The organism is Aromatoleum evansii, assembly GCF_045689615.1.
In the GTDB taxonomy this organism is placed as follows: domain Bacteria; phylum Pseudomonadota; class Gammaproteobacteria; order Burkholderiales; family Rhodocyclaceae; genus Aromatoleum; species Aromatoleum evansii.
Genome location: NZ_CP141259.1, coordinates 572,230 through 628,614, shown reverse-complemented (window position 1 = coordinate 628,614; position 56,385 = coordinate 572,230). Strand labels below are relative to the sequence as shown.

Genomic DNA, 56,385 nt, shown 5'->3' with positions numbered 1-56,385 from the left:
CGCCTCAAAACCGCTCGTCGCGCTCGCGAGGAAGTCCTCCGCCGTGAGGCAGACCGGTTCGGCGATACCGAAGGCCGAATAGTAGTCGGCAAACTTGTAGTCGGAGATCATGCCGCGTGAGATCGCGATGCGCCGGTTCGGAACCCCGAATGCGTCGGAGACGATCAGTCCATGCATGCTCGACGACACGATCAAATGGCATTCCTGGATCGCCTTGAGGACCTCTTCCACCGGCCAGTAAACGTCGATGACCTTCACCCCGGGCAGCGCACCGGCATGCTGGACGACGGGGGCCGCCTGATCCACGTAGTGCGGAATAAAGCCGAGCGCGAAGCGCTTCGCGGGCTTCAGCCGGCCCTCCCACCAACGATCCGCGAGCAGACCCGGATCCCCCAGCGCCACTCCCTGCAGGCCTTCGCCGCCCTCTATCTGCTCGCGCGTATGCCGTCCGCGTACGGCATGATAATAATGGCGCGCCGAAAACACCCGCTCCGGTGCGTCCGTGCCGCTTCCCCATACATGCAGGCGGCGCGGCATGAGGAAGCGTTTCGCCTTCTGCTCGCGATTCATGATGGAGCCGATCGCCATCATGTCGGCCTTGTGGATGGGCGCATATTCGACCGGCTTGCGCGCAGCCATCTCGACGATCAGCGGCGAAAGGTAATCGCCAAAATTCATCTGCCCGGGATCATCCCGCCCCTTGCCTCGACACCAGTACAGCTTGATGGCCATATTCCGCTTGCCTCAGTAACCCAACAACTCGTAGTCGCGCTCGTATACGCGACGGATGCGGTCTATCGTACGCGCCTGAAATATCGTCTCCTGCGACGGTCGGGGCGAGACATTCGTCTGATCCAATTTGGCATCCACTCCAAGCCTTGTGCATACCTGCAGAAAATCCGCGGCCATCGTCTCCTGCCGGCCGATGAAATCGATGCGCGGCTGACCGAGGGTATCGCACATGAACAGCCACTGCGGGGCGAAGTGCATCTGCATTCGGGCGGTTTCCTCGCACAGCCACTTCTGTACAAAGTCGTCGAAGGTATCGTAGCGCATCACCATGCGGCGGGCCGCCTGATCGCGCTGGATGTCCTGATTGGAGCGCAGATACTGGTAGGCCGAATACGCGCGGTCGAGCGGATTCCTGACGAAGCAGAACTTGAACGCCCGCTCGAAGAACTCCGGAAAATTTCTTTCGTAAAACCACAAGGGCATATGCCCGTGCGTCCTTTGCGGAAACAGGGCTCGCTTCACGCTGCTCCCGCCACACTTCGGCACATGGATGAAAATGCACGAATGACGCGCGAAATCGACCGGAAGGCGGGCACTATCCGAGAGCATCTTGTCGATCGCGGAACGATCGACGACCGAGAGACGGCTGAGAATGGTTTCACGCGCCTGCTTCGGAACAAGTTTCCAGAGATACCTTCTCATCAAGCCTCACCAAGTTGACGCTGCCAGGCTGCACGGAATAGCGCGCGCACCCCAAGTCGCATCCAGCACCAGGACAATCACATTACGACGCCTCAGAAGCCGAGCAGCAGACGGAAACGCTCGATCGCGCCCAGCGGCGGCCTGGGGCGCAACGGCGCCTCGAGCGCCTGCGCGACCTTCTCGCCGATGCGGTCGAAGCGGTATTCCTGCTCGGCCAGCGCCTGCCCTGCTGCGGCGATCCGCGCAGCGAGCGCGAGGTCGGCGCGCAGCGCTGCGAGCTTCGCGCTCAATTCGTTCGCATCGCGATACAGGACGATGTTCTCCATGTCGCGGAAACCCAGTGCGACGTTCTCCTGCTCGCCTTGGTCGTAGGCGCACAGCACGCAACCGCAGGCCATCGCCTCGAAATTCTTGATCATGTACTCGCCGATGCCGGCATCGGCACTGACGAAGAAACGGATCCGGTTGAGCATCCGCAGGTACTCGTCCCCCGACGCCGTCCGGGTGATCAGGAGTTGCTCGCGGGCGGCGATCTCGTCGAGCATCCGTCTGCGTTCGGTATACACCGAACTCTTCGTGCTGCCGACGAAAGCGAGTTCGATGTCGCGCTCATGGCCCAGATTGCGCAGCATCGCCTGGTCGTACCCCTTGGGCACGAACACCGCATCCGTACCCTCCGCACGCAACCTCTGCGTCACCGCGTATCCGGAACTGATCACCCGCGCCCACGGTAGCTGCGCATAGTGGCGGCTGAACTTTCCCTGATACTTGCCGGGGAAATAGTTCTGACAGGCATCGTGTTCGAGGATCACGAGGTTCGGCACGGTGCGGATGAAGGGCACCTGCCGGATCTCCTGCTTGAAGCGCAGGAAGAACACGATCCGCTCGTAGTCTTCGACGCGCACCTCGCGCCGGAAATAGCGCCGCAGGTTCGCCTGGTCCTCGCGTCCGAGCCAGCGCAGGTCGCAGTCCGTGTGCGCCGCAATGCCCTCGTACAGCCGGTCAAGGACGACACGTTGCTCCTTCTGGACGAGCAACAGGATCTTCATGCCGCGACCTCCCCGAGCGGGTGGAAGCCCTGCGCATCGACGGCCCATCGACCCGAGGCGGCAAGCCTTGCGAGCGCGGCAGGATCCTGAGCCGGCAGGCTCTTCCAGGCGTGCTTCTTCCACACGACGAAATGCAGGTAAGGAAAGACACGCGCCCCGTCGCGGTCATTGGTCAGGCGGCCGTGGTCCCAGCACCAACGCTGCGGGAAGTCGAAGCCGCCATCGACCCAGGCAACCTTCGCATCGGGCGTACTGAAGGCCTCGACGAATTCCGCGCGCCGATACCACGGATTAAGCAGGCGCGGCAGATGGGCGACCCGGTCGGGCAGGTTCTTGTAACGGATGAAGATCCGGCTGAAGGCGCCTTCGTCCAGCGCATGGTGCTTCTGCTCGCTCATGCGTGACTGCCAGTCACGCATCCGGAAGAAGAGCCCACGCATCTCCTCGGTGTTCCTGACCAGGCAGCAATGCCCCGAAATACGCCGCGCATGCGTCGCAAAAAGGTCCCTGCGCGCCAGGCGCTCCGCGGTGAAATACGCGCGCAGGTCGCCCCAGACGAGATCCAGGTCGCCGAAGGCCCAGAAATCGTAGCCGCGCAACTCCTCGGCATGGATGTACCCGAACGCCGGCTTCACGTCGCACAGCTTGTAAGGATTCTGCGGCGCGAAGGGGATCCCGAGCGTGCGGGCGACGCGGGCGCAATAGTCCGCGTACGAAGTCGCGACGACGCGCACGTTGGGCGGACAGTCTGGAATCGGACCGCAGTCGGAAAAGAGTAGCCAGTCCACGGTCGGGTTGGCACGACAGCTCTCGACGAAAAACGGCATCCAGAACGGCCAGCGGCCGAAATAGGGCACGACGAAGCAGATCGAGGGCTGATGTTCGCTCATCGCAGCCACTCCGGCTCGCCGAGCACCGACGTGACCATGGGCAGCTCGAAAAAGCGGCGGCGCGCGGCCTCGTCGGAGAAGTGCGTGTAAAGGCGGGCCGTGCCCCGCTCGACGAGCAGCTCGCGCTCGGCCTCGGGCCGGCGCGCTGCCTTGACGATCAGGCCGGCGAGGGCCGCCGCGCCGCCCAGCGGGAAAAGCTCGCCGGCATCGCCGACGACTTCCGGCGCCCCGCCGCAGTCGGTCGCAACCACCGGCACGCGGGCGGCCATGGCCTCGAGCAGCACCATGCCGAAGGGCTCATGGTCGGAACTCAGTGCGAACAGGTCGAAGGCCGAGAAGGCGCGGCGGGCATTCGGCACCTGCCCGAGGAAGCGCACCCGCGCAGCGATGCCCAGTTCGGCGGCGAGCTTGCGCAGGTCGTCCTCGAGCCGCCCTTTGCCGAGGATCGCCAGCATCGCTTCCCCAGGCAGTTCCGGCAGGGCGCGGGCAAAGCCGCGCAGCAAGGTCGCCTGGTCCTTGTCCGGGTGCAGACGCCCGACGTTGCCGACGACGAAGGCATCGCGCGGCAAGCCCAGCAGCTCGCGTGCAGCCTCGCGCGGCAGCACTTCGGCACGCACGGCATCGACGTCGATACGGTTATGCAGCGTCTCGATGCGATCGGACGCCCACGACGGCACGCCGCGGCGGATGTCGTCGCGGATCGCGTCCGACACGCCCAGCAGGCCGAGGCGCTTGCCGAACCAGCGCGCGAAGAGCTTGTGCGTGAGCCGGTCGTAGTCGCCGAAGGCGTGGTGCACGCCGATCACGGGGAGGCTGGTCCCCCAGCACGAGATGTGGATCGGCTTGAAGCGATGCGCGAGGATCAGCGCGAAGTCGCGTCCGGCGATGATTTCACGCACGCGGCGCATCGCGTCGAGCTTGAGCCCGCGCACGTCGCCACCATCGTAGTCGAGATAGATCACCTCGTCGGACGCCGACAAGGCGGTGATTTCGTCGCTCGGCGGGTCGGTCAGGTAGACCGTCGTCACCTTGTACGGCGAATCCTTGAACAACACAGCATACTGCCGCGCGACGTCGCCGAAGGGGCCGTAGTGGCAATGGCAGAACTGCAGGATGCGGCGCTCAGCCAACGGCCGCACCCTCCTTGACGACGAGCACATCCTCCATGATCAGATACTGCAGGTCGGAGCCGAAGAACATGTTCAGCGCATCGGTCGGCGAGCAGATCATCGGCTCGCCGCGGCGGTTGAGCGAGGTGTTGAGCACGACCCCGTTGCCGGTGAGCTTCTCAAGTTCCAGCATCAGTTCATAGTAGCGCGGGTTGTACTCGCGCTTGAGCACCTGTGCGCGCGAGGTGCCGTCCTCGTGCACGACCTCGGGCACGCGCGCCCTCCACTCCTCCGCGACCTCGAAGGTGAAGGTCATGAAGGGAGCGGGGTGGTCGGTTTGCAGCATCTGCGGGCCGACGGTGTCGAGCATGCTGGGGCAGAACGGCCGCCAGCGCTCGCGGAACTTGATCTGCTCGTTGATGCGGTCGGCCACGCCGGCCGCACTGGGGCATCCAAGGATGGAGCGGCCGCCCAGCGCGCGCGGGCCGAACTCCATGCGCCCCTGGAACCACGCTACCGGGTTGCCGTCGGCGAGGATCTGCGCGATGCGTGCGGGCATGTCGTCGATCTTCTGCCAACTCGGCTGCGCCGGGTGCTTCGCGCAGGCGGCTATGACGTCCTCGTTGGTGTAGCGCGGGCCGAGGTAGACGTGCTCCATCTTCTCCACCGGCACGCCGCGCGCGACCGACACGTAGGCCGCCGCGCCCACCGCCGTGCCGGAGTCGCCCGAGGCCGGCTGCACGAACAGTTCGCGCAGGTCGGGGCGCGCGATGATCTTCTGATTGAGCTTGACGTTGAGCGCACCGCCGCCCGCAAACGCCAGTCGCCCGGTGTCGCGCAGGATGTCGCCGAGGTAGTAGTCGATCATCTTCAGCGACAGATCCTCGAACAGCTTCTGCATGCTCGCGGCGTAGTGGATGTAGGGCTCGTCGGCGATGTCGCCGGCGCGCTTGGGGCCCAGCCAGTCGATCAGCTTGGGCGAGAAGTAGTAGCCCTTGCCCTTTTCCTTGTAGCGGCGGAAGCCGATCACGTTGGCGTAGTCGGTGTCGACGACGAGCTCGCCGTTCTCGAACTTCGCCAGGCGCGAGAAATCATACTTGTCCGGGTCGCCGTAGGGCGCCATGCCCATGACCTTGTATTCGCCGTCGAGCATCTCGAAGCCGAGGTACTCGGTGATCGCGCCGTACAGGCCGCCGAGCGAATCGGGGTCGTAGAACTCCTTGATCTTGTGGATCTTGCCGTTCTCGCCGTAGCCGAAGAAGGTCGTCGCGTACTCGCCCTTGCCGTCGATACCGAGGATCGCTGTCTTCTCCGTGAAGCCGGAGCAATGGTAGGCGCTCGACGCATGCGCGAGGTGGTGCTCGACCGGTACGATTTCGGTCTTCTTCAGGTCGAAACCGAGCTGCGCAAGGCACCACTCGATGCGCCTCTTGTAGCGGTAGTAGCGGCGATTGCCCGTCAGGATCGCATCGATGCCGCGATCCGGGGCGTACCAGTAGCGCTTGGCGTAGTGCCAGCGCGCCGGCTCCATGATGCTGATCGGCGCGAACGGGATCGCCACCGCATCGACGTCCTTCGGCTTGATGCCGGCGAACTCCAGGCAAAACTTCGCTGCCTCGTAGGGCATGCGGTTCTTGGCGTGTTTGTCGCGCACGAAGCGCTCTTCTTCCGCCGCGGCGACGAGCTTGCCGTCGATGTAGAGGGCGGCGGAGGGGTCGTGCGTCAGGGCGCCGGACAGGCCGAGAATGGTCAGAGCCACGGATGAACCTCTGGTTGGGGACAGCAGTCTCTGCAGTCCCGGCAAGCAAAATTGGTGATTATAGCCTCGCGACTCATGAGCCCGGCCTTGCCGCCCCATTCGGAGCGGTCTGCAAGGCACGCACGATGTGCGCGCCAAGCCAGCGGGAGCCCGCCATCGACAGGTGATCGTCGTCACGGTACATCAGCTCGCCGTCGCGCCAGCCAAGGCAGGCGCGATCGTCGCACATCACCGTCTGCGGATCGAAAACGATTACCTCCGGATACTTTTCCAGTACCGGTCGCAGGTAAGGACGATACTCCCCGTTGCGAGCATCGATCATCTTGCGCGAAACCTCGCACTGGGGCCGCGGAATGCGGCTTACGAACCGATTCGGCGTCCAATGTACGCACTCGCGCGCATTGAAGGGGAGTTCGGGCACGGAATCGAGGAAGACGACTCTCTTACCGGTAGCGGTGAGCTGTCGCAACGTCTCGTCGAGGGCGGTCGCCACCACGTTCCCACGTCCGATGGAAGGATCGTCCGGCGCCGCGAGGAGCACGGGCTTGCGATGTGCGCGGCTGAATACTCCCGGCTTGTCCTTCAGTTGGCGTGCGGTGATCCCAAGCACCCAGCGTCCCGCGAGGAAAATCGTCTTGACCTCTGGCGCATTGACTGCGTATGCGAAGGCGATCTCGGCAACAGGGGCGCAGCCGCGCGATGCGCCCGTCTTCTCGCGGGTATCCATGCCGAGCAGCAGCAGACAGCCGTCCTCATTGATCTGAAGGAGATTGCCGCCGCTACGCGCAAGCGCCTCGCTGATGCCCCAGAAAAAGTGGTTCGCGTGACTGTCGCCGATGATCACCGCATCAGGGGCGCGCGACGCGTCACCGATCAGGCAGTCGCCAGTGAAGTTGGCGGGCAGGAGGTGGCGGCAGTCACCACTGCCCAGCCACGACTCTTCCCAGCGCAAGGCGGCAGACGCCTGTTGAGCCTGGGCATCCTTGAGGCGGATTTCCAGCCCGTCACGTTGGTTGATGCTCCAGCCCACGATCGCGAGCAGGGCGCCGGCCGACACCAGCCCGGCGACGGTTCTCCGCCCGCCATGGCGGCGGACCGGCAGCTCAACCACACGGAACGTTGCCCACGACAGAGCGAACGCGGCTGCAAGCGCCGCAAGAAGCACGGGGGGAGTCGCGCCCTCGGGATGCAAGATGCGGATAAAGGACAGCAGCGGCCAGTGCCACAGGTACAGGGGAAAGCTGATGAGTCCGACCCACACAGCGGGACGCGCCGACAACAGGATCCGGTTGACCGCCGCACGCGGGCCGGCCGCAATGAGAAGCACCGCACCGCAAACCGGCAGCAGCGCCCAGGCGCCGGGAAAAACCCGCTCCTTGTCGATGGCGACAAGACCAAGCGCGATGAGCAACAGGCCGGCCACCGAGGCGATGCTCGGCGCCCACACCGCGGAGACGGGGAAGAGCATGCCGTAGCGTTGCAGACGCCACGCGAGCGCGGCCCCGAAGAGCAACTCCCACACTCGCGTCCACGGCAGAAAATAGCTGGCGACGGGCCATTGCGCACTCAACGCAATGCTGGCGACGAGCGAGATGGCCGCCAGGATGACAACGATGCCACCGAGCCGGTGGCGCATGCGCCACACCACGAGCGCCAGCGCCGGCCACACGATGTAGAACTGTTCCTCTATGCCCAGCGACCACAGATGCAGCAACGGCTTGAGTTCGGCTTCCGTATCGAAATAACCGGCCTCCTGCCAGAACATGAAGTTGGCGACGAACCCCAAGCCACCCACCGAATGCTTCGCGAGCTGCGCGTATTCGTCCGGAAACAACGCCCCCCAGCCCACCGCGAGACATGCGGAGACGACGACGAGCAGCGCGGGAAAGATGCGCCGCACCCGGCGCGCGTAAAAATCAGCAAAGCTGAATTCACCGCGGCCGAGCGCCTTGATGATGATCGAGGAAATCAGGTAACCCGAGATGACGAAGAAGATATCGACACCGACGAAGCCGCCCGGCAGCGCCTCGGGGAACGCGTGGAAGATGACGACCGAAAGGACCGCGAGCGCACGCAGGCCATCGATATCCGGACGATAGGCGAGATGAGGATTGGGGTGGGTCATGAAAATGCCGATCCCGGATGCGCGAGACGCGGCTCAGAAAATTCGACAAAACTCCTGATTTTAATCGCCACTGCGCAAATCTTGGGAAAAACCAGCGAAAACCGGTCAATAAAGGGTCGCAAAGTGATGAAACATCGCGACTTCAACCCGCGGCGTCCTCGCGTATCATGCGCGCTCGCTCACCGTCCGGCCCGGAAGCCCACCCTAGCATCCGCCTCGCGTCCCGCGGCAACCGCCGTCGCGACATTGCATGGCCGGGGGAAAGAGCCGATTCCACAAGGAGGCAAGTCAATGGATGCACTCATTTCAACCATCAACGGCTACGTCTGGAGCCCGGCACTCGTGTACCTGTGCCTCGGCGTGGGCCTGTATTTCTCGATCCGCACGCGCTTCATGCAGGTGCGCGGCTTCAACGAGATGATCCGCCTGATGTTCCAGGGCAAGAGCTCGGACGCCGGCGTCTCGTCCTTCCAGGCGCTGGCAATGGCGCTGTCGGGCCGCGTCGGCACCGGCAACATCGCCGGCGTCGCCACCGCGATCACCTTCGGCGGCCCCGGTGCGGTGTTCTGGATGTGGATGACGGCCTTCCTGGGCGCCTCGACGGCCTACATCGAATCGACGCTTGCCCAGATCTACAAGGAAAAGGACGATAACGGTCAGTACCGTGGCGGCCCCGCTTACTACATCGAGAAGGCGATGGGGCAGAAGTGGTACGCGTGGATCTTCGCCGTGTCGACGGCGATCGCGATGGGCCTGCTGCTGCCCGGCGTACAGGCCAACAGCATCGCCGCCGGCGTGTACAACGCATGGGGCATCGACCACGCGGTCAGCGCGGCGCTGATCGTGATCACGCTGGGCTTCATCATCTTCGGTGGCGTCAAGCGCATCGCGCACTTCGCCGAGTTCGTCGTGCCCTTCATGGCGCTCGCCTACATCCTGATGGCCCTGGTGATCGTGTTCCTGCACATTGATCAAGTGCCGGCGATGATCGCGCTGATCTTCAAGAGCGCCTTCGGCCTCGAGGCGGGATTCGGGGCGGTACTGGGCCTCGCAGTGCAGTGGGGTGTGAAGCGCGGCGTGTATTCGAACGAGGCGGGCCAGGGCTCGGGCCCACACCCGGCGGCGGCGGCGGAAGTGTCGCATCCGGCCAAGCAGGGCTATGTGCAGGCCTTCTCGGTGTATATCGACACGCTCCTGGTGTGCTCGGCGACTGCGTTCATGCTGCTCGCCACCGGCAAGTACAACGTCAAGCACCCGGACGGTTCGATGATCCTCGACCACCTGCCGGGCGTCGAAACCGGCCCCGCCTACACGCAGGCCGCGGTCGAGTCGGTGATGCCCGGCTTCGGCGCGAGCTTCGTCGCGCTGGCCCTGATGTTCTTCGCCTTCACGACCATCGTCGCGTACTACTACATGGCCGAGACCAATCTCGCCTACATCAACCGCAAGGTGCATCGCCCGTGGCTGGTGTTCGTGCTGCGCATCGTGATGATGGCGGCAGTGACCTACGGCTCGGTACGTAGCGCCGGCGCAGCATGGGACCTCGGCGACATCGGCGTGGGCATCATGGCGTGGCTCAACATCATCGCCATCCTGATCCTGCAGAAGCCGGCGCTCATCGCGCTGCGCGATTACGAGCGGCAGAAGAAGGAAGGAAAGGATCCGGTGTTCGAGCCGGAAAAGCTGGGGATCCGCAACGCCGACTTCTGGACGACGCGCCGATAGGGCCAATCCAGGCGGCGGCTGACCGGCAAGTCAAGGGCAGCCTCCTGAATCGGTGGGAGCTTCAGCCGCGAAGGGACGTTCTCGCATGCGTTGCGGCCCATTCGCGGCTGAAGCCGCTCCCACAGGAAGCTTCGCCCCAGTTCCCGGGCAGGGGCACGCCCCCCCCCGGGCCTCAGTGCGCTTCGTCCCAGTTGTCGCCGACACCGACCTCGACCAGCAGCGGCACCGCCAGATCGGCGACGCCGCACATCTGCGCCGGCAGTTCCGCGCGCACGCGCTCGAGCTCGTCGCGCGGCACCTCCAGCACCAGTTCGTCATGCACCTGCAGGATCAGGCGTGATTTCAGGCCCGCAGCGGGCAGCCATGCGTGCACGGCGATCATCGCCTTCTTGATCAGGTCCGCCGCCGTGCCCTGCATCGGCGCATTGATCGCCGCGCGTTCGGCGGCCTGGCGGCGACCGACCTGCTGGGCGCGGATCTCGGGCAGGTAGAGGCGGCGACCGAACACCGTCTCGACGTAACCGCGCTCCTTCGCCTCGGCCTTCACGCGATCCATGTAGGCAGCGACCCCGGGATAGCGCGCGAAGTAGCGGTCGATCCAGCCCTGCGCGGCGGCGCGGTCGATGCCCAGGTTCTTCGCCAGGCCGTGCGCGCTCATGCCGTAGATGAGGCCGAAATTGATCACCTTGGCGTAGCGGCGCTGCTCGCTCGTGACCTCCGCCGGCGTCACGCCGAACACCTCGGCGGCGGTCGCGCGGTGCACATCCTCGCCGTGCGCAAAGGCGTCCAGCAGGCGCGCGTCGCCCGACAGGTGGGCCATGATGCGCAGCTCGATCTGCGAGTAGTCGGCAGACACGATCACGTGATCGCGCGGCGCGATGAAGGCGGCGCGGATACGCCGTCCCTCGGCGGTGCGGATCGGGATGTTCTGCAGGTTGGGATCCGAACTCGCGAGCCGGCCGGTGACCGCGACCGCCTGCGAGAAGCTCGTATGCACGCGCCCGGTCTTCGGGTTGACCATGCGCGGCAGCTTGTCCGCGTAGGTGCTCTTCAGTTTCGCGAAACCACGATGTTCGAGCAGCAGCTTGGGCAGCGGATAGTCGTCGGCGAGCTGCTGCAGCACCTCCTCGTCGGTCGAGGGCTGGCCGGTGGCGGTCTTCTTCACCACCGGCAGGCCGAGCTTGCCGAACAGGATCTCGCCCAGCTGCTTCGGTGACGCGAGGTTGAACGGCTGGCCGGCCAGATCGTGCGCCTCGCGCTCCAGCTCCATCAGGCGGCGACCCAGCTCCTCGCTCTGCTGCGCGAGCAGGAAGGCGTCGATCAGCACGCCGGTGCGTTCCATGTCGAGCAGCACCCGCATCGCCGGCAGCTCGATGTCGCGATACAGCGCCGCCAGCGCCGGCAGCGTTTCGAGTTGCGGCCACAGCTTGCGGTGCAGGCGCAACGTGATGTCGGCGTCCTCGGCCGCGTATTCGGTCGCACGGTCGACCGCGACCTCGTCGAAGCCGATCTGCTTCGCGCCCTTGCCGCACACATCGGTGTAGGGGATGGTCGTCAGGCCGAGGTGGCGCTTCGCCAGCGAGTCCATGTCATGCGACTTGTCGCTTTCCAGCACGTAGGACTGGAGCAGCGTGTCGTGCGCGATGCCGGCGAGGCGGATGCCGTGATTGGCGAGCACATGGGCGTCGTATTTGAGGTTCTGCCCGAGCTTGGCATGCGCGGCCGATTCGAACCAAGGCTTGAGGCGCGCCAGCACCTCGTCGAGCGGCAGCTGGTGCGGCACGTCGGGCCCGCGGTGCGCGAGCGGCAGGTAGGCCGCCTCGCCGGCGACGATCGCGAAGGACATGCCGACGAGCCGCGCCGCCATCGGATCCAGGCTGGTCGTCTCGGTATCGAAGGCGACGAGCGCGGCGCCGTCGAGCTTTGCCGCCCACGCGTCGAACGTCGCCCAGTCGAGGATCGTCACATAAGCGCCGCGGTGCGCCCCCGGCGCTGCGGGGGGATCGTCGGCGACCGCCGCCTCGCCCGCCGATGCAAGCGCGGCCGCAGCGCCCTGCCCGTCCAGATCCCTGAGCCAGCCGCGGAACTCGAAACGCTCGTAGAGCGCGCGCAGCGCCGCCTTGTCGTCGTCGCGCGCCGGCAGATCGTCGAGCGCGACCGGCAGCGCGACGTCGGTCGCCACGGTCACGAGCCTCTTCCCCAGCGGCAGGAAGTCGAGGTGCTTCCTCAGGTTCTCGCCCACCTTGCCGCCGACCTTGTCGGCGTTCGCAACGAGATTGTCGAGCGTTCCGTATTCGGTGAGCCACTTCACCGCGGTCTTCGGGCCGCACTTCTCCACGCCCGGCACGTTGTCGACGGTGTCGCCAACCAGCGCCAGGTAATCGACGATGCGCTCGGGCGGCACGCCGAACTTCGCCGCAACCCCCGCCTCGTCGAGCACTTCCTCGCTCATCGTGTTCACCCACTTCACGCCGGGACGCACGAGCTGGGTCAGATCCTTGTCGCCGGTCGAGATCACCACCTCCCAGCCGCGCTCCAGCGCCAGGCGCGTCAGCGTGCCGATCACGTCGTCGGCCTCGACGCCCTCGACCGCCAGCAGCGGCCAGCCTTCGGCCTGCACCGCCTCGTGCAGCGGTTCGATCTGCGCACGCAGATCGTCCGGCATGGGCGGGCGGTGCGACTTGTATTCGGGATACCAGTCGTCGCGGAAGGTCTTTCCCTTGGCGTCGAACACACAGGCGCGGAATTCGGCCTTGTAGTCGCTTTCGAGGCGACGTAGCATCGACAACACACCCCGAATCGCCCCAGTCGGCTCGCCCTTCGAATTGCGCAGATCCGGCAGCGCGTGGAACGCGCGATACAGATAGCTGGAACCATCGACGAGCAACAGAACGGGCATCGGACAAATTTCCTTGCGGGGATCCGGGCACAACCCGGGTTCAGACGAAGCCGGCACACGGACCGGCAGGACGACAAGACGAGAACAACATGACCGCGAAAGAAAAAATCCCGCCGAGCGCTCCCAGCAGCATGGCACCGCGCTTCAACGCCCGCGAGTCGTGGCGGATCTTTGGAATTATGGCAGAGTTCGTCGAGGCGACCGAACGCCTCAACGCGATCCGCCCAGCGGTGTCGATCTTCGGCAGCGCACGCATCCCGCCCGACCACATGTACTACATCCTCGCCGAAAAAATCAGCCGCCTGCTGTCGGACGCCGGCTTCGCGGTGATCTCCGGCGGCGGCCCCGGCATCATGGAGGCGGCCAACAAGGGCGCCTATTTCGGCAAGAGCCCCTCGATCGGCCTCAACATCCAGCTGCCGATGGAGCAGAGCTCCAACCCCTACCAGGACATCTCGCAGACCTTCCAGCACTTCTTCGCGCGCAAGTTCATGTTCGTGCGCTTCGCCTCGGCCTACGTGGTGATGCCGGGCGGCTTCGGCACGCTGGACGAGCTGATGGAGGCCCTGACGCTGATCCAGACCGGCAAGAGCCGCAAGATCCCGATCATCCTCGTGCACGGCCCGTTCTGGAAAGGCATGATCGACTGGTTCCGCGAGCGCCTCGTTGCCGAACGCATGATCAACCCCGAGGACCTCGACCTCATCCAGGTGATCGACACGCCCGAGGAAGTCGTCGAGGCGATCTTCAAGCACTACGAACACCGCGGCTTCCTGCCGCTGCCCGAGGAACACGAACTGCTGCTCAACCTGTAATGACGGACGCACAACGCGGGTCCCTGCTAGAATCCGCGCCATTCAAGGAGAGCACCATGCGCCGCAACCTGATCGTGCTGCTGATGGCCCTCGCAACCCCGGTTGCGGCCCAGCAGCCTCCGAAACTCGAACCGATCCCCGAACCGCCGCCGATGCCGGCGAGCGATCCGTCGCTGGATCCCGAAGTCCGCATCGTCAAGCGCGGCGAGGACACCGTGCAGGAGTACCGCATCCGCGGCAAGCTCTACATGGTCAAGGTCACGCCTCCGCACGGCGTGCCCTACTACCTGATCGACAACGAAGGCAACGGCGTGATGACGCGGCAGGATGTGCTGCCGACGCTCGCCGTGCCGATGTGGGTGATCAAGTCCTGGTAATGCAATCCCGGCCCACGGGCCACTGACCCACCCTCGTACCCTGCCATGTCCGTTTTCACCGCTGTCGCCCCCGAGACGCTGTCGCGCTGGCTCGGCCACTATGCCATTGGCCGCCTCGTCGAGCTGCAGGGCATCTCGGCCGGCGTGCAGAACAGCAACTTCTTCGTCACCACCACGCTCGGCCGCTACGTGCTGACGCTGTTCGAGGCCATCCCGCGCGCCGAACTGCCCTATTTCCTGCACCTCATGGCCCACCTCGCACGCCACGGGCTGCCGGTGCCGGCCCCCATCGCCGACCGCGACAACGAGTACCTCGGCACGCTGTCCGAGCGCCCCGCGGCGCTGGTCATGCGCCTGTCGGGCAAGTCCGAGATGGCCCCCGGCGAACGCCACTGCGAGCGCGTCGGCGCGATGCTCGCGGGCCTGCACCTGGCCGGCCTGTCGTATGGGCGACGCCAGGAAAACCCGCGCGGCGCGGCATGGCGCACGGCCGCCGCCGCACGCGTGCGCCCCTTCCTGCCGGCAGACGAGCAGGCCCTGCTGGATGCGGAACTCGCCTTCCAGGCCGCGGCGAACTACGGCCACCTGCCGCGCGGCGTGATCCACGCCGACCTCTTCCGCGACAACGTGCTGTGGGATGGCGACTTCATCGGCGGCGTGATCGACTTCTACTTCGCCGGCCACGACGCGCTGCTCTTCGACGTCGCGGTGACCGTGAACGACTGGTGCACGACCGAGGGCGGTGAACTCGATGCGCAACGCACCGCCGCGTTGCTCTCCGCCTATCACGCCGAGCGCCCCTTCACGGACGCCGAACGCGCGAACTGGCCTGCCATGTTGCGCGCCGCGGCGCTGCGCTTCTGGCTGTCGCGCGCCGAGGATTACCACCTGCCCAAGCCGGGCGAGATGGTGCTGGTAAAGCCGCCCGCAGAATACCGCGACATCCTGCGCCTGCGCATCGCGGCGACGCCACCGCTGCCGCTCTGAACGATGAACGATCCGCACATGACCGATCACGGCGCATCGCACCGCCGGCACCCTCTCCCCCCGCCCGGGCACGTCACGCCTGCCGACACGCTGCGATGGATCGCCGCGGGCTGGAAGACCTTCATCGTCAATCCCGGCACCTGGGTCGTCCTGACGCTGGCGCTGATCGCCGTGCTGTTCGCGCTCGCCGCCGCAGTGGGCTTCATCCCGACCTTCGGCCCGCTGCTCGCCCCGCTGGTCCTGCAGCTCGTGTTCCCGATGCTCGTCGCCGGCATGGTCACCGGCGTGCATGCACAGCACCAGGGCGAGCCGCTGCGTGTCGCCCACCTGTTCGAAGGCGCGCGCCGCCATTCGGGCAACCTGCTGATGGTCGGTTTCTTCTACGTGCTCGGCGGACTCGCCGCTGCCCTGGTCGCGGTCCTGGTCGGCAGCAGCGCCGCGGTGACGGGCATGCTGGTGGGCCTGCTCGGCAGCATCGGGCTGGCCAGCGGCGTCGCCCTGCTCTCGGCGGCGCTGTGGCCCGTCCTGCTGATCCTGCTGCTGATGGCGCTATGGTTCGCCCCGCCGCTGGTGGTGCTGCAGAACGTGTCGCCGCTCGACGCGATGAGGCTCTCGCTGCGCGCCTGCGTCTCCAATCTCGGCAGTTTCATCGTCCTCGGCTTCGTCCTCTACCTGCTCACCTGGATCGCCATGCTGCCGTTCGCGCTGGGCGTCCTCGTGCTCGTCCCGGTACTGGCCGGCGCGCTGTATGCGGCCTGGCAGGACACCTTCGCTCCCCATGCCCCGCAGCCGACACCCGCGCTGCCCGGCCCCACCGACACCCCTGCCGAGTAAGCCGCATGCAAGCACGACAACTTCCGGCCGGGCGCGGCTTTGCCTGGCTCGGCGAAGGCCTGCAGCTGTGGCGGCGCAATCCCGCGCTGCTCACCTTCGCCTCCTTCGGCTACCTCCTGCTGCTGATCCTCGTCAGCGTCGTACCCTTCATCGGACAGATCATCGCGTCGCTGCTGACGCCGGTCCTGTCGCTCGGCGTGCTCAACACCTGCCGCGCCATCGACGCCGGGCGCAAGGCGGGCCCGGACGTGCTGTTCTCAGGCTTCCAGCAGAACCTCCCCGCACTGATCGTCATCGGCGGCATCAACTTCGCCGGCGTCTGGCTCGTGCTGGGGCTGACTGCCATTGCAGACGGCGGCACCCTCTTCGGGCTCATGACCAGTGGCGGCAAGCTCGAGCCGGAAATTGCCACCAGCACCGGCTTCACCATGGCGCTGATGATCGCGATCGCTCTGTCGACACCGGTGATGATGGCCTACTGGTTCGCGCCGCTTCTCGCGGGCTGGTGGCAGGTGCCCGCACCGAAGGCGATGTTCTTCAGTTTTTTCGCGTGCCTGCGCAACTGGCGCCCCTTCCTCGCCTACTCGATCGCGCTGGCGCTGTTCGGTGCGGTCCTGCCGGGCATCGTGCTCGGCATCATCGGTACGATCTCGCCGACGCTGGCGACGCTGCTCTCGGTGCCGCTGCCGCTGCTGCTGATCCCCATCGTCTTCGCCAGTTTCTACACCAACGCCCGCGACATCTTCGGCGAACCCGGGAATGCCCCCGAAGAAGCCTGACGCGGGCACGCTGGGGCTGCTGGGTGGCACCTTCGACCCCATCCATTTCGGCCACCTGCGCCTCGCCGAGGAAGCCCGCGAGGCGCTCGGGCTCGCCCAGGTCGCCCTGATCCCGGCCGGCCAGCCGCCGCACCGCGACGTGCCGCAGTCCCCTGCCGCCGACCGCCTGGCGATGGTGCGGCTGGCGAGCGCCGGCAATCCCGGCCTCGTCGTCGACGACGGCGAGGTGTTCGCCCCCAGCAAGAGCTACACGATCCTCACCCTTGAGCGTCTGCGCGCCCTGCACGGCGCCGGGCGCCCGCTGGTGCTGATCCTCGGCGCCGACGCCTTCAACGGCCTGCCGGGCTGGCACCGCTGGCAGGAGCTCTTCGGCCTCGCCCACATCGCGGTCGCCAACCGGCCGGGCTACGCGCCGCACGGCCGGCGCTGGCCGGGCACGCTGTCGCCGGAACTCGACGCCGCGTGCGCCGGTCGCATCGATACGAACCCCGCCGTCCTGCACGGCAGCCCTGCCGGGCGGGTGGTTCCCTTCGACATGACCCCGCTGGCGATCTCCGCGTCGCTGATCCGCGACCTCATCCGCGGCGGGCACAGCGCCCGCTATTTGCTGCCCGATTCCGTTCTCGACTATATTGGGTTGCACCACCTTTACCGCAGAACCTGATGGACACCCGCACACTCGAAAAAACCGTCGTCGCCGCCCTGGAAGACATCAAGGCCAAGGACATCGAAGTCATCGACACCACCCGCCTGACCTCGCTGTTCGACCGCGTCGTCATCGCCACCGGCGACTCCAACCGGCAGACGCGCGCATTGGCGCGCAACGTGCAGGAAAAGGTCCGTGAAGCCGGGGCCCGGGTGGCCAGCGTGGAAGGCGAGGAGACCGGGGAATGGGTGCTCGTCGACCTCGGCGACATCGTCGTGCACATCATGCAGCCGGCGATCCGCAGCTACTACAACCTCGAAGAATTGTGGGCCGCCCCCTCGACCCTGCGGCGCGGCCGCGCGGCCACGGGCGTCGCGGCGCAGTGACACGCGCCCTGCGGGCGGCTTCGCACCGGCCGCCGCTCCTGCACACTCACCGATGAAACTGCTGATCGTCGCCGTCGGCACGCGCATGCCCGCGTGGGTCGAGTCCGGCTTCGACGAGTTCGCGCGCCGCATGCCGCGCGAGCTGCCGCTGCAACTCGTCGAGGTGAAGGCCGAACCGCGCACGACCGGCAAGACCGTCGACGCGATGATGGCGGCCGAAGCCGCGCGCATCGAAGCGGCCCTGCCGCCGCGTTGCCGCCGCGTGATCCTCGACGAGCGCGGCAGCGACCTGACCACCATCGCACTCGCCGGCCGGCTGGAAGCGTGGCAGGCAGAAGGGGCGGACGTCGCGCTGATCGTCGGCGGCCCGGACGGCCTGTCGCCGGCGCTGAAATCGAGCGCGCACGAACGCATCCGGCTGTCGAGCCTGACGCTCCCGCATGCGCTCGTGCGCCCGCTGCTCGCCGAAGCCCTGTACCGCGCCTGGACGGTGCTGAAGAACCACCCCTATCACCGGGAGTGAGCACCCGCGCAGGCTCAGGGAACGATGCGGACGATGCCTTCCATCCCGTCCTCGCGATGCCCCGGCAGGCTGCAGAAGAAGGAATAATCGCCCGCCTTGAGCGGCACGAGCCAGAGTTCGATGTCGTTGCGCGAGCGCACGTACACCGAATTCACGTAATCGGCGATCACCCGCCCGACGCTGGAATTCACCATGCGCAGCGCAATCACCTTCTCGTCGAAGAGCGAGCCGCCGACCATGTCGTGCGCCACCGCACCGACGTTGCGCAGCACCAGCTTGTACGGCTGGCCGACCTTGAGGCGGATCTCGTCGGGCTCGTAGCTGTGGTCCTTGAGCGCGACCTCGACCACGGTCACTTCGGTCCAGTCGATACCGGCGAGCGCCGGATGCATGCGCACCACCGGCTCTTCCTCGGCCGCTGCAGCGCCTGCGGCTCCCGTGCCGAACGCGAGAGCAATGGCGATCAGCGCCGCGCGCAGGGCGCCGACCAGAGTCTTCACCGCGCTCATTTCACTGCGCCGAAATCGAACACCAGCGGCTCCGATACGCTCTTGTGCTCGGCATTGGCCTTGTTGAACACCGCGATCTGGCCGGTGATCCGCGCTCCCGCCTTGAACGCGGCGTCATCCGCATGGCCTGGATCGAGGGCGCGGGCGAATTCGAGATTCCAGTGCCCTGCCTTCCACACCCCCTTGGCGGCCACGTCCGCGGCGCTGCCCGAGGGGTTCGCGGGGGCGAACGAAGGCAGGCGATCGCCCTTGTTCTCCTTGGGGCGCGGCAGCATCTCGTAAGACGCCGCGCCCTCGTCGCGACGCTTCGTGATGTAGATCACCGGGCCGTCCTTGACCTGATATTCGGCGGCCGACTCCTGCATCTTGGTCGTGACGTGATGCACCATGTCCTCGGCGATGCCCGACGGGTTGGTCCGCGCGGCCGACCACAGCCAGACGTCGACCTTGTAGTCCTTGGTCGACAGCATCGTGCGGTCGAAGTCGCCGGCGAGGTGGAAACGCACCGCGAACATGTCCTCGAGCTGGCTCTCGCGCTGGTACTTGTCGCCACGCCAGCTCCATTCCTTGTGCACGGCGTCCGCGGCGTCGTCCGGATAGCGCACGGCGAGGTAGAACCGCCCCGCCGCGACGCCCGCCTTCAGCTCGACCGTCAGGTTGCCGGCGGTGTTGCGCTCGCCGGCCGGATCCAGACCGTACTTCGCCCGCTCCTCGCGCTCCAGCGCCGGTTTCACCGGCACCTTGATCCAGCCGCTGCCCCCCCACTCGCCCAGGTCGCCGTCCGGCTTCGGTGCGGCAGCGAGGTTGGACACCGGAATCACCTGCGGCGTAGGGGCCTGCGCATGCGCCACCATGGGCAGCAGCGAAAGGAGCGGAACAAGAAACTTCATGGGCGGCTCGGCAGGATGGCGGGAAGGGGCTTACTCGACGACGATCGAGCCGTGCATGCCCTGATCCTTGTGGTCCTCGATCGTGCAGATGACCTCGAACTCGCCCTTATTCACGGTGACGAAGAACAGCTCGACGGCCCCGCCGTTCTTGTAAGCCTCGACGGCCGTGAAGTACGGCGCCTTGATCTCGCCGCCATTCGGCTTGGGCGTCTGCACCTTGCGCCACGCGACCGACTTGAAGAACTCCGTCGCCGTGTAATAGTGGTCCTTCTGGCCCACGTTCTTGATCACCAGACGGTAGGGCTGGCCGGCCTTGAGCTTGAGATCCTGCGGCGTGAAGCTGTGCTCGGTGAGTTCCACGGTGATCGTCTCCATCGCGTCCCAGTTGGCGGCCTTCACGATCGCGGCGGCATCGGCGACGGGCTCGGCAGCTCCGACAACGAGGGGCGCGGCGAGGATCGCCCCGGCGAGAAGAGAGATGAGGGACATGCGCATACGGACTTGCTCCAGAGTAAATTGGCGATGCCGGATCGGCCTGCGTGCCTCGGCGACGTGATGCACAACACGCGGGCATTTGATGACCGGGGAATTGTATCAATTAAATGCAATGACAAGCACGACGGGCCACCGCGGACGACGCGCCGTCATCCGCCCGCAAATCGGCACATGCGCCGGGTCGCAGCGCAGCCAAGAGGGTAGAATCCGCCCCAATAACCGCCGGCATCCCGTACCCGAAAGCCATGAGCAGCCTCCAAGCCCGAATCTACCTCGCCTCGCGCAGCCCGCGCCGCCGCGAGCTCCTGCGCCAGATCGGCGTGCATTTCGACCTGCTCGTATTCCGGGGCACGGAGCGCGGGGCCGACGCCGACGTCGACGAGACGCCGCTGCCGGACGAGAACGTCGAACACTACGTCGAACGCGTCGCGCTCACCAAGGCCGAGGCCGGATGCCGGCGCCTGCAGTGGCGCACCCTGCCGCAGCACCCGGTGCTGTCGGCGGACACGACCCTGGAACTCGACGGCGAGATCATCGGCAAGCCGGCCGACGCCAATGACGCCGCGGCGATCCTGCGCCGCCTGTCGGGGCGGACGCATCGCGTGCTGACCGCGGTGGCGATCAGCGACGGCGCGCGCACGCGCAGCTGCATCAACACCAGCGAAGTGCGATTTCGTGCCCTCGCCGATGGCGAGATCCGCCACTACGTCGCGACCGGCGAGCCGATGGACAAGGCCGGCGCCTACGGCATCCAGGGGCGCGCGGCGATCTTCATCGCGGAGATCCGCGGCAGCTACACGGGAATCATGGGCCTGCCGCTGTTCGAGACGGCGCAGCTCCTCGACGCCTTCGGCTATCCCCTGTAAGCTCGACCAGTTCCCGCCCGGTGTGCGCCGGGCGGCGTCCTCGATGGGCAATGCGCAATCGGTGCCTCACGTCTGCGCTTGCGCATTTCCCATTGGCAGCAATTCCATGAGCATCGAATTTCTCATCAACTTCACGCCGCAGGAGACGCGCGTAGCGATCGTCGAGCAGGGTGTGGTGCAGGAGCTGCACGTCGAGCGCACCGCCAGCCGAGGCATCGTCGGCAACATCTACCTCGGCAAGGTCGTGCGTGTGCTGCCGGGCATGCAGTCGGCCTTCATCGACATCGGCCTCGAACGCACCGCCTTCCTGCACGTCGCGGACATCTGGAGCGATCGCCACAACGGCGACACCGGCAAGCCGATCGAGCGCATCCTCGTCGAAGGCCAGAACCTCACCGTACAGGTGCTGAAGGACCCGATCGGCACGAAGGGCGCGCGCCTGTCGACGCAGATCAGCATCGCCGGGCGGCTGCTCGTGTACCTGCCCCAGGAAAAGCACATCGGCATCTCGCAGCGCATCGAGGACGAGGCCGAGCGCGAAGCGCTGCGCGAACGCCTCACGCGCCTCGTGCCCGCCGATGAGGCCGGCGGCTTCATCGTGCGCACGATGGCCGAGTCGGCCTCCGACGAGGAGCTCGCCGCCGACATCGCCTACCTGCGCAAGCTGTGGGGCGAGATCCGCAACAGCTCGACCGGGCGTTTCCCGCCGGCAGTGCTCTACGAAGACCTCGGCCTCGGGCAGCGCGTGCTGCGCGATCTGGTCAACGACGACACGACGCGCATCCTCGTCGACTCGCGCGAGAACTTCCAGAAGCTCACCGCCTTCGCCTCCGAGTACAGCCCCAAGGTGCTGCCCCTGCTCGAACACTATGGCGGCGAGCGTCCGCTGTTCGACCTGCACAGCGTCGAGGAGGAGATCCAGAAGGCGCTCGCGCGGCGCGTGAACCTGAAATCCGGCGGCTACCTGATCATCGACCAGACCGAGGCGATGACCACCGTCGACGTGAACACCGGCGGCTTCGTCGGCGCACGCAACTTCGACGACACGATCTTCAAGACCAACCTCGAGGCCGCGCAGACGATCGCGCGCCAGCTGCGCCTGCGCAACCTCGGCGGCATCATCATCATCGACTTCATCGACATGGAAAACCCCGAGCACCGCGACATGGTGCTCGACGAGTTCCGCAAGGCGCTCGCGCGCGACCACACCAAGATGACGGTGAATGGCTTCACCGCACTGGGGCTGGTCGAAATGACGAGGAAGCGCACGCGCGAATCGCTCGCCCACCTGCTGTGCGAGCCCTGCCCGACCTGTGGCGGACGCGGCGAGGTCAAGACCGCGCGCACGGTGTGCTACGAGATCCTGCGCGAACTGCTGCGCGAGGCGCGCCAGTTCAACGCGCGCGAATTCCGCGTGCTCGCCGCGCCCAACGTGATCGACCTCTTCCTCGACGAGGAGTCGCAGTCGCTCGCGATGCTGTCGGACTTCATCGGCAAGAAGATCTCGCTGCACCCGGAGGCGAGCTACTCGCAGGAACAGTTCGACATCGTGCTGCTGTGACGCCCCCCGCGACGCCCCGAGGCGTGGAGCCGACGCCGCAGCGCTTCGGCAGCGCGCCGCTGCGTTACTTCGCCGCAACGCGACCTGCCTTCCTCAGCGTGACGCTGGTCGGCTGCCTGATCGGCCTGGCTGCGGCGCGCGCCGATGGAGTCCCCCTGGACACCTTGCAGGCAGTCGTCGCCGTGGCGTTCGCCCTACTCGCCCATGCGGGCGCGAACGTGCTCAACGACTACCACGACGCCCTGAGCGGCGCCGACGCCGCGAACACCGACCGGCTCTACCCCTTCACCGGCGGCAGCCGTTTCATCCAGAACGGCATCCTGACGGCAGGCCAGACCGCAGGCTTCGCCTACGCGCTGCTCGGGCTGGTCGTGCCGGCCGGGCTGTGGCTCGCGTACGGCTCGGGGGGAGGCCTGATCGCGATCGGGTTCGCGGGACTCGTCCTCGGCTGGGCCTACTCGGCACCGCCGCTCAAGCTCGCGAGCCGCGGGCTAGGCGAGTTAGCCATCGCCGGCGCGTGGTTGCTGGTAATCGTCGGCACGGACTTCGTTCAGCGCGGGACGTTTGCGTGGACGCCCGTCGCGGCAGGCCTGTCGTTCGCGCTGCTGGTCGCGAACCTGCTCTTCATCAACCAGTTCCCCGACCGCGCGGGCGACGAGGCCGCCGGCAAGCGCACGCTGGTCGTGCGCCTGGGCGCGGATACGGCGAAATGGGGCTACTTCGCGATCGCGCTCGTGGCCTACGGCTGGCTCGTGCTGCAGATCGGACGCTACAACCTGCCCCAGGCCTGCGCAGCCGCAGCGCTGACGCTGGTGCTGTCGCTCAACGCGGCACGGCAACTGCGCGAGCATGCGGCCGACCCGGCCGAACTGCGCCCGGCGATCAAGCTGACGATCGCGGCCACGAACCTCCACGGTCTGGTGCTCGCCGCCACGCTCGCCTTCGCCCGCCATACCTGAACCAATCTTCGGACCCGAAACCATGATCGGACGCATCGCCGGCATCCTGCTGGAAAAGAATCCTCCCCAGATCGTCGTCGACGTGCATGGCGTCGGCTACGAGATCGACGTGCCGATGAGCACCTTCTACGGCCTGCCTGCGACCGGCCAGCCGGTGACGCTGTTCACCCACCTCGCGGTGCGCGAGGACGGCCACTTCCTGTACGGTTTCGCCAGCGCCGACGAGCGCGCGGCCTTCCGCCAGCTGCTGAAGGTCTCCGGGATCGGTGCGCGCACGGCACTGGCGGTGCTCTCGGGGCTGTCGGTGACGGACCTCGCGCAGGCGGTCGCCTTGCAGGAGGCTGGGCGTCTCGTGAAGATCCCGGGCATCGGCAAGAAGACCGCCGAACGTCTGCTGCTGGAGCTGCGCGACAAGCTCGGCAAGGCGCTGCCGACCCTCGGCGCGAGCGTGCCCGCAGGCGCGGCGGCGCAGCCAGCGGACAACCGCAGCGACATCCTCAACGCGCTGCTCGCGCTCGGTTACAACGAGAAGGAAGCGCTCGGCGCGATGAAATCGGTGCCCGAGGACAGCGGCGTCTCCGACGGCATCCGCCTCGCACTCAAGAGCCTGTCGAAGGCCTGAAGCACCGCCCCGCGCTGCGCTAAACTCCCGCCATGATCGAAACCGACAAGCTGCACGCCCCGCGCATCATCTCCGCGCAGACCGCCGACCGCCAGGAAGACGCCGTCGAGCGCGCCCTGCGCCCGAAGCGGCTCGCCGAATATGTCGGCCAGGCGAAGATCCGCGAACAGCTCGAGATCTTCATCGCCGCCGCACGCCAGCGCGGCGACGCGCTCGACCACGTGCTGCTGTTCGGCCCGCCAGGCCTGGGCAAGACCACGCTCGCGCACATCGTCGCCGCCGAGATGGGCGTAAACCTGCGCCAGACCTCCGGGCCGGTGCTCGAACGCGCCGGCGACCTCGCGGCGCTGCTCACCAACCTCGAGCCGCACGACGTGCTCTTCATCGACGAGATCCACCGCCTGTCGCCGGTCGTCGAGGAGATCCTGTACCCCGCGCTGGAAGACTTCCAGATCGACATCATGATCGGCGAAGGCCCGGCCGCGCGCTCGGTGAAGCTCGACCTGCCGCCCTTCACGCTGGTCGGAGCGACCACCCGGGCGGGCATGTTGACGAACCCGCTGCGCGACCGGTTCGGCATCGTTTCGCGGCTGGAGTTCTACACGCCCGAGGAGCTCGCCTTCATCGTCAGCCGTTCGGCGCGCCTGCTCGACGTCACCATCGACGACGCCGGCGCCTTCGAGATCGCGCGCCGCTCGCGCGGCACCCCGCGTATCGCCAACCGCCTGCTGCGCCGCGTGCGCGACTACGCGCAGGTCAAGGCCGACGGCGACATCACCGCCGCCGTCGCCGACGCGGCGCTGCGCATGCTGGACGTCGATCACCTCGGTCTCGACCTGATGGACCGCAAGCTGCTCGGTGCGATGCTGGAAAAGTTCGCCGGCGGCCCGGTCGGGCTCGACAACCTCGCCGCCGCGATCGGCGAGTCGTCGGACACCATCGAGGACGTGCTCGAACCCTACCTGATCCAGCAGGGCTACCTGCAGCGCACGCCGCGCGGACGCATCGCCACCGCCGCCATCTGGGAACACTTCGGGCTCGCACGCCCGTCGCGCGACGGCGACCTCTTCGGCGCCTGAAAGCGCGCAATGCGCACCTTCGTCGCCTTCACGATGACGCTGTGCCTGCTCGGCGGCGCATGGCTGCTGCGGGGCCCGGAGTTCTTCTGGCCCGACCGCCTCGACCCGTCGGAAGGGGTGTTCCTCGGCGGTCTGTCCTCACAGCTTCTGGGCGCGGGCCTGCTGACGATCGCGGGGCTCGGCGCGATGGTCGTTGGACGCGCGGCCCGTGGCGTCCACGGCGCACCGACGCGCGCGTGGCAGGTCCGCTACTTCCTGCTGATCCTGATTGCGCTGGGGCTGGTCAGTGCGGCTTTCAGCCTCGGCGAGCGCGGCCCAAACCCGGACTGGCGCGCGCCGGGGAGCTCCGCCGATCCGACGTAGGGCGGGAGGAGCCGAAGGCGTATCCCGCCACCGGCTGCCACAATTTCCTCGACCGTCGAGTGGCGGGATTCGCTGCGCTGCTCCCGCCCTACGGATTCCGTGGCACCCGCCAGCGCGCCGACCGACCGCCGCGCGTCCTCAGCCGACCTGGACGGCGAGCCCCTTCAGGTATTCACCTTCCGGCACCGCGAGCCCGATCGGATGATCCGCTGCGGCAGACAGCCGATGCAGGATGCGCGCATCGACACCCGCGTCGCTCGCCGCACCGGCGACGATCTTCTGGAAGAGCTCCAGGCCGATGCCGCCCGAGCAGGAGTAGGTCATCAGGATGCCGCCCGGATTGAGCAGGCGGAAGCCGAACAGGTTGATGTCCTTGTACGCGCGCGCCGCGCGGTCTGCATGTGCGGCCGAGGGCGCGAACTTGGGCGGATCCAGCACGATGAGGTCGAAGGTCCGCCCCTCGGTCTTCAGCGCGCGCAGCGCTGCGAACACGTCCGCCTCCATCCACTCCGCGCGGGTCGCGTCGAGGTGCGGGTTGAGCGCAACGTTGCGGCGCGCGACCTCCAGTGCCGGCCCCGACGAGTCGATCGACAGCACCGATGTCGCGCCGCCCGCCAGCGCCTGCAGCGAGAAACCGCCCGTATAGCAGAAGCAGTTCAGCACGCTGCGACCGTTTGCGAGCAGCCCGGTGAGGCGGCGGTTGTCGCGCTGGTCGAGATAGAAACCGGTCTTGTGGCCGGCGACGACGTCGACTTCCATGCGCACGCCGTTCTCGACGATGGTCAGCGCCCCCTGCGGCAGCTCGCCATACACGCAGCCCGTCATGGGGCCCAGGCCTTCCAGCTTGCGCACGTCCGAGTCGGAACGCTCATACACCGCCTTGCAGCCTGTCGCCTGCACCAGCCCGGCGACGATCGCATCGCGCCACTTCTCCGCGCCGGCGCTGGTGAGCTGGACGACGACCACCTCACCGAAGCGGTCGGCGATCACGCCCGGCAGGCCGTCGGACTCGCCGTGGATCAGGCGCACGCCGCTCTCGCCCGCGAGCAGCGGATGGGTCGCACGACGGGCAACCGATTCGGCGACGCGGCGCTTGAAGAATGCGTGGTCGATCGAAACGTCCGGCGCGAAACTCCACATGCGCGCGCGGATCTGCGACTCGGGCGACCAGGCTGCGCGACCGAGCGCACGACCATCGTCCGCGACGACCTCCACCGTATCGCCAGGCCGCGCGCGCCCTTCGAGGCGAGCCACGGAGCCCGCGAACACCCACGGGTGGCGGCGCAGGAGCGAACGCTCCTTGCCGGGATTCAGAACGAGCTTGGACATGGCGAAAACCGCAAAAGGATCAGGCGCGTGAGTGTATAGCCCTGCGCCGCACCTCGCCAGCCAAGCATCCGCAACGCTGCAGCCGGAACCGCTGTCAGTCCTGCATGCGCTTGCGGATCCGATCGGCGGTATCGAGCAGTTCCGGCAGATCGCGCGAACCCAGCAGCCCGCCAAAATGCTCGATCGCCCGCGGCGTGAGGAACAGGTGGCCGTTGCCGCGACGGGTGATCCAGCCGAGCTCCACGAGGCGCACGATCTTGCGCCGCACCGTCTCGCGCGGCAAACCGGTCGCCGCGGCAATGGAATAGGCGTTGCATGGGCGCATCACCGCGGCGAACCTGTCGCCATCGATGCTGACGTTTGCTTCGCCACTGTTCTCGAGCGCACCGATGTTATGCAGGGCAATTTCGCCGAGCAGCAGCGGCAGCAGGATGTCGCGCTCGAATTCCTCGAACAGGCGTCGCAGGCTCTTGATCTGGTAACGGGCCAGCAGGATCGCTGCGGCGCGAATGGGCGAGGGACAGGAGCCCTCCGCCACTGCATAGTCCCGTTCTCCGGCATTCGGGCTGTTTGCGTCTGGATTGTTTGTAGTGCGGCGCATGGCTGCCTTTCTCCCAACGCCCATAGAACAGGGGCGTAAGGCAGACTTGTCGGGGTCGGACGACGTGATTTTATTGGGGACTTGTTGCCCCCAGCATAGCGCAGACCCGCGACGTGACCGCGATTTTCTCTACCCGATTTGGGCAGGATTTCACAAGCCCCAAGATATAAGCAAATATTTCGGACGAGCAGTCCGTCAGCGGCGACGCGCGCGCGGATGCGCCGCGTCATAAACCTTGGCGAGGTGCTGAAAATCCAGATGGGTATAGACCTGCGTGCTGCGGATGCTCGCGTGCCCGAGCAGCTCCTGCACTGCCCTGAGGTCGCCGCTGGACTGCAGCACATGACTCGCGAAGCTGTGGCGCAGCATGTGCGGATGCACGTGCACGCCGAGGCCGCGCTGCTGCGCCCAGCGCGCAAGACGCGAGCGGATCGCCCCCGAACTCATGCGTGTGCCGCTGCGCGTGACGAACAACGCGGCCTCGTCGGCCAGCGCCACTTCGCCACGCAGTGCGAGCCATGCCTGCAGGGCCGCGACCGCCTGTGTGCCGACCGGCACGGTACGCATCTTGTTACGCTTGCCGCGCACCGTGACCATGCGCTCGCCCAGATCGAGCGCCGGTCCGACATCGAGCGCCGCCAACTCGGCAAGACGCAGGCCCGACGAGTACAGCAGCTCGAACATCGCGTGGTCGCGCACTTCCAGCCCGTCCCCCGCCTCGGCATCGAGCAGCGCCTGAGCCTGGTCGGGGGAAAGCGCCTTCGGCAAGGGCTGGGGCGACTTCGGCGGGCGCACCCCCTCGGCGGGATTCAGCGCCATTTCGCCACGCTGGCGGATGAACCAGCGGAACAGCCCGCGCCAGGCCGACAGTGCGCGCGCGATCGAGCGTCCGCCCAGCCCTTCGCCGTGCATGCGCGCGACGAAGCGGCGGATGTCGTGGGCAGACAGGGTCTGCGGTGCGCGCCCGTCGGCGAGGCGATGCAGGCGTTCGAGATCGCGCCGGTAGTTCTCCAGCGTGAGCGCGGCCGCGCGCCGCTGGGTCGCGAGATAGCCGAGATAGGCCGCCAGCCACTCGGGCGGCGGCAGCTCCGCGACAACGGCCGGGTCGTCGCGGCCCGTCATGCTCAGCCCAGCTGCCGACGCAGCGCGGAGGCGACGATATCACCGATGCGCGAGACGTAGAGGGTGCCCATCTCGGGGTAGAAGCGCTCGTTCTCCTGGCTGCCGAGGGCAAGCAGGCCGAAGGTCTGCGCGTCGCGGCGCAGCGGGATCAGCGCGACCGACCGCACGTGCGCGGAGTCGGCGCCAAACCACTCCAGGACCTCGAGATTGACGGGCGCGCCGCAATACGGATGGCGCATGTCGCCGGCGAAGAAACGCATCGCCTCGCTGACCGCAGCGAAGTCCTCGCCCTCGCGCGTGAGAACCGAGTTCCAGATTCGCAGGGCGATGCTGGGCACGGAGAAATCGTCGCGCAAGTTCTCGAACAGCGCGTGACGCAGGGTTTCATAGTCCTCCGCCTCGAGCAGCGCGAGGGTCAGGCGATGGACCTTCTCGCCGATCTCGTCGTTCTCCTCGCCGAAGCGGATCAGTTCGGAGAGCTTGCCTTCGAGGAGGCGGATCTTGTCGCGCAGCGCATGCAGCTGGCGCTCGGCAAGGGAAATCGCCTGCCCCCCGTGCGGATGCGGCACGGTCAGCTGGGTGAAGAGTTCCCCGTGCTCGGCGAGGAAGTCCGGGTGTTCCTTGAGATATCGTGCGACGTCGGCTGCGTTCATGCTAGGACCATTCCCTGCGGACGGTTGGCGTCCGCGCGTGTTCGTTGGCAACCGGGGCGGCGCGCGGGGTGCACGGCGCCGTCCGGCTGGATCATGCGAGTTCGATCTCGCCGGCAAAAACCGTCACGGCCGGGCCGGTCATCAGCACCGGCTCGCCGACGCCCGCCCACGCGATCTCCAGCTCGCCGCCGCGCGTCTCCACGCGTACCGGCGACACCAGCAGCTCGCGGCGGATGCCCGCGACCACCGCCGCGCACGCGCCCGTGCCGCAGGCGAGCGTCTCGCCCGCGCCGCGCTCGTACACGCGCAGGCGGATGCGATGTTCATCCACCACCTGCATGAAGCCGGCGTTGACGCGGGCGGGGAAGCGCGCATGCTTCTCGATCAGCGGCCCCTGGACGGCCACCGGGGCGGCATCGACGTCGGCGACGACCTGCACCGCGTGCGGATTGCCCATCGACACCGCAGTGATCGCGACCGGCGTACCGGCGACGTCGAGCGGCTGCACGACGGCGTCGGAATCCGAGACGAAGGGCACGCGCGCCGGCTCGAACACCGGCACCCCCATGTCTACGGTGACCAGGCCGCTGTCCTCGAGGCACGGCGCAATCACCCCGGATTTCGTCTCGACGCGGATCTCGCTCTTGGCGGTGAGCCCCTGCTCATGCACGAAGCGCACGAAGCAGCGCGCACCGTTGCCGCACTGTTCGACCTCGCCGCCGTCGGCGTTGAAGATGCGGTAGCGGAAATCCACACCCGGCTGCGACGCCGGCTCGACCACCAGCAGCTGGTCGCAGCCGACGCCGAAATGGCGGTCGGCGAGAAAGCGCACGCGCTCGGGCGTGAGCTCGACGTGCTGGCGCACGGCGTCGATGACGACGAAGTCGTTGCCGAGGCCGTGCATTTTGGTGAAGCGCAGGTGCATGGAAGGGTTCCGCTCAGTAGGTTCGAATCGGCGCGGGCCGAACCCCGGAATTCTCGCGCAGCATCCGGGGTGAGTCCAGCGACGCGCGGCAATGCCTTGCCTCTTGCCCCAAAGCACGCCCGATCGCGTGGGAGCGGCTTCAGCCGCGAATGGGCGCCGGTTCGCGGCTGAAGCCGCTCCCACGGGGCAATGCAGGATATGAACAGCGCCGCGACGCGCTCAATACGGCCGCTTCTCCCCCGGCGGACGGGTCTTGAAGCGGCGATGCACCCAGTAGTACTGCTCGGGCATCGTGCGCACGACCGACTCGATCCACTGGTTCATGCGCAGCGTATCGGCCTCCACGTCCTCGGTCGGAAAATCCGCCCACGGTTCGCCCAGCCGCGTCACATAGCCCTTGCCTCCCGGCAGCATCTCGGTCACCACCGGCACGACGGCCGCTCGCGCGAGGCGCGACAGGCGCGACAGGCCGGTGATCGTCGCCGCCGGCACGCCGAAGAAGGGCACGAAGATCGAGTCTTCGCGCCCGTAGTCCATGTCCGGCAGGTAGTAGAACGGACGCCCAGCCTTCATCGCCTTCACGGTGCCGCGCACGCCGTCCTGGCGCGACAGCAGCAGCTGGTCGCCAAAGCGGCTGCGGCCGTGGAACAGCCAGCGGTCGAACACCGGGTTGTTCTGGCGCGCATAGACGCTCACGCTGTCGAACTCCATCGCGAAACGCGCACCGCCCATGTCGAGACCGAGGAAATGCGGCGCCAGCAGCAGCACCGGCCGCCCCGCGGCGACCAGCGCATCCACGTGCTCGCGCCCTTCGAGCCGGATCATGCCCTTCAGGCGCGCCTCGCTCGCCCACCACAGCAGCCCGCGCTCAAGCATGCTGCGACCCAGCGCGTGGAAGTGGGCCCCCGCGATGCGCGCCCGCGCAGTCTCGTCCATTTCGGGAAAGCACAGGCGCAGATTCACATTGACGATGTGGCGGCGCCGGCCCGCGAAGCGGTACAGCAGCTCGCCCACCGCCGTGCCGATGCGCGCCTGCATACCCAGCGGCAGCCAGTGCAGCAGCCAGAAGAGCGCAACGGCAAGCCAGCTCGCGATGCGCGCCATCACCGCTCGCCCTCCGGCGCCGGCACGCCCGACGGCTTCTTGTAGCGGTTGTAGCCCCACAGGTACTGCGCCGGCCCTGCAAGGATGAGGCGCTCGATCTCGCGATTGATCGCAACGCAACGCTCCTCCAGCGTGCCGGCGATCGGTTCGACCGGCTCGGAGATGCGCACCACGTAGCCTTCGCCGCGCGGCAGGCGCTCGGTCCAGATCATCAGCGGCTTCACGCCCTTCACTTCCGACAGGCGCGCCGCCAGCGTCATCGTCCATGCCTGCCGCCCGAAGAACGGTGCCCACACACCCTCGCCCTCGGCCGGCGCCTGGTCCGGCAGCATGCCGACCATCTCTCCGCTCCTGAGCGCCTTCACGAGGCGCCGAACGCCCGACACGTCGGCCGGCGCGACGCGGATCTCGCCTCGCGCGCGCCCTGCCTCCATCAGCGGACCGAGCGCCTCCTTGCGCGGCGGGCGGAACAGCACGGTGATCGGGCCGTGCGTCGAGCAGTACTGCGCGCACATCTCGAAGCAGCCCAGATGCGGCGTGAGGAACAGCACGCTCGCGCCCTCGGCGCGGGCGCGCTCGACCAGTTCGCGCCCTTCGACGCGCACCACGCGCGACAGCACCTCCTCCTGCGGCCGCAGCCACACGAACGGGAGTTCGAACGCCTGGCGGCCGGCCTCGGCGATGGCGGCCTTCAGCAGGGCCGGATCCGAGCGCCCCAGCGCGTTGACGAGGTTTGCCTGGAGCCTGCGCGCGTAGGATGGCGAAAAGCGCCACGTGAGCCAGCCGGCCCAGCCGCCGAGGCGGTGCAGCCAGGCGAGCGGCAGTCGGGCGAGAATCCGGAAGAGTAGATTGACGATCACGGGCACTAAGGGGCGGCATGCGCGGAAGAACGATCCGCACGATTGACCGGCCGGGTCCAAAGACTATAATTATCGCTTAGCCGCCGAGTTAATACGACAACTTGCAGGGCGGCGCCACGAACGTACCTGAGCGGTCGTGGCAAACAAATACTGCTAAAGCGTCGGCTGCTCGACGAAATCCCCCGAGCCGGCCAAGACGCCGGAACACTCTGGGGATTTTTGTTTTCAGGAGCAGTGCATGAGCAGGGAATTCCTCTTCACCTCGGAATCGGTCTCGGAAGGCCATCCCGACAAGGTCGCCGACCAGGTCTCCGACGGCGTCCTCGACGCGATCCTCGCCGAAGACCCGAAGGCGCGTGTCGCCTGCGAGACGCTGGTGTCGACCGGCCTCGTCGTGATCTCGGGCGAGATCACCACCTCGGCACACCCGAACTACCGCGAGATCGCGCAGGAAGTGATCCGCCGCATCGGCTATGACAATTCCGACATCGGTTTCGACTACAAGAGCTGCGCGGTGCTCGCCGCGATCAACCGCCAGTCCGCGGACATTGCGCAGGGCGTCAATGAAGGCGAAGGTCTCGATCTCGACCAGGGCGCGGGCGACCAGGGCCTGATGTTCGGCTACGCCTGCAGCGAGACGCCGAGTCTGATGCCGCTGCCCATCTACTATGCGCACCGCATCATGCAGCGCCAGGCCGAGCTGCGCAAGGACGGCCGCCTGCCGTGGCTGCGCCCGGACGCGAAGAGCCAGCTGACAGTGAAGTACGTCGACGGCAAGCCTGCGGCGATCGACACCGTGGTCGTGTCGACGCAGCACAGCCCGGAGGTGTCGCACGCACAGATCAGCGAGGCCGTGATCGAGGAGATCATCAAGCCGGTGCTGCCGAAGGAGCTGATGAAGGGCGAAGTGCGCTACCTGATCAACCCGACCGGCCGCTTCGTCATCGGCGGCCCGCACGGCGACTGCGGCCTCACCGGGCGCAAGATCATCGTCGACACCTACGGCGGCGCCGCCCACCACGGCGGCGGCGCGTTCTCGGGCAAGGATCCCTCCAAGGTCGACCGCTCGGCCGCCTACGCCGGCCGCTGGGTCGCCAAGAACATCGTCGCGGCCGGCCTCGCCGAGCGCTGCGAGGTGCAGGTGGCCTACGCGATTGGCGTCGCCAAGCCCGTGTCGATGATGGTCGAGACCTTCGGCACCGGCAGGATCGCCGACGAGAAGATCGTCGAACTGGTGCAGCGCCACTTCGACCTGCGCCCCAAGGCGATCATCCAGGAGCTCAACCTGCTGCGCCCGATCTACGGCAAGACGGCCGCCTACGGCCATTTCGGCCGCGACGAGCCGGAGTTCAGCTGGGAAAACACCGACAAGGCCGCAGCGCTGCGCGCCGACGCCGGGCTATAAGCCCGCACACCGGGACGGCCGCGAGGTCGTCCCGTTTTTTTCCGCAACTTCGTGACGTAGTCGCTACCGGACCTCCGGCACACCAACCCTCGCAACCTGGTTTCGAATTATTCTCGCTCCGCCCCGCATTCCCACCCCGCGGAGCCCCCGAGGGAAGAATCCGGCGTCACGGCCAAGCAGACGGCACCAAGCCGCGCCCGGACGTCCGATAAATGCATCGGATAACAAAGTCCTTGGAGCGTCCGTTGGGACCCACGCATCTTTTCGGGTTGCTGCGCCCGAACCTCTCCCGCACCGCACCCGAATCGCTCTGCCGCCTGCTGATGGCCGCAAGCGGCCTGCTCGTGCTGGAACTCGACCCGCCGGACTTCTCGATCGCGCCTTTCGCGATCACGCCCCTGCTCCTCGGCTATCTGGCCTTCGCCGCCTGGCTGCTCGCGCGAGAGTTTCGGGGAAAACAGCCCCTCCCGCACGCGGCGTGGGCGGACCTCGTCTGGTGCCTCATCCTCACCGCGGTGACCGGCGGCACCAGCAGCGTGCTGTTCTTCTTCCTGATGCTCCCCATCATGTCGCACGCATTCCGCGACGGCTTCTCCGCTGGCTGGACGATGACCTGGGTGACCACCGCCGGCTTTCTCGCGGTCGGGCTGCCCAGCTCGCCGGGCGGCCCCCTGTTCGAGTTCAACCGCGCCCTCATCCGGCCGCTCACCCTGCTGATCCTGGGCTACATGATCGCGCGCGAGGGTGGCGTGCAGATCCGGGCGCGCAGGCGGCTGTCGCTGCTCGCCCGCATCGACACCGTGGCAAACCCGCGCTTCGGCGCAGACCGCACCCTGCTCAACGCCGCCGAACAGCTGCGGGCCACCTACGGGGTGCGCGAATGCCTGATCGTGCTGCAGCACGCGGATTCCGGCGACAGCATCCTCGCCCGCGCCACCGCGGACCGCCCCGCAACCGAAACGCTGCCGGCCGCCGCGACCGCCCCGCTCCTGACGCTGCCACCGGAAGCGCTCGTCGTGCATGCGCCCCGCGCATCGCTGTGTTTGGAGGCTGCGCCCGAAACGGTGCTGCCTCAGTGCCAGGGGCTTGGCGACCTCCTCGAAACACGGGCTTTTGCCTCGGTACCGATGAGTCGCGCCGGGTGGTCCAAGGGCCGGATATTCCTCAGCGACGACGTGCTCCCGCCCTTCGACGAGGGGGAGCTGAACTTCCTCGCCGAAGCCGGCATGCACCTCGCCCATATCGTCGAAAAGGTGGGCCTCCTCGACCGCCTGGCGTCGCTCGCCGCCGAGCGCGAAAGGCGCCGCATGGCCCACGACCTCCACGACCGGGCGATCCAGCCATACCTCGGACTGCAGCTGGGCCTCGAGGCTGCGTTGCGGCGCCCGGATTGCCCCCCGCCCCTTGCAGACGAACTGCGCGCCCTGCAACAACTCGCCCATCAGAGCGCGGACGAGCTGCGCGGAATGCTCGACGGGCGGCGCGCGGAAGGTGCAGGCGACGACATCCTGCGCGACTCGATCACCCGGCTCGCGAAGGAATACCGCGACCACTTCAGCATCGATCTCACCTGCGATTGCCCGCCGGACTTCAAGGTCAACGACCGGCTCGCCGCCGACCTCGTCGGCCTCATCAGCGAAGGACTGAGCAACATCCGCCGCCACACCGCGTCGCGCTGGGCACGGCTTTCCCTGCGGGGTGACGACGACACCTTGCGCCTGGCGCTGACCAACGAACGTCCGCCATGGGGCGGCACCGACTTCGTGCCGAAATCGATCCGCAACCGCGCCCGCGAACTCGGCGGCGATGCCCGGGTGGACCAGGGCACCGCCCCCGAAACCACCGTTCACGTCCAGATACCCTTGTGAGACCGCCGTGACGATCCGCGTAGCCATCATCGACGACCATCCCAGCATCACCTGGGGCTTCGAACGCCTCATCGCAACCGAGATGCCGCGCATGTCACCCGTCGGCGCCGCCCACGATCTCGCTGGCGCGCGCCGGCTACTGCACGACGCGCGCCCCGACGTCGCGCTCCTCGATCTCGATCTCGACGGCGCGAGCGGTATCGAACTGATTTCCGAGTTCGCTGACGATGCGATCCGCTTTCTCGTCCTGACCGGGTTGCGCGATGAATGCGCACGCCAGGAAGCAGTGCGTGCCGGCGCTCGCGGGGTGCTGAGCAAGAGCGAACAACCGGCGACGATCATTCGCGCGATCGACCGCGTACACGCCGGCGAGCTGTGGCTCGACCGCGCCCGTACCGGCGAACTCGTCGACAGCCTGCGTCGCCAGGCACGCTCGGCCGCCGCACCCTTCGCGACGCTCACGCCGCGCGAGCGGCAGATCGTCGCCGTCGCACTGGAGTATAACGGCGCCCCCAACAAGCGCATCGCCGAACATCTGGGCATCGGCGAAAACACGCTGCGCAACGCCCTGTCGACGATCTACTCGAAGACCGGGGTATCGAACCGGCTGCAACTGTACGCGCTAGCGCTGCGCCATCCGATGCGATGACCGTGCGATTCGTCACATCGACGCCCATCGACATGACGAATGTAATGCACCCCGAGTGACACCACTAACTGTCCGCCTCCGATCGAGCCCAATAGCATTGTTACAACCAGAAGCAAATGCAGCGCCACTACGCGGGAAGTGGCCTTTCGGATCGAGAGGGAGGATACAAGAATGAGCACCTACATCGGCGACGCCCAGAATAACGTCTACATTTCCGGCAGTGGCGACGACACCCTGAGCGGCGGGGAGGGCAGCGACCTTCTGGTCGGCGGCAACGGCGAAGACATCCTCAGCGGAGACGCAGGAAACGATCAGCTGGTCGGCGGCAACGACAGCGACACCCTCTACGGCGGCGAGGGGAATGACACCCTCGGCGGCACCTATTCCTACACCGAAGCCGTGGGCAAGACCGAAAAAACCGTAACGATCGCCGAGAATGGTGACGACATGCTCGACGGCGGAGCCGGCAATGACACGCTCGACGGCGGCAACGGCGACGACACCCTCATTGGCGGCGCCGACAACGACATGCTCACGGGCGGATTCGGGGATGACACCTTCGTCTTCAATTTCACCGTGACGAACGTTCTCGAGAAGACCACCGTCTATTTCCGCGACGGCGACGCGCCCAGCCAGAGCGCGGACTACAAGGCGTGGTCGAACTACGACACGCAGCTCGATGCCTGGCGCGCACTCATGGACGGCGCATACGGCGGCGATCTCGACGCAGGCAACACTTACGACGTCGATATCACCGTCAATGGCGGAACCGTAAAGAAGCCGGTGACGAGCACTTTCAGCTTCGAAGGCGACAACAGCTACTCGTACTGGGAAGCCAGCTCGCAGGCGACGATCGACGGCGACGACTATGACATCGTGCTCGACTGGATGGCCGGAAACGACAAGCTGCAGCTGAACGGTTTGAGCAACAATGCCGGCGACGTGAACTATTGGGGCAATTTCCTGACGTCCGACACGGCAATCGACGGCCAGACGGTCATCAGTTTCGACGGCGGCTCGATCATCCTCAAGGGAACGGACATGTCGATCTCGGACCTGGTTGCCGGCGACTACATCCTCTTCGCCTGACCCCCCGCGACCACCGGTGCAGCCTGACCAGCCGATGGCCGAAAGACGGGCCCGGACGGAACACACCTCCGAGCCCGTCGCATACGACTCGCGCACCCGGCGTCACACGATTCCCAGGGGCGCGCAGACTGCCCGACGCCGTCCGACCCGCATCGTCCGGTCGGGCAGCGTCGACGTCGCTACGGCAACTCCGCCGGATGCGTGAACACGAAGTCCCTGTCCTTCACCGGCTGGTGGCAGCCGAAACATTCCTGCACGAAGTTCGCGTCGGCACCGTAAGGCTTCTGCGCCCTGCCGAGCCAGCGCGCGAACCCCCAGCCGCCGGTCGCGGCGTACTTGGCGCCGTCCTTGACCATGAACTCCGCATGGACGAAGTCGCCCGGCGCAAGTGCCGTGTCCCAGCGGTCATGCTTGACCGCCTTCCACACCAGCTTGCCGAGGATCGCGCCGTCGGGCCACGGGTTGGTCCGCCCCTCGCGCGCCGCCCTGGCGGCCACGTCGTTGCCGAGCACCGCCCGCAGCGTGTTGTTGTCGGAACGCTGATGGACCGAGAGCACCTGCCACTGGCGGTAGCCTTCCGGCAACTGGATGCCGTTAGGGGCTGGATCGGCCGCGGAAGCGGAGACCGCTGCGCACAGCAGCGCACCGGCCAGCAATGAAAATCGTCTACTCATGGAACATCCTCCGTGTCGGTGGTCGTGCCCGCCGGTTGCGCGAGCCACGTCCTGAACAAACAGCCGACGCGGGGGAAATGTTCCCGGAATTGCGAAAGAAAGTTCAGCGGCGGCGCCGCTGCTGCGGACTCACCGGACCGCGGCCTTCGATGTGGCGGAAGGTGATGCGCCCCTTGCTCAGGTCGTAGGGCGACAGTTCCAGGGAAACCTTGTCACCGCACAGGATGCGGATGTGGTGCTTGCGCATCTTGCCGGCCGAATAGGCTACGAGGTCGTGACCATTGTCCAGCGTCACACGGAATCGGGCATCGGGCAGGACCTCGGTCACCACGCCACCCATTTCGATCAGTTCTTCCTTGGCGATGACAGTTTCTCCTCGGGAAGCAGAAAAAAGAAAAGGCCGGGCTTGTGCCAGGCCTTTCGGGGATGCGTACCGGAACGGATTCCGGCTACCGGCCCCGCCAGGGACCGGAGGCGCAGCGCTGCGGCCGCGCCGGCGCGGGCTTAGTCAGCCGCGCGGATGTTCGACGCCTGCTGGCCCTTGGGGCCGGTCGTCACGTCGAACGTGACGCGCTGACCTTCGGCGAGGGTCTTGAAACCCGAACCCTGGATCGCCGAGAAATGGGCGAACAGATCGTCACCGCCGTTTTCCGGGGTGATGAAACCGAAGCCCTTGGAGTCGTTGAACCACTTCACAGTACCGTTTGCCATGTCTTGTATTTCCTGAAAATTAAGGGACTTGCCCCTAGAGTGAGGGCGAAGGTCAAGACGGCAGGGTGAAGAGGAAAGGCATACCGCAGAAACAGCAGAGACCGGACCAGACAACAACTTTGCTACTTGAAGATCGCTGCCGCGCACTATGGACTGATTTGCTCCGCCCTGCAAACGAAATATTGTTTGTTACATTTTACGACACTCGCAAAGGGGCCGGATTCCGCCACCACTCCGCAGGCCTCGAACCCGCACGGGCCATGGGCATCGACAGTGGTGGGCGCCGAACCCGACCATCGGGCGCACCGAACCGCTAGGCGCCGCGATGTTCTAATATCTGCTTTTGCACCTCCATTCCGGATTTACCCCATGTTGCATCTCGCGCGTTGCGCCCAAGCGCTGTCGTTGTCCGGGCTGCTGCTCGCCGGCTGCGCATCGGCGCCGCCTCCCGCCTATCGCAGCGAAACCTTCGCCGCAGAATCGCCCTTCGTCACGTGGAGCACGCGCGATCCGGACGCGGCCTGCGAAGTCGGCAAGCGCGCCCTGCTGAGCCAGGGCTACCAGGTCGATGCATCGAACACGACGCGCATCCGCGGCGAGAAGTTCTTCCTGCCGAAGACCGACTACGGCATGACGCTCCACATCACCCTCGTATGCCTGCCGAGCAATGTCGGCACCGCCGTCTATGCGAACGCGCTGCAGACGCGCTACGAGCTGAAGTCCGCCGCAACGAGCGCGGGGGTCGGCGTCGCAGGCATCGGCTCGATCTCGCTGCCGTGGATGGCGGACAAGGAGGCGCTGGTCAAGGTCGGCGAGGAGACGATCTCGGACCCGGACTTCTACAAGCGCCTGTTCGGGCTGATCGAATCCCTGCAGGGCGGCTGAGACCGCTGCGGCGAGCAGGATCCCTGCGTATTGCAGGGCCGGTCGGCACATGGGCTATAATCCGCCCTTGCCGAGGAGCGCTGCGAGACGTTCGTCCCAGGCTCGGCTATCCGGAACTGCGCTCACCTTAACCCGTGCCGGGCACGGGGTGACGAGGTGAGTCTGCACCCTTCCCACCCCCTCCCGGCCACACGTTCAAGGAGTTCACATGAACACTGTGGCTGAAAACTTCACCGACTACGTCGTCGCCGACCTTTCGCTCGCCGGCTGGGGCCGCAAGGAAATCCGCATCGCGGAAACCGAGATGCCCGGCCTGATGGCGATCCGCGAGGAGTTCGCCGCTGCGCAGCCGCTCAAGGGGGCGCGCATCACCGGCTCGCTGCACATGACGATCCAGACTGCGGTGCTGATCGAGACGCTGACCGCGCTCGGTGCCGAGGTGCGCTGGGCCTCGTGCAACATCTTCTCGACCCAGGACCACGCCGCCGCCGCGATCGCTGCCGAAGGCATCCCCGTCTTCGCGGTTAAGGGCGAGTCGCTCGCCGACTACTGGGACTACACGCACCGCATCTTCGAGTGGGCCGACGGCGGTTATTCCAACATGATCCTCGACGACGGCGGCGACGCGACGCTGCTGCTGCACCTGGGCGCACGCGCCGAGAAGGACATGGCGGTGCTGGCGAAGCCGGGTTCCGAGGAGGAGACCATCCTCTTCGCCGCCATCAAGGCCAAGCTCGCGCAGGACCCGATGTGGTACTCGACCCGCCTCGCGCAGGTGAAGGGCGTCACCGAGGAAACGACGACCGGCGTGCATCGCCTGTACCAGATGCACGAGCGCGGCGAACTGAAATTCCCGGCGATCAACGTGAACGACTCGGTCACCAAGTCCAAGTTCGACAACTTGTACGGCTGCCGCGAGTCGCTGGTGGACGGCATCAAGCGCGCGACCGACGTGATGGTCGCGGGCAAGATCGCGGTGGTCGCGGGCTACGGCGACGTCGGCAAGGGCTCGGCGCAGGCGCTGCGTGCGCTCTCCGCCCAGGTGTGGGTCACCGAGATCGACCCGATCTGCGCGCTGCAGGCGGCGATGGAAGGCTACCGCGTGGTGACGATGGACTACGCCGCCGAGCACGCCGACATCTTCGTCACCGCCACCGGCAACTACCACGTGATCACCCACGACCACATGGCGAAGATGAAGGACCAGGCCATCGTGTGCAACATCGGCCATTTCGACAACGAGATCGACGTGGCGTCGATCGAGAAGTACCAGTGGGAAGAGATCAAGCCGCAGGTCGACCATGTGATCTTCCCGGACGGGAAACGCATCATCCTGCTGGCGAAGGGCCGCCTGGTGAACCTCGGCTGCGCGACCGGCCACCCGTCCTACGTGATGAGTTCCTCGTTCGCCAACCAGACGATCGCGCAGATCGAGCTCTACACGCGCACGGCGGACTATCCGGTCGGCGTCTACACGCTGCCCAAGCACCTCGACGAGAAGGTCGCGCGCCTGCAGCTGAAGAAGCTCAACGCACAGCTCACCGAGCTCACCGACGCACAGGCCGCCTATATCGGCGTGCCCAAGCAGGGTCCGTACAAGTCGACCCACTACCGCTACTGATCGGAGCGCGCCATGGCGAAAACCGAAATTTCGATCGAGTTCTTCCCTCCGCAGACGCCCGACGGTGACGAGAAGCTGCGCGCGACGCGCGACAAGCTCGCGCACCTGAAGCCCGCCTTCTTCTCGGTGACCTACGGTGCCGGGGGATCGACGCGCGAGCGCACCTTCGCCGCGGTCAAGGAGATCGCCGCGAAGGGCTTCGAGGCCGCACCGCACCTGTCGTGCATCGGCTCGACCCGCGCCGGCATCCGCGAAATCCTCTCCGACTACGCCGCGGCCGGCATCCGGCGCATCGTCGCGCTGCGCGGCGACCTGCCTTCCGGCGTCGGCGATCCGGGCGAATTCCGCTATGCGAACGAGCTGGTGGAGTTCATCCGCGCCGAAACCGGCGACCGCTTCCGCATCGAGGTCGCGGCCTACCCGGAATGGCACCCGCAGGCGAGAAGCCCGCAGGACGACCTGCAGGCCTTCAAGCGCAAGGTCGAGGCCGGCGCAAACTCGGCGATCACGCAGTACTTCTACAACGCCGAAGCCTATCTGCACTACGTCGATGCGGTGCGTGCGATGGGTCTGGACACGCCCATCGTGCCCGGGATCATGCCGATCGTGAGCTTCTACAAGCTCGCGCGCTTCTCCGACGCCTGCGGTGCCGAGATCCCGCGCTGGATGCGGCGCAAGTTCGAGTCCTACGGCGACGACACCGAGTCCATCCGCGCCTTCGGGCTCGACGTGGTGACCGCGCTGTGCGAGCGCCTGCTGGCGAACGGCGCCCCGGGGCTGCACTTCTACAGCATGAACCAGGCCAGCCTCACGACGGCCATCTGCGAGCGCCTCAAGCTCGTCTGAGCGAGCACGGTGGCCAGCCCTGTGGGAGCGGCTTCAGCCGCGAACGGACGCTGATTCGCGGCTGAAGCCGCTCCCACGGCGAGGCACCGACTGCAGCGGCCGGCCTCAGCTTGCCGCTGCACTCACGCCGTTCGCAATGTCCTGCAGGCAGTCCAGCACTTCCATGCTCGCGGCCTCCATCGCCGCGATGTCCTGCAACCCCGACTGGCTATCGCCCGAAAGCAGACGCTCGAGACCGCGCCGACCGCTCTCATGCACGCGCGCGTGCGGGGCTTCCAGCCTCCGGTACGCCGGCAGGGACGCGAAGCGCTTGCCCGGCCCCTCGTAATACCACTGGCCGAGCCGGCACTTGTGGTGGCTGGAGAACTCCTCCGGACGCTTCGCGGAATTGCCCGACGCGGCCTTGTACACTTCCATCTTGAAGATCAGGTGGTCGAGCTTGGCCAGTTCGACGAAGCTGCGCACCGCCGCGCCCTCCATCATGTCCCCCATTTCACGCGACAGGCCGAACAGCTCGGTCATGCTGCCGCGCGCGCTGCGCCCGTCTTCGGCGGCTTCGGACGCCTTGCCGGCGAGCGTCTGGATCATCGCCTGCGTCTGCCCGGTCTCGCCCTGGATCGCGCCGACCAGTTCGGAGATCTCGTTCGTCGCCGCCGCGGTGCGCTCCGCTAGCTTGCGCACCTCGTCGGCCACGACCGCGAAGCCGCGGCCCTGCTCGCCCGCGCGGGCGGCCTCGATGGCCGCGTTCAGGGCGAGCAGGTTGGTCTGATCGGCGATCTCGCGGATCAGGCGCACGATCCCGTCGATCTGGCTCGCCCGCTGGTTGAGCTGATGCACGGAGTCGACCGTGCCGCGGGTTTCCTCTGCGAGGCCGTCCAGGCTCGCCGAGATGCGCTCGATGGCCGCCGCGCTGTCGCTCGCAGACTGCGTCGCGCGCTGGGCGACATCATGCTGCTGCTTCAAGCCGTCGGCGAGCTGGCTGAACGTACCCTGCACCGACACCAGCGATTCGCCGTAGCTCTTCAGGTTGCCGAACAGCGCGTCCAGCGTTCCGGTGCGCTGCGCACCGGCCTCCATCTCGCCGCGTTGCCGCGCGAGCTCTTCCTCCAGCCGGTTCGAACGCGCCCGCTCGCGCTCCAGCGCCTCCTTGCTCGCGGCAAGCTCCTGCCTCAGCGCCGCAAGCTCCGCCCCTCTGCCAAACCATCCCATGTCCTTCCCCCTTGACTTCATCCATCCGCAAGCCGGAGCCGTGCCGGCTCCGGAAAAATCCCTTCAACCAGGTTATCGGCAGAAAAGCTATGCCATTTAGTCTAATCGGATTTTCTTATGTAGATCCGGCTTGGCACGCACGCAGCCCCCCGGGACAGAAGGGAAGGACGGCGATCATTGACGAGGCTCCGACTACGACTATATATGTAGAGTGAGACGCAATCTCACCCACCCCGACAGGGCGGTATCCGCATCCTCCGCCGACCGCCTCCCCGGTCGCTACGGCCGCCTGCACACGACCGCCCCCTGGCCAACCCGACTACAAGGAGAACATCATGGCCTACCGGATCGAAGGACGACTGCTGGAAGTGTGCACCTGCAAGGCGATCTGCCCGTGCTGGATCGGTGACGACCCCGACGGCGGCACCTGCGATGGCACGCTCGCCTGGCACATCGACAAGGGCGAGGTCGGCGGCACCGACGTGTCGGGCCTCACCTTCGGCATGCTGGCACACATCCCCGGCAACGTTCTGAAGGGCAACTGGCGCGCTCTCGCCTTCGTGGATGAACGCGCGAGCCCGGCACAGGAAGAGGCCCTGCTCTCGGTATTCACCGGCAAACTCGGCGGGCCGGTCGCGGATCTCGCACAACTGGTCGGCGAAGTGGTCGGGGTGGAACGCGTCGGGATCGAGTTCGACGTCAAGGAAGGCTCGGGGCGCCTGCGCATCGGCAATGTCGTCGCCGCCGACCTCGAATGCGCACGCGGACCCGGCGAGCGCCCGACGGTGATGAGCGACACGATCTTCTCGACGATTCCCGGCTCGCCGGCCTACATCGGCCGCGCACCGCTCTATCGTGCACAGTCGGAACCGCTCGGCATCAAGGTCGACCTGAGCGGCTACAACTCGGTGCAAGGCGCCTTCTGCTTCCAGGCCTGACCCCCGTAACCGCCCGATTTTCCGAGTCCATGGCCGCGGCGCAAGCTCCGCTGCGCGCGATCTCCCGGCGCGACACCTTCACCGTCGCGCTGGGAGCGCTTGTGCTCGCCGCGTGGGCGGCCCTGTGGCTGTGGGAGCGCTCGCCCTACGGACGCTACCTCAACCATGCCGAACTCGGCGGCCTCGCGCATGCCGCGACGGCCGATGCGGTGCTGGCGCAGTCGGCCCTGTACGTCGGCGGCTGGCTGTTGATGACGATCGCGATGATGCTGCCGACGACGCTGCCGCTGCTCGACGCCTTCCGCCGCATGACCGCGTTGCGCGACGACCGCCGCCGGTTGCTCGCCCTGGTGATCGCGAGCTACCTCGGCGTATGGCTCGCGGCGGGCGCCGCGATGCATCTGTTCGATTTCGGCCTGCACGAAGCCTTCGAACACTTCGCCTGGCTGCAGGCCAATGCATGGGTATTCGGCGCCGCGCCGCTGTTGCTGGCCGGCGCCTTCCAGTTCTCGGACCTCAAGCACCGTTGCCTCGAGCGTTGTCGTGCGCCGGTCGGCTTCGTCATCCAACACTGGCGCGGCGGCAGCCCCGCGCTCCAGTCGCTGGCGATCGGCGCACACCACGGCCTCTTTTGCGTCGGCTGCTGCTGGGCGCTGATGCTGCTGATGTTCGCCGTCGGCACCGGCAGCATCGGCTGGATGCTTGCGCTCGGCGCCGTGATGGCGATCGAGAAGAACCTGAGCTGGGGACGCCGCCTCAGCGCGCCGCTGGGCATCGCGCTGCTGCTGTGGGGCGGCGCGATCGCGCTGCCGCCGCTGCTTGCCTGACCCGCGAGCGGTCGCTCATCCCATGCCGTGACGGCGCATCCAGGCGTGGAAGTCGCGCTTCGCCACCGCACCGCGCAGGCGCCCCAGATGGAGCACGAGGTTCTCGACCATCGTGTGCGCCGCGATCGCGGCCATGACCTCCAGCCGGTCCTCGGCGCTCATGCCGTGCTCGGCGAGCCTGTGGTCGATGTCGCAGAAATGGCGCGCCATCAGGCTGCGCGCCTCCTGCTCGCCGATGGCGAGATCGCCGAAATCGATATGATCCTCGGCTTCGATCTCGGCGATCAGTGACTCGACGGATTGGGGCGTCATGACGGAACCTCGCATCGAACGGTGACATCGCGTTGGACAGCCGCGGCGCGCCGCGAGTTGCGACACCGCCGTCAGCGCCGCGCCATCACCAGCACGCCGGCGATCACCAGCGCCGTCCCGGCGAGCTGGGACAGGCCCAGCACCTCGTCGAGCAGCAGCCAGCCGAGGAGGATCGTCACGACGGGGCCCAGCGTCCCCATCAGCGACACCGGCCCGGCACCGAGGCGGCGGATCGCCTCCGACACGAGCCACACCGGCGCCACCGTCGACATCAACGCCATCGCCACGCCCAGCGCATACACCTGCCACGGCTGATCGAGTGCGGAGACGGGCCGCAGCACGAGGAACTGTACGATGCACAACACGCTCGCGACGCTGGTCGCGAAAGCGGTGACGCGCATCGCGCCAAGCCGGCCGACGACCTGGCCGTTGCCCATCAGGTACAGCGCGTAGGACAGCGCGCTCACGAACACCAGCGTGCCGCCGACCACCACATCCCGCGCATCGCCGGCGACGTGCAGGTCGTGGCCCACCGCCAGCCCGATGCCGCAGTAGCACAGCGCCAGCGCCGCCAGCGTGCGCCGGCCGATCGGCTTCGCCAGGAACAGCGCCGACAGGACGATCACCAGCGTCGGATACAGGAACAGGATCAGGCGCTCGAGCGCGGCGCTGATGTAACGCAAGCCGAGGAAGTCGAGATAGCTCGACAGGTAGTAGCCGGAAAATCCCAGCGCGGCCATCCACAGCCAGTCGCGCCCGTCCATGCGGTGCGTGGCGCGCGCGTCGGCGACCAGCCCCATCACGACGAAGAAGGGTAGCGAGAAGCCCATGCGCAGCGCGAGCAGGGTCTCCGCGTCCACGCCGTAGCGGTACGCGAGCTTGACGAAGATCGCCTTGAACGAGAATCCGATCGCACCGAGCGTCGCGAACAGCAGCCCGGCACGATTCGAGGCGAGGCTCATCCGGTCAGCGTCGAGGCCTCATCGGCGGCGTCCGCCCAACAGCGAGCCCAGCAGACCGCGCACGATCTCGCGCCCGACCGAGCTGCCGATCGTGCGCACGACGGTCTTCGCGGCGATCTCGACCAGCCCCTCGCGCTTGCCGCCGCGCGGCCCGGTCGAGCCGAACAGGATGTCGCCCATGCCGCCCAGCGCGCCGCCGCTCATCATGCCGCCGCCCTCCTGCGCCCCGGCAGGCGCCTGACCCGCGGGCGCTCCGGCGGACGCGCCCCCCGCGCCGGCACTCGCCTGTGCGCGCAGCATCTCGTAGGCGGATTCGCGGTCGAGGAGCTTCTCGTAATGGCCGTACAGCACCGAGCCCTCGATCGCGGCGCGGCGCTCGTCCGCCGTCATCGGGCCAAGGCGCGACACGGGCGCGATCACGAAGGCACGTTCGACCACCTCGGGGCGGCCCTTGTCGTCGAGGAAGGACACCAATGCCTCGCCCACGCCCAACTCCGTGATCGCGGCCGCCGCGTCGAAGGCCGGGTTCGCGCGCATCGTCTCGGCGGCCGTCTTCACCGCCTTCTGGTCGCGCGGCGTGAACGCGCGCAGCGCGTGCTGCACGCGGTTGCCGAGCTGGCCGAGCACCGTCTCGGGCACGTCCAGCGGGTTCTGCGTCACGAAATACACGCCCACGCCCTTCGAGCGGATCAGGCGCACGACCTGTTCGACCTTCTCGACCAGCGCCTTGGGCGCGTCGTTGAACAGCAGGTGCGCTTCGTCGAAGAAGAACACCAGCTTGGGCTTGTCCATGTCGCCGACTTCGGGCAACTGCTCGAACAGCTCCGCCAGCATCCACAGCAGGAAGGTCGAATACAGCTTGGGCGAGTGGTAGAGCTTTTCCGCGGCGAGGATGTTGATCACGCCGCGCCCCTCGCCGTCGGTCTGGATCAGGTCGGCGAGGTCCAGCATCGGCTCGCCGAAGAAGCTGTCGCCGCCTTCCTGCTCGAGCGCGAGCAGGCCGCGCTGGATCGCGCCGATCGAGGCGGCCGAGACGTTGCCGTACTCCGTCGTGAACGACTTCGCGTTGTCGCCCACGTACTGGATCATCGCCCGCAGGTCCTTGAGGTCCAGCAGCAACATGCCGTTGTCGTCGGCGATCTTGAACACCAGCTGCAGCACCCCGGCCTGCGTGTCGTTGAGGTTCAGCAGGCGGGCGATGAGGAGCGGCCCCATGTCGGAGATCGTCGCGCGCACGGGGTGGCCGAGATCGCCGAACACATCCCAGAACACCACCGGGTTGGCACGCGGCGTGTAGTCGGTGATGCCCAGGGCGGCGAGGCGCTGCATGAGCTTGTCGGACGCGACGCCGGCCGCCCCGGCCCCCGACAGGTCGCCCTTCACGTCGGCCATGAACACCGGCACGCCGATGGACGAGAAGGCCTCGGCCATCTTCTGCAGCGTCACGGTCTTGCCGGTTCCGGTCGCACCGGTGATCAGGCCATGGCGATTGGCGAGGCGGGGCAGCAGGGTGATGTCCTTGTGGGCGTTCTTTGCGATGAGCAGCGGTTCGGCCATTTCGGGATGCCTCTCTTGTTCGTTTGTAGCGGACTCAGTGTAGCAGCGGCGCGAGGGGCGTCCGTCACGGCGGCGAGCGGAAATCGCACAGGCTCACGCAGCGGTCGTAGGCGTCCTCGCACGCGACGTTGTGCGGCGCGCAGGCCCATAGCCGCGCCCCACAACCGCGGACGCAGGCATTCCATTCGGGCTTGGCCCGCGCCGGTCGCGTGAGCAGGTGCTCCACCGCGCTCTGCGCCGCACAGCTGCGTAGCGCGAACGTCCGCGGCGGCCCCGGCACGCGCTCCCACTCCTCGGCAGAAAACTGCAGCTCGCGTTCGAGCGCGTCGATGCGTGCCTCCTCTATCAACCCCGAGCGCAGCAGCGACTCGAGACCGTGGCAGTCTGCGCGCCGCGCGTCGCCCTCGGTGCGTTTGCCGTCGAGCGGCAGACCGAGGTTGTGGCGGGCACACTCGTGCGCGAACAGGAACAGGCGCGACTCGGGCGTCAGGCGCGGCAGGAGCGCCTCGTTGTAGCGGATCGCTGGCGCGGCGCCGGAAAGACTCGCGACCACCTGATCGAGCGCGGGATCGCTCACGGCGGCCACCGCGCGGCCGGCGGCATCGGTGCAGCCGTGGTAGCTCGTGTGTTCCTGGGCAAACGCCCCTCCCCCCGCGCACAGCTGCGCGATTACCGCGCCCAGCATGAGCTTCCGCCGCATCGTCCCTCCCGTTCCCGCCAAGCCGGCCTTCCGGCAAGGGCAGTGGAAAAATAATGACAGGAATCTACCAGAGGCGGCCGGCTTCGGCACGGATCGCTGCCGTGAAGATGGGTGCGGCACGCGGGTATAATGCGCGCGGTTCAGTTCATTCAACGCCACCCGGCAGGATTCGAGGTTTTTTATGGCTGGTCATTCCAAATGGGCCAACATCCAGCACCGCAAGGGCCGTCAGGACGCGAAGCGGGGCAAGGTCTTCACCAAGCTGATCAAGGAAATCACCGTCGCCGCGCGCATGGGCGGGGGCGACCCGAACTTCAACCCGCGCCTGCGCCTCGCCGTCGATAACGCGAAGACGCAGAACATGCCGGGCGAGAACATCGACCGCGCGATCAAGCGCGGCACCGGCGAACTCGAGGGCGTGAGCTACGAGGAAGTGCGCTATGAAGGCTACGGCATCGCCGGCGCCGCGGTGATGGTCGACTGCCTCACCGACAACAAGACGCGCACCGTCGCCGACGTACGCCACGCCTTCTCCAAGTACGGCGGCAACATGGGCACCGACGGCTGCGTGGCGTTCCAGTTCAAGCACTGCGGCCAGCTGATGTTCGCCCCGGGCACGAGCGAGGATGCGCTGATGGAAGCCGCGCTGGAAGCCGGCGCCGAGGACGTCATCCCCAACGATGACGGCTCGATCGAAGTCGTCACGGCCCCGTACGAGTTCTCCGCCGTGAAGGAAGCGCTCGAGAAGGCCGGCTTCAAGGCCGAGTTCGGTGAAGTCACGATGAAGCCGCTGAACGAGACCGAACTCGAAGGCGACGAAGCGGTGCGCATGCAGAAGCTGCTCGACGCGCTCGATTCGCTCGACGACGTGCAGAACGTGTACACCTCGGCGGTGATCGACGAGGAATAAGCCCCTCACCTTGCTTCGCGCGCGACGTGGAGCACCCAAAGAAACAGGGCCGGATATCCGGCCCTGTTTGCTTTCAGGCTGCCAGCAGCGTTAGTGCGAGCCGAAGAAGCCGATCGCGACCAGGGTCAGCAGCGTCAGGCCGGCCACGATCAAAGTGAAGCCGAGGATCTTCGAGCCCAGCGCCATCGGGCGTGAGGGCGCATCCACGATGTACTTCTCCAGTTCCCCGCTCTTCTGCAGGCGCTCGTACTCGAGCGCGTGCTCGCGGCGGTACTCCTCGACCGACATCGAACCCGTGAACATCACGACCTCCAGGGGGAACTTGTCCGGGCGGAAGTGGTTGTTGAAGGAATGCACGGTGAACAGGAATACCACCGCCAGGAAGGCTTCCTCGCTGTGGAAGATCGCCGCGACGTTGAACACCCAGCCCGGCAGGAAGGTGGCCGTGATCGTCGAGGCCCACATCAGCAGTCCGCTCACGCCGATGATGGTCACCCCCCAGAACGGCGCCCAGTAGTCGAACTTCTCCCAGTAGGTCCAGCGGTCGAACACGGGGCGCTCGCCCTTGCCGAAGAACCACTTCAGCATCGCGATGAAGTCCTTGCCGTCCTGCAAACCCGGAACCAGCGAGGTGGGGCCGAAGATGCGGAATTCCTTCCAGTTGCGTGCGAGCTTCAGCGCGACGTAGCCGAGGTGCCAGAAGAACACGGCCGCGAAGATCACCGCATTGACGCGGTGGATCAGCCCCGCGACCTGTGGCCCGCCCAGCGCCTTCATCAACGGTGCGGCCCAGGGGGCGTCCGGATAGAACAGTGGGATGCCTGTAAGCGTCAGGATCATCAGGCTCAGCGCGAACGTGAGGTGAGCAATGCGCCAGGTCGCGGAGAAGCGACGGAAGTGCTTGCCCGCGTGCTTGTCGCCCTGGAGGCCCGGTGCGTCGGCGCGCATGTGCGGGGGCACCTTGCCCTGCTGGCGGTCACGCAGTTCGCGCCAGAACCACAGCAGCGTGTGCAGCCAGAAGAAGCCGAAGGTGCCGAGCAGCAACTGGATCATCAACTGGTTGGCGAGCCACATCTGCGGGTAGCGCTCGAAATCGCCCGTGTGGCCGTGCGGCTGGAAGCTGGCGAATCCGGGCGGCGCCTCAGGCAGATCCTTCTTGCCGTTGTGGCATTCCTTGCAAGTCTTCATCCGGTTGTCCGGATGCACCTTGGAGTCCGGGTTCTTCACCGCCAGCACGTCGTGGCTGCCGTGGCAGTCGAAGCACTTGGCCGTGTAGGCGTAGCCCAGCGTGGTGATCTGGCCGTGGTAGGTCGCCTTGTAGGACTTGAAGTTTTCCTCGTGGCAGTTGCCGCACTCGGCCGTCACCGCGAGCTTGAACGGCGCGAGCGAGGTGTTGCCGACCGCATGGGCGCTATGGCAATCGCTGCACACGGCGGCCTTCGCGTCCTTCTTCTGGAAGATCGCCTCGCCGTGGATCGATTCGGTGAAGGTCTCGAGCGATTCCTCGTGGCAGCTCTTGCCGCAGGTTTCGGGCACGCCCAGGCGCCACTCCGCGTACTGAGGCGAATCCTTGGGCGGGACATTGAAACTATGGCTACTGTGACATTCGTCACAGCTTGCGTTCGGCCGCGTGGGATCGTCGGCGTTCTTGCGCGCGTGGAACGACTCCTTGTACGCGGCGATGTTCTCGGCGACCACGCCGAGGCGCGGCCTGTCCTTCGCGGTCCCGTCCTGCCTGGCGCGCTCCCACAGCTCTTCGTGACAGGACGCGCAGTCCTTGGCCTTCAACGCCGGATCCTTCTTGTGCGTATCGTCCGGTTCGGCGTTGTCGGTGATTTCGGTGTGGCACGCGACGCAATCCATCTTCGCATGCACGCCCTTGGCGAACGCATCGGGCGGAATGGAATGCAGTTCGCGCGACTCGCCGTCGGTGCCGGGCACCTCGATGGCATCCTTGCTGCCGTCGTGGCAGCTCAGACACTTCACATTCTCCAGTCCGGCAGGAGCCGCCGCGGCTGGCCCGGCGACGGCAATACACAGGGATGCCAGCAGGGCGGCGGCGGCAGCGCGCAAGTCGACGATTCTCAGGCTCGGGCTCTTCATCGGCAGGTGTCCATGAAAACGCCGCGGCGAGCGCGGCGCAATCCGTTGCGACCGGCCGACGCCCCCAAACGGCGGAGCATCGACCCTCGGTGCTGCATTACGGCAACTTCACCGCCTTGATGTCGGCCTTGGCCCCGAATCCGATCGTCTTCACGAACGAAACCTGGTGACCGCGCGTGGTGATGTTGTCATCATGCACAGCGAAACCGACATTGTATACACCTCCCGCCTTCAGGGTCTTGTCGTCGTCGTTCGTGAGCCCCAGCGGACGGATCATGACGACCGTCCATACCCCGTCCTTCCAGCTCGCGATCGCCTTGTTGTCGGCGGCCGAGCCCTTGGCGTCCTCACGGCTGACGACGTAGTCGGGGATCATGTCGCCTTCCTTCCAGCCCGCGTTCGGGTCGAAGGGCACCGCGTTCTTCTCGCGGATCAGGTGGTGCTCCCCCTGGCGCAGTTGGTCGACGGTGATCGACTTGTAGCCGACCTTGCTCGCGTCCCACATGAACTTCGGCTGGTGCGTCTTGGCGTCGGCGTTGCTGCCGAACATGTCCTTGCCGGCGTCGCTGTTGCGGAACTCGAGCACGTAGCCGTCGTCGGTCATGCCGACGGGGTTGCTGCGATGGGCGCGCCACTGGATGAGGTCGACGAAGCCACCGGCGGCCTTGAGCTTCGCAATCTCCTCGACGCTCTTGCCGGTCTTCCAGTCGGACGGGTCGGTGCGCGTGTCGGGCAGGTACTTGCGCACGTCGCGCTTCTTGATCGCCTGCAGCAGCGCGTTGTTGGCCACCTCGTCCTTGGTGAACTGCTTGCCCATGTCGCGCTGGCCGTCATGGCAGGTGAGCCAGCAGCCCTGGTTCGCGAAGCCGGGCACCTTGCCGTCGTCGATCATGATCGACATGCGGTCCTCGTAGATCCCCATCTCGGCGCCGTCCTGAACGGGCTTGTCGAGCTTGGGATAGCCGAAGACCTTCCACTCCTTGCCGTCGAAACGCAGGTACTGGTGTTCGTTACCCGGGTAGGCGTTGTCCGTGTGCCACTGGAAGCGCAGATAGGCGTTCTTGCTGTCATAGGCCGCCTGCACCTTGAGCGCCTTGTAGCCGGACTTGCCCTTTACCGGGCGCGGCTCGAGCCGGCCGCCCTTGACGATTTCCTCGCCGATGTCCTTTTCGGCGTCCTCCTCGTCGTGGCACGAGGTACAGGAATCGCCGCGCTTGACCTCCTTCACCGCCCCCTCGTGCGCCTCGGTGCGCAGCCATTCGTAGGACGACTGCCCCGGGAAGAACAGCGGCACGGTCACCGCGGGGATCTTGCCCCAGTTGATCTTCGCCGGATCGGCGGCCTGCGCCGCACCGATGCCTAGAACCGCCAGACTGACCAGCAATGCCGACTTCTTCATTTGAGTTCCCCTGCTTGTTTAGAGTTATGAACACCCGACGGATCGGGTTTGCAACTTCAGCGGGTCGACGCCCGCTTCATATGAAGGACAGCTCGCACTGCGAGTTGCTCTCAGAATCCGACTGCCAGCAACGCCCCGGCGGCGAGCAGCGTGGCGAGCATGGCCAGGCCGTAGCACGCGAAACGGGTCGCGCTAGCCGCATGCACGCCGAGGTCGTGCAGGCTGTGGTAGATGCGGTGCATGGCGTGCCACATGAACAGGGCGACGACGACGAACAGCAGGCCCTTGCCGGCCCAGTGCTGCGCGAAGGCCTGCATGTGCGACCAGCTCATCGCGTCCGCGGGAAGGATGATCCCGAGCGGCACCGCAATGCCGGTGACGAACACGAGCACCGGACCGAAGAGCGCCGCGAGCATGCCGCCGGCGCCGAAAAGGCCCCAGAAGATGGGCGCATTGGAGCGTTTCATCGCCGGTTTCATCGCGTCGCCCCCCACACCGCTGCCAGCACGGCGACACTGCAGACCGCCGCGACAGCCACGCCGCAGGCCGTGATCACCCCCGGCGCCAAGCGCTTTCCGCCGACAACGAGCGGCGGCATGGTCTTGGGCATGATGCGGAACCAGGTCCAGCAGTGGTACGAGATCGCCGCGAGCAGGACGAGGTGGAAGATGACGGACAAGGGGCTACGCAGCGCCTCCAGCCAGCCGTTCCATGCCGATTCGCCCTGCGCCAGCCGCAGCAGACCGACGAGCAGGATGAGGGCGTAGGCAGCGACGAAGAGCGCCGTCGCCTCGTGCACCATGTACTCGACGAAGTACGGATTGCGGCGCCACCAGCCGGCCATCGGCCGCACATAGGGGCGGCGCGGATCGGACGTATTCACTTTGCACCTCCCTTCGGGCGGGCAAGCCGCAGGAAGTAGTCGCCCGCCGCGCGCGTCTTGTTCTGGTTCACGGCATTGGCCGGATCGACGTGCTTCGGGCACACCTCGGAGCAGTAACCGACCGCAGTGCAGTTGAAGACGCCTGCTTCCGACCCGGCGATCTCCATGCGCTCGGCGGCGGCGCCGTCGCGCGAATCTGCGTTGTAGCGGTGCAGCAGGGCCATGATGCCCGGCCCGACGAAGTCCGGATTGAGGCCGTACTGGGGACATGCGGCGTAGCACAGCAGGCAGTTGATACAGGAACTGAACTGCTCGTACACGTCGAGCTGCGCGGGCGTCTGCAGGTACTCGCCCTGCGCGATGGACCGTTGTTCCTTCGGGATGATCCACGGCTTGATGCTTTCGAGCTTGGCGAGGAAGTCGTCCATGCGGATCACCAGATCGCGCTCGACCGGGAAGTGGGCGAGCGCCTCGACGCGCACGGCTCCGGCAGGGAAATCGCGCAGGAAGGTCTTGCACGCGAGGCGCGGCTCGCCGTCTATCATCATCCCGCAGCTGCCGCAGATCGCCATGCGGCAGGACCAGCGGAAGCTCAGGGCGCCGTCGAGCCAGTCCTTGATGTACTGCAGGCCCTGCAGCACCGACATGTCGTCGCTGAAGGGAACCTCGTAAGCTTGCAGGAAGGGCTCCTCGTCCTGCTCGGGACGATAGCGCAGGACCTCGATGCGGATGACCTTCCCGTTCCTGTGCGATTCAGACACGGTTCGCCCCTCCCTGCTGTGCCGCCTGCTCCTGCTCCGCTTTCTCGCCCGCGGCGCCGTAGGCGCGGGTGCCCGGGGGCAGGTGCGTGATCTTCACGTCGCCATAGCCGATGCGCGGCGCGTCGGCGCCCGCATGATGAGCGAGCGAGTGCCTGAGGAAATTGACGTCGTCGCGCTCGCCAAAACCGTCCAGCCGCTGGTGCGCGCCGCGCGACTCGCGCCGCTCGAGCGCCGACCACGCCATCGCCTGCGCGACCTCGAGCTGGTAGCCGAGCTCGATGGCGAGCAGCCAGTCGGTGTTCCACACGCTCGAGCGGTCCTCGACCTTGACCTTGCGGTAGCGCTCGCGCAGCTCCGCCAGCTTGTCGCAGGTCGCCTGCATGGTGTCGGCCTGACGGTAGATGCCGCAACCGTCCTCCATGCTCTGCGCCATCTCCTTGCGCAGCGTTGCGATGCGCTCGGTGCCGGAAGTGTTTGTCACGAGATCGAGCGCACGCTGCTGCGACGCCTCGGCCTGTTTCAGCAACACATCCGTCGGACCGGACGCGACCGAACGGGCGAACGCGGCGGCCTCGACCCCCGCGGTCTTGCCGAACACGCACAGTTCGGCGAGCGAGTTCGAGCCGAGGCGGTTGGCGCCGTGAATGCCGACGCTGGAACATTCGCCGGCCGCGTACAGCCCCGGCAGCGGCGCGGCACACCGGCCGTCGACGAGGATGCCGCCCATCGTGTAATGCACGGCGGGCCGCACCGGGATCGGCGTCTTCGCCGGATCGACGCCGAGGAATTCCTCGGCCAGTTCGTAGATCTGCGGCAGGCGCTCGCGCAGCTTGGCTTCGCCGAGGTGGCGCAGGTCCAGATGCACGACCGCCCCGTGCGGGCCGTCTATCGTGCGGCCTTTCTGCTGCTCGTACCAGAAGGCCTGGCTGAGGCGGTCGCGGGGCCCCAGTTCCATCGCCTTGTTGCGCGGCGTCGGCTCGGCCGGCCCAAGGCCGTAGTCCTGCAGGTAGCGGTAACCGTCGCGATTCAGCAGGAAGCCGCCCTCGCCGCGGCACGCCTCGGTGAACAGCAGGCCCGTGCCCGGCATGCAGGTGGGGTGGTACTGGACGAATTCCATGTCGCGCAGCGGCACGCCGTGGCGGTACGCGAGCGCCATGCCGTCGCCGGTGACGATGCCGCCGTTGGTGTTCTCGCGGAACACGCGCCCGGCGCCGCCGGTGGCGAGAATCACCGCGTTGGCCTGGATCAGCGTGAAGCGGCGCGACGCGATGTCGACGACGACGACGCCCTGCACCCGCCCGTCCTCGACGACCAGGTCGAGGCAGAAATGCTCGTCGAAGCGACGGATCGAGGGGTACTTGAGCGAGGTCTGGAACAGCGTGTGCAGCATGTGGAAGCCGGTCTTGTCGGCGGCGAACCACGTGCGCTCGATCTTCATGCCGCCGAAGGCGCGCACGTTGATGTGGCCATCCGGCTTGCGGCTCCACGGACAGCCCCAGTGCTCGAGCTGCACCATCTCCTCGGTGCAGCGGGCGACGAAGTCCTCGACGACGTCCTGCTCGCACAGCCAGTCGCCGCCGGCAACGGTATCGTGGAAATGGTGTTCGAGGCTGTCGTGGGCCTGCACGACGCCGGCCGATCCCCCCTCGGCCGCCACGGTGTGGCTGCGCATCGGGTAGACCTTGGAGACCAGCGCGATCTTCAGCGACGGGTCGGTCTCGGCAGCCGCGATCGCGGCACGCAGGCCCGCTCCGCCCGCACCGACGATGGCGACGTCTGCCTTCCAGGCATCCATGACGCA

At 66.8% G+C, this 56,385-nt stretch carries 57 protein-coding genes, 1 pseudogene and 1 riboswitch (1 of these 59 only partly in view); of the genes and pseudogenes, 25 read left to right on the top strand and 33 right to left on the bottom strand.

The features are described from left to right. From U5817_RS02710 to U5817_RS02680, 7 genes are all read right to left on the bottom strand, one after another. A protein-coding gene (locus U5817_RS02710; protein ID WP_407279636.1) for a polysaccharide pyruvyl transferase family protein crosses the window boundary here: on the bottom strand, positions 1-732 show its 5' portion. It extends 75 nt beyond the left edge of the window; 732 of the gene's 807 nt are visible here — the first part of the coding sequence; its start codon is at positions 730-732; the stop codon falls past the left edge of the window. A gap of 12 nt (positions 733-744) precedes the next feature. After that, positions 745-1,434, bottom strand: a complete 690-nt coding sequence (locus U5817_RS02705) for a sulfotransferase family 2 domain-containing protein (protein WP_407279635.1) — start codon at positions 1,432-1,434, stop codon at positions 745-747. Positions 1,435-1,526: 92 nt separating this feature from the next. After that, entirely contained in the window at positions 1,527-2,483 is a 957-nt protein-coding gene (locus U5817_RS02700; RefSeq protein WP_407279634.1) for a glycosyltransferase, read from the bottom strand. Then, positions 2,480-3,373: a DUF6625 family protein gene (locus U5817_RS02695; protein ID WP_407279633.1), complete on the bottom strand. Its 894-nt coding sequence runs from the start codon at positions 3,371-3,373 to the stop codon at positions 2,480-2,482. The genes U5817_RS02700 and U5817_RS02695 overlap by 4 nt, the downstream gene beginning before the upstream one ends. Next, on the bottom strand, positions 3,370-4,512 hold the full coding sequence (locus U5817_RS02690) for a glycosyltransferase (RefSeq protein ID WP_407279632.1): 1,143 nt from the start codon (positions 4,510-4,512) through the stop codon (positions 3,370-3,372). Before U5817_RS02690 ends, U5817_RS02695 begins: the two co-directional genes overlap by 4 nt. Further along, a complete protein-coding gene (locus tag U5817_RS02685) occupies positions 4,496-6,241 on the bottom strand; it encodes a carbamoyltransferase (RefSeq protein WP_407279631.1) in 1,746 nt (581 codons plus the stop codon). Before U5817_RS02685 ends, U5817_RS02690 begins: the two co-directional genes overlap by 17 nt. 73 nt (positions 6,242-6,314) lie before the next feature. Continuing rightward, on the bottom strand, positions 6,315-8,366 hold the full coding sequence (locus tag U5817_RS02680; RefSeq protein WP_407279630.1) for an acyltransferase family protein: 2,052 nt from the start codon (positions 8,364-8,366) through the stop codon (positions 6,315-6,317). A 291-nt stretch (positions 8,367-8,657) separates the two neighbouring features. Between U5817_RS02680 and U5817_RS02675 the strand changes: the two genes are divergently transcribed. Then, positions 8,658-10,091 (top strand): sodium:alanine symporter family protein, encoded by a 1,434-nt coding sequence (locus U5817_RS02675; RefSeq protein ID WP_169129178.1) that lies wholly within the window; start codon positions 8,658-8,660, stop codon positions 10,089-10,091. Positions 10,092-10,263: 172 nt separating this feature from the next. On the opposite strand, the gene polA is transcribed toward U5817_RS02675, so the two are convergent. Then, entirely contained in the window at positions 10,264-12,990 is a 2,727-nt protein-coding gene (gene polA, locus U5817_RS02670; protein ID WP_407279629.1) for a DNA polymerase I, read from the bottom strand. Between the two features lie 89 nt (positions 12,991-13,079). On the opposite strand from polA, the gene U5817_RS02665 reads away from it, so the two are divergent. From U5817_RS02665 to rlmH, 8 genes are read left to right on the top strand one after another with little or no spacing between them, the layout of a single operon-like run. Continuing rightward, the gene (locus U5817_RS02665) at positions 13,080-13,805 is read left to right on the top strand and encodes a TIGR00730 family Rossman fold protein (protein WP_169129460.1); all 726 of its coding nucleotides are present in this window, start codon (positions 13,080-13,082) and stop codon (positions 13,803-13,805) included. A 56-nt stretch (positions 13,806-13,861) separates the two neighbouring features. After that, on the top strand, positions 13,862-14,182 hold the full coding sequence (locus tag U5817_RS02660) for a DUF2782 domain-containing protein (protein ID WP_018991849.1): 321 nt from the start codon (positions 13,862-13,864) through the stop codon (positions 14,180-14,182). 45 nt (positions 14,183-14,227) lie between these two features. Next, positions 14,228-15,169 (top strand): homoserine kinase, encoded by a 942-nt coding sequence (locus U5817_RS02655; RefSeq protein WP_407279628.1) that lies wholly within the window; start codon positions 14,228-14,230, stop codon positions 15,167-15,169. Between the two features lie 18 nt (positions 15,170-15,187). Continuing rightward, complete coding sequence (locus tag U5817_RS02650) at positions 15,188-16,003, top strand: BPSS1780 family membrane protein (RefSeq protein ID WP_407279627.1); 816 nt, start codon at positions 15,188-15,190, stop codon at positions 16,001-16,003. Between the two features lie 5 nt (positions 16,004-16,008). Next, entirely contained in the window at positions 16,009-16,782 is a 774-nt protein-coding gene (locus tag U5817_RS02645) for a BPSS1780 family membrane protein (RefSeq protein WP_169129466.1), read from the top strand. After that, positions 16,763-17,446, top strand: a complete 684-nt coding sequence (nadD, locus tag U5817_RS02640) for a nicotinate-nucleotide adenylyltransferase (protein WP_407279626.1) — start codon at positions 16,763-16,765, stop codon at positions 17,444-17,446. The genes U5817_RS02645 and nadD overlap by 20 nt, the downstream gene beginning before the upstream one ends. Beyond that, a complete protein-coding gene (gene rsfS, locus U5817_RS02635) occupies positions 17,446-17,814 on the top strand; it encodes a ribosome silencing factor (RefSeq protein ID WP_169129479.1) in 369 nt (122 codons plus the stop codon). The genes nadD and rsfS overlap by 1 nt, the downstream gene beginning before the upstream one ends. A gap of 52 nt (positions 17,815-17,866) precedes the next feature. After that, on the top strand, positions 17,867-18,337 hold the full coding sequence (gene rlmH, locus U5817_RS02630) for a 23S rRNA (pseudouridine(1915)-N(3))-methyltransferase RlmH (RefSeq protein WP_169129481.1): 471 nt from the start codon (positions 17,867-17,869) through the stop codon (positions 18,335-18,337). Between the two features lie 14 nt (positions 18,338-18,351). Here rlmH and U5817_RS02625 read toward each other — a convergent pair whose 3' ends face one another. Genes U5817_RS02625 through U5817_RS02615 form a run of 3 tightly spaced genes read right to left on the bottom strand, consistent with a single transcriptional unit; the run spans position 18,352 to position 20,231 of the window. Continuing rightward, positions 18,352-18,846: a cupredoxin domain-containing protein gene (locus U5817_RS02625; RefSeq protein WP_407279625.1), complete on the bottom strand. Its 495-nt coding sequence runs from the start codon at positions 18,844-18,846 to the stop codon at positions 18,352-18,354. Beyond that, a complete protein-coding gene (locus U5817_RS02620) occupies positions 18,843-19,736 on the bottom strand; it encodes an ethylbenzene dehydrogenase-related protein (RefSeq protein WP_407279624.1) in 894 nt (297 codons plus the stop codon). The genes U5817_RS02625 and U5817_RS02620 overlap by 4 nt, the downstream gene beginning before the upstream one ends. 30 nt (positions 19,737-19,766) lie before the next feature. Next, complete coding sequence (locus tag U5817_RS02615; protein ID WP_169129487.1) at positions 19,767-20,231, bottom strand: cupredoxin domain-containing protein; 465 nt, start codon at positions 20,229-20,231, stop codon at positions 19,767-19,769. 245 nt (positions 20,232-20,476) lie between these two features. On the opposite strand from U5817_RS02615, the gene U5817_RS02610 reads away from it, so the two are divergent. The 6 genes from U5817_RS02610 (at position 20,477) to U5817_RS02585 (ending at position 25,681) form a co-directional block, all read left to right on the top strand. Further along, positions 20,477-21,097 (top strand): Maf family protein, encoded by a 621-nt coding sequence (locus tag U5817_RS02610; RefSeq protein WP_407279623.1) that lies wholly within the window; start codon positions 20,477-20,479, stop codon positions 21,095-21,097. Positions 21,098-21,203: 106 nt separating this feature from the next. After that, positions 21,204-22,658: a ribonuclease G gene (rng, locus tag U5817_RS02605; protein WP_169129491.1), complete on the top strand. Its 1,455-nt coding sequence runs from the start codon at positions 21,204-21,206 to the stop codon at positions 22,656-22,658. Positions 22,659-22,681: 23 nt separating this feature from the next. Continuing rightward, positions 22,682-23,617, top strand: coding sequence for a prenyltransferase (locus tag U5817_RS02600; RefSeq protein WP_407279622.1), 936 nt, complete (start codon positions 22,682-22,684; stop codon positions 23,615-23,617). Positions 23,618-23,639: 22 nt separating this feature from the next. Continuing rightward, on the top strand, positions 23,640-24,239 hold the full coding sequence (gene ruvA, locus U5817_RS02595) for a Holliday junction branch migration protein RuvA (RefSeq protein ID WP_169129495.1): 600 nt from the start codon (positions 23,640-23,642) through the stop codon (positions 24,237-24,239). A 32-nt stretch (positions 24,240-24,271) separates the two neighbouring features. Next, positions 24,272-25,318, top strand: coding sequence for a Holliday junction branch migration DNA helicase RuvB (gene ruvB / locus U5817_RS02590; RefSeq protein ID WP_407279621.1), 1,047 nt, complete (start codon positions 24,272-24,274; stop codon positions 25,316-25,318). A gap of 9 nt (positions 25,319-25,327) precedes the next feature. Next, the gene (locus U5817_RS02585) at positions 25,328-25,681 is read left to right on the top strand and encodes a hypothetical protein (RefSeq protein WP_407279620.1); all 354 of its coding nucleotides are present in this window, start codon (positions 25,328-25,330) and stop codon (positions 25,679-25,681) included. A gap of 138 nt (positions 25,682-25,819) precedes the next feature. On the opposite strand, the gene U5817_RS02580 is transcribed toward U5817_RS02585, so the two are convergent. The 7 genes from U5817_RS02580 to U5817_RS02550 form a co-directional block, all read right to left on the bottom strand. Beyond that, positions 25,820-27,010, bottom strand: coding sequence for a class I SAM-dependent rRNA methyltransferase (locus U5817_RS02580; RefSeq protein WP_407279619.1), 1,191 nt, complete (start codon positions 27,008-27,010; stop codon positions 25,820-25,822). Positions 27,011-27,104: 94 nt separating this feature from the next. After that, the gene (locus U5817_RS02575) at positions 27,105-27,611 is read right to left on the bottom strand and encodes a hypothetical protein (RefSeq protein WP_407279618.1); all 507 of its coding nucleotides are present in this window, start codon (positions 27,609-27,611) and stop codon (positions 27,105-27,107) included. Between the two features lie 195 nt (positions 27,612-27,806). Then, a complete protein-coding gene (gene xerC, locus U5817_RS02570; protein WP_407279617.1) occupies positions 27,807-28,733 on the bottom strand; it encodes a tyrosine recombinase XerC in 927 nt (308 codons plus the stop codon). 2 nt (positions 28,734-28,735) lie between these two features. Then, positions 28,736-29,386, bottom strand: coding sequence for a DUF484 family protein (locus U5817_RS02565; RefSeq protein WP_169129505.1), 651 nt, complete (start codon positions 29,384-29,386; stop codon positions 28,736-28,738). A gap of 91 nt (positions 29,387-29,477) precedes the next feature. Beyond that, entirely contained in the window at positions 29,478-30,311 is an 834-nt protein-coding gene (gene dapF / locus U5817_RS02560) for a diaminopimelate epimerase (RefSeq protein ID WP_407279615.1), read from the bottom strand. Positions 30,312-30,530: 219 nt separating this feature from the next. After that, the gene (locus U5817_RS02555) at positions 30,531-31,415 is read right to left on the bottom strand and encodes a lysophospholipid acyltransferase family protein (protein WP_169129602.1); all 885 of its coding nucleotides are present in this window, start codon (positions 31,413-31,415) and stop codon (positions 30,531-30,533) included. Further along, positions 31,415-32,275: a lysophospholipid acyltransferase family protein gene (locus tag U5817_RS02550; protein ID WP_407279614.1), complete on the bottom strand. Its 861-nt coding sequence runs from the start codon at positions 32,273-32,275 to the stop codon at positions 31,415-31,417. The genes U5817_RS02555 and U5817_RS02550 overlap by 1 nt, the downstream gene beginning before the upstream one ends. A gap of 238 nt (positions 32,276-32,513) precedes the next feature. Between U5817_RS02550 and metK the strand changes: the two genes are divergently transcribed. From metK to U5817_RS02530, 4 genes are all read left to right on the top strand, one after another. Next, positions 32,514-33,680, top strand: coding sequence for a methionine adenosyltransferase (gene metK, locus U5817_RS02545; protein ID WP_169129511.1), 1,167 nt, complete (start codon positions 32,514-32,516; stop codon positions 33,678-33,680). A gap of 245 nt (positions 33,681-33,925) precedes the next feature. After that, entirely contained in the window at positions 33,926-35,548 is a 1,623-nt protein-coding gene (locus tag U5817_RS02540; protein ID WP_407279613.1) for a histidine kinase, read from the top strand. A 7-nt stretch (positions 35,549-35,555) separates the two neighbouring features. Next, a complete protein-coding gene (locus U5817_RS02535; RefSeq protein ID WP_407279612.1) occupies positions 35,556-36,197 on the top strand; it encodes a response regulator in 642 nt (213 codons plus the stop codon). Between the two features lie 171 nt (positions 36,198-36,368). Further along, positions 36,369-37,286, top strand: a complete 918-nt coding sequence (locus U5817_RS02530; protein WP_407279611.1) for a calcium-binding protein — start codon at positions 36,369-36,371, stop codon at positions 37,284-37,286. Between the two features lie 179 nt (positions 37,287-37,465). Here U5817_RS02530 and U5817_RS02525 read toward each other — a convergent pair whose 3' ends face one another. From U5817_RS02525 to U5817_RS02515, 3 genes are all read right to left on the bottom strand, one after another. Then, positions 37,466-37,960, bottom strand: a complete 495-nt coding sequence (locus U5817_RS02525; RefSeq protein ID WP_407279610.1) for a cytochrome P460 family protein — start codon at positions 37,958-37,960, stop codon at positions 37,466-37,468. A 103-nt stretch (positions 37,961-38,063) separates the two neighbouring features. Next, positions 38,064-38,324: a translation initiation factor IF-1 gene (infA, locus tag U5817_RS02520; RefSeq protein ID WP_169129604.1), complete on the bottom strand. Its 261-nt coding sequence runs from the start codon at positions 38,322-38,324 to the stop codon at positions 38,064-38,066. Between the two features lie 140 nt (positions 38,325-38,464). Next, positions 38,465-38,671, bottom strand: a complete 207-nt coding sequence (locus U5817_RS02515; RefSeq protein WP_015434198.1) for a cold-shock protein — start codon at positions 38,669-38,671, stop codon at positions 38,465-38,467. A 369-nt stretch (positions 38,672-39,040) separates the two neighbouring features. On the opposite strand from U5817_RS02515, the gene U5817_RS02510 reads away from it, so the two are divergent. The 3 genes from U5817_RS02510 (at position 39,041) to metF (ending at position 42,023) form a co-directional block, all read left to right on the top strand. Further along, positions 39,041-39,556 carry a DUF2242 domain-containing protein gene (locus U5817_RS02510; RefSeq protein WP_407279609.1) on the top strand — a complete coding sequence of 172 codons (516 nt, stop codon included), beginning with the start codon at positions 39,041-39,043 and terminating at the stop codon, positions 39,554-39,556. A 66-nt stretch (positions 39,557-39,622) separates the two neighbouring features. Continuing rightward, positions 39,623-39,687: riboswitch (S-adenosyl-L-homocysteine riboswitch) on the top strand. 77 nt (positions 39,688-39,764) lie between these two features. Then, positions 39,765-41,177 carry an adenosylhomocysteinase gene (ahcY, locus tag U5817_RS02505; RefSeq protein ID WP_407279608.1) on the top strand — a complete coding sequence of 471 codons (1,413 nt, stop codon included), beginning with the start codon at positions 39,765-39,767 and terminating at the stop codon, positions 41,175-41,177. 12 nt (positions 41,178-41,189) lie between these two features. Continuing rightward, positions 41,190-42,023, top strand: a complete 834-nt coding sequence (gene metF, locus U5817_RS02500) for a methylenetetrahydrofolate reductase [NAD(P)H] (RefSeq protein ID WP_169129519.1) — start codon at positions 41,190-41,192, stop codon at positions 42,021-42,023. Between the two features lie 105 nt (positions 42,024-42,128). Here metF and U5817_RS02495 read toward each other — a convergent pair whose 3' ends face one another. Next, on the bottom strand, positions 42,129-42,440 hold the full coding sequence (locus U5817_RS02495) for a CZB domain-containing protein (RefSeq protein WP_246262313.1): 312 nt from the start codon (positions 42,438-42,440) through the stop codon (positions 42,129-42,131). Between the two features lie 108 nt (positions 42,441-42,548). Continuing rightward, positions 42,549-43,100, bottom strand: a pseudogene (locus U5817_RS02490) (methyl-accepting chemotaxis protein); the annotation flags it as partial. Between the two features lie 467 nt (positions 43,101-43,567). Between U5817_RS02490 and U5817_RS02485 the strand changes: the two are divergent. Next, on the top strand, positions 43,568-44,170 hold the full coding sequence (locus U5817_RS02485) for a DUF1326 domain-containing protein (RefSeq protein ID WP_169129522.1): 603 nt from the start codon (positions 43,568-43,570) through the stop codon (positions 44,168-44,170). A 29-nt stretch (positions 44,171-44,199) separates the two neighbouring features. Next, complete coding sequence (locus U5817_RS02480) at positions 44,200-44,997, top strand: DUF2182 domain-containing protein (protein WP_407279607.1); 798 nt, start codon at positions 44,200-44,202, stop codon at positions 44,995-44,997. 15 nt (positions 44,998-45,012) lie between these two features. On the opposite strand, the gene U5817_RS02475 is transcribed toward U5817_RS02480, so the two are convergent. The 4 genes from U5817_RS02475 to U5817_RS02460 all read right to left on the bottom strand — a co-directional run bounded on the left by U5817_RS02475 (position 45,013) and on the right by U5817_RS02460 (position 48,528). Continuing rightward, positions 45,013-45,309: a hypothetical protein gene (locus U5817_RS02475; RefSeq protein WP_407279606.1), complete on the bottom strand. Its 297-nt coding sequence runs from the start codon at positions 45,307-45,309 to the stop codon at positions 45,013-45,015. Positions 45,310-45,380: 71 nt separating this feature from the next. Then, positions 45,381-46,271 carry a DMT family transporter gene (locus tag U5817_RS02470; RefSeq protein WP_407279605.1) on the bottom strand — a complete coding sequence of 297 codons (891 nt, stop codon included), beginning with the start codon at positions 46,269-46,271 and terminating at the stop codon, positions 45,381-45,383. Between the two features lie 18 nt (positions 46,272-46,289). After that, positions 46,290-47,828 carry a helicase HerA-like C-terminal domain-containing protein gene (locus U5817_RS02465; protein ID WP_407279604.1) on the bottom strand — a complete coding sequence of 513 codons (1,539 nt, stop codon included), beginning with the start codon at positions 47,826-47,828 and terminating at the stop codon, positions 46,290-46,292. Between the two features lie 64 nt (positions 47,829-47,892). Continuing rightward, the gene (locus U5817_RS02460; RefSeq protein ID WP_407279603.1) at positions 47,893-48,528 is read right to left on the bottom strand and encodes a hypothetical protein; all 636 of its coding nucleotides are present in this window, start codon (positions 48,526-48,528) and stop codon (positions 47,893-47,895) included. A gap of 181 nt (positions 48,529-48,709) precedes the next feature. Here U5817_RS02460 and U5817_RS02455 point away from each other — a divergent pair, with 181 nt between their 5' ends. Then, the gene (locus tag U5817_RS02455) at positions 48,710-49,438 is read left to right on the top strand and encodes a YebC/PmpR family DNA-binding transcriptional regulator (protein ID WP_407279601.1); all 729 of its coding nucleotides are present in this window, start codon (positions 48,710-48,712) and stop codon (positions 49,436-49,438) included. Between the two features lie 90 nt (positions 49,439-49,528). On the opposite strand, the gene U5817_RS02450 is transcribed toward U5817_RS02455, so the two are convergent. The 6 genes from U5817_RS02450 to frdA form a co-directional block, all read right to left on the bottom strand. Further along, positions 49,529-51,541, bottom strand: coding sequence for a cytochrome C (locus U5817_RS02450; RefSeq protein ID WP_407279600.1), 2,013 nt, complete (start codon positions 51,539-51,541; stop codon positions 49,529-49,531). 97 nt (positions 51,542-51,638) lie between these two features. After that, complete coding sequence (locus U5817_RS02445; protein ID WP_407279599.1) at positions 51,639-52,940, bottom strand: ethylbenzene dehydrogenase-related protein; 1,302 nt, start codon at positions 52,938-52,940, stop codon at positions 51,639-51,641. Positions 52,941-53,050: 110 nt separating this feature from the next. Then, entirely contained in the window at positions 53,051-53,407 is a 357-nt protein-coding gene (gene frdD / locus U5817_RS02440; RefSeq protein WP_407279598.1) for a fumarate reductase subunit FrdD, read from the bottom strand. A gap of 8 nt (positions 53,408-53,415) precedes the next feature. After that, entirely contained in the window at positions 53,416-53,823 is a 408-nt protein-coding gene (locus U5817_RS02435) for a fumarate reductase subunit C (RefSeq protein ID WP_169129534.1), read from the bottom strand. Beyond that, positions 53,820-54,584 (bottom strand): succinate dehydrogenase/fumarate reductase iron-sulfur subunit, encoded by a 765-nt coding sequence (locus U5817_RS02430; protein WP_407279597.1) that lies wholly within the window; start codon positions 54,582-54,584, stop codon positions 53,820-53,822. The genes U5817_RS02435 and U5817_RS02430 overlap by 4 nt, the downstream gene beginning before the upstream one ends. After that, positions 54,577-56,379 (bottom strand): fumarate reductase (quinol) flavoprotein subunit, encoded by a 1,803-nt coding sequence (gene frdA / locus U5817_RS02425; protein WP_407279596.1) that lies wholly within the window; start codon positions 56,377-56,379, stop codon positions 54,577-54,579. The genes U5817_RS02430 and frdA overlap by 8 nt, the downstream gene beginning before the upstream one ends. Positions 56,380-56,385 lie beyond the last annotated feature (6 nt).

Coding starts and splice junctions, on each gene's coding strand:
- U5817_RS02470 (WP_407279605.1), bottom strand. CDS start 46,271: ATGAGCCTCGCCTCGAATCGTGCCGGGCTGCTGTTCGCGACGCTCGGT.
- U5817_RS02675 (WP_169129178.1), top strand. CDS start 8,658: ATGGATGCACTCATTTCAACCATCAACGGCTACGTCTGGAGCCCGGCA.
- U5817_RS02645 (WP_169129466.1), top strand. CDS start 16,009: ATGCAAGCACGACAACTTCCGGCCGGGCGCGGCTTTGCCTGGCTCGGC.
- polA (WP_407279629.1), bottom strand. CDS start 12,990: ATGCCCGTTCTGTTGCTCGTCGATGGTTCCAGCTATCTGTATCGCGCG.
- frdA (WP_407279596.1), bottom strand. CDS start 56,379: ATGGATGCCTGGAAGGCAGACGTCGCCATCGTCGGTGCGGGCGGAGCG.
- U5817_RS02475 (WP_407279606.1), bottom strand. CDS start 45,309: ATGACGCCCCAATCCGTCGAGTCACTGATCGCCGAGATCGAAGCCGAG.
- xerC (WP_407279617.1), bottom strand. CDS start 28,733: ATGACGGGCCGCGACGACCCGGCCGTTGTCGCGGAGCTGCCGCCGCCC.
- dapF (WP_407279615.1), bottom strand. CDS start 30,311: ATGCACCTGCGCTTCACCAAAATGCACGGCCTCGGCAACGACTTCGTC.
- U5817_RS02480 (WP_407279607.1), top strand. CDS start 44,200: ATGGCCGCGGCGCAAGCTCCGCTGCGCGCGATCTCCCGGCGCGACACC.
- U5817_RS02445 (WP_407279599.1), bottom strand. CDS start 52,940: ATGAAGAAGTCGGCATTGCTGGTCAGTCTGGCGGTTCTAGGCATCGGT.
- nadD (WP_407279626.1), top strand. CDS start 16,763: ATGCCCCCGAAGAAGCCTGACGCGGGCACGCTGGGGCTGCTGGGTGGC.
- metK (WP_169129511.1), top strand. CDS start 32,514: ATGAGCAGGGAATTCCTCTTCACCTCGGAATCGGTCTCGGAAGGCCAT.
- U5817_RS02580 (WP_407279619.1), bottom strand. CDS start 27,010: ATGTCCAAGCTCGTTCTGAATCCCGGCAAGGAGCGTTCGCTCCTGCGC.
- U5817_RS02465 (WP_407279604.1), bottom strand. CDS start 47,828: ATGGCCGAACCGCTGCTCATCGCAAAGAACGCCCACAAGGACATCACC.
- U5817_RS02610 (WP_407279623.1), top strand. CDS start 20,477: ATGAGCAGCCTCCAAGCCCGAATCTACCTCGCCTCGCGCAGCCCGCGC.
- U5817_RS02495 (WP_246262313.1), bottom strand. CDS start 42,440: ATGGAAGTGTACAAGGCCGCGTCGGGCAATTCCGCGAAGCGTCCGGAG.
- U5817_RS02515 (WP_015434198.1), bottom strand. CDS start 38,671: ATGGCAAACGGTACTGTGAAGTGGTTCAACGACTCCAAGGGCTTCGGT.
- U5817_RS02680 (WP_407279630.1), bottom strand. CDS start 8,366: ATGACCCACCCCAATCCTCATCTCGCCTATCGTCCGGATATCGATGGC.
- ruvA (WP_169129495.1), top strand. CDS start 23,640: ATGATCGGACGCATCGCCGGCATCCTGCTGGAAAAGAATCCTCCCCAG.
- U5817_RS02695 (WP_407279633.1), bottom strand. CDS start 3,373: ATGAGCGAACATCAGCCCTCGATCTGCTTCGTCGTGCCCTATTTCGGC.
- U5817_RS02455 (WP_407279601.1), top strand. CDS start 48,710: ATGGCTGGTCATTCCAAATGGGCCAACATCCAGCACCGCAAGGGCCGT.
- ahcY (WP_407279608.1), top strand. CDS start 39,765: ATGAACACTGTGGCTGAAAACTTCACCGACTACGTCGTCGCCGACCTT.
- rng (WP_169129491.1), top strand. CDS start 21,204: ATGAGCATCGAATTTCTCATCAACTTCACGCCGCAGGAGACGCGCGTA.
- U5817_RS02530 (WP_407279611.1), top strand. CDS start 36,369: ATGAGCACCTACATCGGCGACGCCCAGAATAACGTCTACATTTCCGGC.
- rlmH (WP_169129481.1), top strand. CDS start 17,867: ATGAAACTGCTGATCGTCGCCGTCGGCACGCGCATGCCCGCGTGGGTC.
- U5817_RS02485 (WP_169129522.1), top strand. CDS start 43,568: ATGGCCTACCGGATCGAAGGACGACTGCTGGAAGTGTGCACCTGCAAG.
- U5817_RS02620 (WP_407279624.1), bottom strand. CDS start 19,736: ATGAAGTTTCTTGTTCCGCTCCTTTCGCTGCTGCCCATGGTGGCGCAT.
- U5817_RS02565 (WP_169129505.1), bottom strand. CDS start 29,386: ATGAACGCAGCCGACGTCGCACGATATCTCAAGGAACACCCGGACTTC.
- U5817_RS02510 (WP_407279609.1), top strand. CDS start 39,041: ATGTTGCATCTCGCGCGTTGCGCCCAAGCGCTGTCGTTGTCCGGGCTG.
- U5817_RS02585 (WP_407279620.1), top strand. CDS start 25,328: ATGCGCACCTTCGTCGCCTTCACGATGACGCTGTGCCTGCTCGGCGGC.
- U5817_RS02700 (WP_407279634.1), bottom strand. CDS start 2,483: ATGAAGATCCTGTTGCTCGTCCAGAAGGAGCAACGTGTCGTCCTTGAC.
- U5817_RS02460 (WP_407279603.1), bottom strand. CDS start 48,528: ATGCGGCGGAAGCTCATGCTGGGCGCGGTAATCGCGCAGCTGTGCGCG.
- ruvB (WP_407279621.1), top strand. CDS start 24,272: ATGATCGAAACCGACAAGCTGCACGCCCCGCGCATCATCTCCGCGCAG.
- metF (WP_169129519.1), top strand. CDS start 41,190: ATGGCGAAAACCGAAATTTCGATCGAGTTCTTCCCTCCGCAGACGCCC.
- rsfS (WP_169129479.1), top strand. CDS start 17,446: ATGGACACCCGCACACTCGAAAAAACCGTCGTCGCCGCCCTGGAAGAC.
- U5817_RS02555 (WP_169129602.1), bottom strand. CDS start 31,415: ATGGCGCGCATCGCGAGCTGGCTTGCCGTTGCGCTCTTCTGGCTGCTG.
- U5817_RS02615 (WP_169129487.1), bottom strand. CDS start 20,231: ATGCGCATGTCCCTCATCTCTCTTCTCGCCGGGGCGATCCTCGCCGCG.
- U5817_RS02575 (WP_407279618.1), bottom strand. CDS start 27,611: ATGCGCCGCACTACAAACAATCCAGACGCAAACAGCCCGAATGCCGGA.
- U5817_RS02660 (WP_018991849.1), top strand. CDS start 13,862: ATGCGCCGCAACCTGATCGTGCTGCTGATGGCCCTCGCAACCCCGGTT.
- frdD (WP_407279598.1), bottom strand. CDS start 53,407: ATGAAACGCTCCAATGCGCCCATCTTCTGGGGCCTTTTCGGCGCCGGC.
- U5817_RS02525 (WP_407279610.1), bottom strand. CDS start 37,960: ATGAGTAGACGATTTTCATTGCTGGCCGGTGCGCTGCTGTGCGCAGCG.
- U5817_RS02705 (WP_407279635.1), bottom strand. CDS start 1,434: ATGAGAAGGTATCTCTGGAAACTTGTTCCGAAGCAGGCGCGTGAAACC.
- U5817_RS02650 (WP_407279627.1), top strand. CDS start 15,188: ATGACCGATCACGGCGCATCGCACCGCCGGCACCCTCTCCCCCCGCCC.
- U5817_RS02625 (WP_407279625.1), bottom strand. CDS start 18,846: ATGAGCGCGGTGAAGACTCTGGTCGGCGCCCTGCGCGCGGCGCTGATC.
- U5817_RS02450 (WP_407279600.1), bottom strand. CDS start 51,541: ATGAAGAGCCCGAGCCTGAGAATCGTCGACTTGCGCGCTGCCGCCGCC.
- U5817_RS02655 (WP_407279628.1), top strand. CDS start 14,228: ATGTCCGTTTTCACCGCTGTCGCCCCCGAGACGCTGTCGCGCTGGCTC.
- U5817_RS02665 (WP_169129460.1), top strand. CDS start 13,080: ATGACCGCGAAAGAAAAAATCCCGCCGAGCGCTCCCAGCAGCATGGCA.